A 57,671-nucleotide genomic window follows, 5' to 3' on the forward strand; every position below is an offset into this window, starting at 1 on the left:
CCAACTGAAATTGCTGAGTTCAACAAGGCTTACGGTGAATTCCGTGACAGAGATGCACGTTTGATCGGAGCTTCAACTGATTCTGAGTTTGTTCACGTAGCATGGAGAAACAATCACGATGATCTGCGCGATTTGAAATTCCCAATGCTTGCTGATACATCTAAGTCTCTTGCTGAAGATTTAGGTATCCTGGAGCCGACTGAGAAAGTTGCATACCGTGCTACCTTCATCATCGACCCACAAGGACTAGTTCGTTGGGTGTCTGTGAACGACTTGAACGTTGGTCGTAACGTAAAAGAAGTATTGCGTGTTCTTGATGGTCTTCAAACTGATGAGCTTTGTCCTTGTAACTGGGAAAAAGGTCAGGAAACTATCAGCGCATAGTTCCATCCCGATTAGTTAATAACGTATAGATCCCCGTTTTTACGGGGATTTTTTATAAAACATATTTTGTGTCATGAGTGAAACTACAGAAGTAATAAAAGAATTGTTAGAGAGTTTACAGTTAGATGGTGATTACCGCACTTCCAGTCTGGAATTACTTGAAAAAGGGGAGTCCCGTTACATCAGAGATCTGAAAGTCAATTTTGCGAGCACGCTCACATCTGAGCACTTATCTGCAAAGGAGATAGGCTTGATAGGTGTATCAATCGCCGTTAATGCTAATAACAAGCCTTTAACAGACTTTTATACGCGTTTTGCTGAGCAGAATGAGGCTACTGCCGCAGAAATTGCTGAAGCCGCTGCCTGTGCGTCTTTACTGGCGTCAAATAACGTTTTTTATCGTTTCAGGCATTTCACACAAAAAGAGAAGTACACTCAGATTCCTGCACGTATCAGAATGCAGATCATGATGAAACCTATCACAGGTAAAGAATTTTTCGAATTAATCAGTCTTGCTGTTTCTGCAGTAAACGGCTGTGAGATGTGTGTGAATTCTCATGAAGATTCCCTGATTAAACTGGGTGCTAAAGAAGAAAGAATTTTTGATGCGGTACGTATAGCTTCTCTGATAACAGCTACCAGTAAGGTGATTTATTAGTTTAGATTTCCATAAATTAATTACAAAAACATTTTCCATCGTGTTATTTGTAAAATAAAATCGTTAATTTAGCTACAAGGTTAACCACTTCGAATCATTAGATTTCCCTTATTAGATAGGCTGAAGGATGAATCACCCTATCTTAGATTTGAAGGAAAAGGTTTTTAATTGTAATTAGGGAAGGCCGTCGTATGATATACTCATACGACGGTTTATTTTTTTAGGGTGGTCTGTACAGGTAAACCTGTCCCTTAATTCGTTTGTTTTAAATAATTTACCTTATTCGGAAACTGATTTACCCTGTTCTGCACGGTTTTTGTTATCTATCTTAAAAAAGAGAGATATGCAACATAAGAATCAAGACAGCTCGACGGGTATATATTTTATACTGGCTATTATTTTTGGTGTGTTGACCGGATGGGTTTCTACGTCTTCAATTGTTTACGCACTGGTTGGAGCGATAGTGGGAATGCTGTTTGCCGGCCTTTTTGTTAACGTATTTGTTAAGGGAAAACATGACTAACGAAAGAAGCGTCAGGATTTTTACCCTGACGCTTCAACCTAAACCTTATCACAATTAAGCCAGTAAATGACTTGTTTATATAACGACTGGCATTGCCATTTGTTTTATGAGGATTTCTTCAATTCTATTTTTTTGTTGCTTTGATAGTGTTCGTTTACTTTTTGGTAAGCGTTTTCAACCGTATTGCTGATTATCGTAATTAATTCCCCGTCGCGTGGGTTGTCTATGATGAATTTCCAGACCTCCTCACTGTTTCGCAGAACGGTTACAGGCTTATCGGCATTCACCTCCCTTACTCCCTCTGTAAGTAGTTTGCTGATCTCCTCGCCAGTCCGCCCTCTGAGGTATCTCTCCTGACATATTACGATCTTGTCGAAAATTCCGGCGGCTATGCGACCCATTTTGCGTATATCATCATCGCGACGGTCACCCGTGCCGGATATGACACCCGTGCGAATAGAGGCCGGAGTGCTCAATATAAACGGTTTTATCCCCAGAAGGCCATCCGGGTTATGGGCGTAGTCAACCAGTATCTTATAGGTTTGGAAATCGAACAGGTTCATTCTGCCGGGAGTGTGCTCGACAGAGGGAAGGAAGTTCTCCATAGCGGACCGGATGTCCGACACCTTAAATCCCCAGGAGTACGCTGCCAGACCTGCGGCCAATGCGTTTTGCACCATGAAAGTTACTGTGCCTCCATAAGTGATCGGTATGTTATCGACGCGTACGAGCGGAATTTTCCAGCTTCCTTTTTTGATAGTGATAAAGCCCTTTTCTACAAAGGCAGCAGTTCCTCCTTTTCGACAATGGTCAGCAATCGCTTTGTTTTCTTCCGCGGTGCTGAAATAAGCCACATTGCAATGGTTCGTATTCTGACCAATCTTTAGACAGTGTTCGTCATCAGCATTTAAGATGGCCCAGCCGTCGGCCTTAACCGATTCGATCAATACGCTTTTTACACGCTGAAGGTCAGCCAGTGTATTGATGTCGGAAATGCCAAGATGATCTTCCTGTATATTGGTCAGAACAGCAATATCGCAATTGTCGAATCCGAGACCTGCACGCAGGATCCCTCCTCTGGCCGTTTCCAGAACGGCGAATTCGACTGTAGGGTCTTGCAATACAAAAGCGGCACTCGCCGGACCGGTAGTATCACCTTCCTTCAGAAGTGAGTCATGTATATAGATTCCGTCGGAAGTGGTGTAGCCAACGCGGTATCCGTTATTCCTGATGATATGCGAGATAAGCCGGGTAGTGGTTGTCTTGCCGTTTGTTCCGGTCACTGCGATAATGGGAATGCGCGAAGTTCTGCCTGCCGGGTAGAGCATATCCAGGACAGGTGCAGCTACGTTTCGGGGTGTTCCTTCTGAGGGGGAAAGGTGCATTCTGAAACCGGGAGCCGCATTTACTTCGAGAACTACCCCTCCCGTATCTTTTAACGGCTCGGAAAGGTTAGCGGCCATGATGTCGATGCCACAGATATCGAGGCCAATGACTTTAGCGATGCGTTCACAGACGAAGACATTGAGCGGGTGAACCAGATCTGTTACATCTACGGATGTCCCCCCGGTACTCAGATTTGCCGTTGATTTGAGGTAGACTACTTCGCCGTCATGGGGGATGGAGTCGAGTGTATAGCCTGTTTTTTGTAAAAGAGATTCGGTGTCGTGGTCGACAACGATTTCAGTCAGCACATTCTCGTGTCCATATCCTCTTCTGGGGTCGCTGTTTTCTTTATCAATCAAATGCCGGATATTGTTTATTCCGTCACCGATAACATGTGCGGGCTTTCTCATGGCGGCGGCGACCATTTTGTAGTCGATGACCAGGACCCTGAAGTCATGACCCTGAATGAAGCGTTCGGCAATAACTTTGGGAGAGATTTTCCGGGCATGTTCGAAGGCAGCTTCTGCGTCCGTCATGTTTTTCACGTTGATGGTAGCCCCACGGCCGTGGTTCCCGTTGAGAGGTTTAAAAACCAGGGGGAACCCAAGCTCGGAGACTGCTCTTTCAAGTCCTTCTTTAGAACTTACGGTCATTCCCTGTGCTACGGGGATGGCCTGCTCGTTTAATATTCGTTTGGTCTCTTCCTTGTTGCACGCGATATCAACCGCGATATTGCTGGTGCGGTCGGTAATCGTTGCACGTAATCGTATCTGGTTTCGGCCATGCCCAAGCTGTATCAGGGAGCCGGAATTCAAGCGGATGTAGGGGATATTGCGGGCGGTAGCTTCGTCAATGATAGAGCCTGTACTGGGTCCGAACCGGACATCGTCGCGCAGTTTGCGCATTTCCATAATGTCTTTTTCGAGATCGTAAGCTGTTCCTGCTATCAACGCTTCGGCAATCCTGACAGCCGCCTTAGCCGCGTATACACCTACCTGTTCTTCCACATAAGAAAACACGACGTTATATACTCCGGGCGTATTGGTGCTTCTGGTGCGCCCAAATCCGGAAAACATGCCTGCCAGCGTTTGGATTTCGAGGGCGATATGTTCGATGATATGGCCCATCCACGTGCCATCTTTGACTCTTTCAAAGAAACCGCCTTTATGACCTTCGGAACAACGATGTTCATACAAACTGGGTATCATCTGTTCGATCCGCTCTCTGAAACCAGGGATGGTATTGCTTGGCCTTTGTTCAAGGTCCTGCAGATCCAGGCGCATCTGAATGAGCTTCTTTCTTTTGATTGACCATATATTCGGTCCTTTGAGCACCTGAATACGCTGTATTTCCATCGTTAAGACAATTAAAATTTGTCATGTAACTCTTAAATGAACCTAAAGGTTTTTGACCGTTTAAAAAACTAAAAGCCTTAATATTTGATATATTAAATAATGTGCACTAAAACAATCAAGTATGGTCCCGAAAGGTAAGTTAGTTATCATCGGTGGTGCAGTGGATCTGGGGACTTCACTGAGCTACAATGAAGACATCAATCATCCTCATTACATCAAGTTTTTCGAGCGCGGAATTTTGAAAAGGATGATAACCGAGTCGACCAGAGGCGAAGATTCTATAGTCGAGGTCATCACGACCGCCTCGAAGATTCCGGAAATTGTTGGGAATGAATATATCAAGTCGTTTAAGCAGTTGCAGGTAGAGAACGTTAACGTGATGAATATCAAGACACGCGAGGAAGCCAAGTCTTCCGAAGTGATTGAACGAATGAAGCGTGCGGATATCGTGATGTTGTCGGGCGGTGATCAGCTGCGGCTAAGCGCCATCCTGGGAGGCACGGAGTTGCATCGCATATTAAAGAAGAGATATCAGGAGGAAGACTTTGTCGTGGCAGGTACGTCGGCAGGTGCCGCTGCGGCCTCTACCAATATGATTTACAGGGGGAGTAGTTCTGAAGCGTTGTTGAAGGGGGAGGTTCAGATCACCGGAGGGCTTGGTTTATTGAATAATGTTATCATCGATACGCATTTCGTTCAACGTGGCCGGATCGGGCGTTTGTTTTACGCTGTTGCCAGTAATCCGGGGATGCTGGGCATAGGTTTGGGAGAGGATGCGGGCTTGCTGATCACCGGGGGAACTTCTATGGAAGCGATCGGATCAGGGTTGACTATATTGGTTGACGGCCGGTACATTAACGAGACGAGTATATATGATGTGGAAATAGGCTCACCGGTTTCGATAGACAATCTGAAGGTGCACGTGATGTCTATTTACGACAGATATGATCTTCAAAAACATACCCTTGCGATAAACAAAGCGATCAAGATAGAGGATGATACATTCTTAAAAGCTAAAGATTACGATTAATGGAACCAATGGTTATTATACATGGCGGGTTTTTCAGCGAATCGGGTACAAACGATGATGTGAAAAGGGCCAAACAAAATGCCTTAAGGGAAATTGCTGAAGAGGCTTATGCTCACCTGAAGAACCATAGCGCTGTGGAGACGGTAGCTTATGCCGTTTCTTTGCTGGAAGACTCTGATTTGTTTAATGCAGGTACCGGCTCGCAGATCCAGAGCGACGGCAAGATTCGCATGAGTGCGGCGATCATGGATGGTACGACGAGTAAGTTTGCCGGCGTGATTAATGTGGAGGATGTGCGTAATCCTGTATATGTAGCGGAGCGTTTGCTTCAATATGAGGACAGTGTCCTGGGAGGACCGGAGGCGCTGAGGTTTGCAAGAGATATCGGAATTGAATACTATAATCCCGAGACGCTTCAGCGCCGACAAGAATTTGAAGAAAAAAGTGCGGCAGCGGCCAGGACCGGAACGGTAGGTTGTGTTGCGCTTGACGCGATGGGGCGTCTGGCGGCAGCTACATCAACAGGAGGCAAGGGCTTCGAGATGCCGGGGCGTATCAGCGACTCGGCGACGGTGGCCGGGAATTATGCGAACGCATTTGCTGCAGTTTCATGTACAGGGGTAGGGGAAGACATTGTCAGCGGTGCGGTTGCTGCAAAGATCGTCACCCGTGTAACCGACGGCCTCTCTCTTCGCGAAGCAGTCGAGAGAACACTTGCAGAGCTTAAGCCATTTGACGGGTTCGCCGGAGTGATCGCGCTGTCTGGCAAGGGTGAAATATTCCATATGGATTCGCACCCTTATATGGTTTGGGCATCCTTTTCTTCAGGTGTTGAAACTTTCTGATCTGTACAAGGTTTATAGGGACAGATTATATTCTTTCATGAAAATTCTGTGTCTGGCGATCGCCCTGTTTTTTTTTCTTCCCTCCTTGTCATCCGGTCAGGTCGTTACAGACTCGGTTGAATTGATTGTGCCCGATGTTGCATCGCCTGACGATCCGCAGGCGAAGATCAAGGCTATCCGGGCAACAATAGCCAGCCTGAACCATGATACCCAACTGGTGGAGGAAGGAGATCTGCGGATTGCGCTGAGTGAGATCATGTTCAAGGAAGGCTGGAGTAAAAAGGCTTTTTCGGAGCTTATGACAGCAGAGATGCTTTTCCATAAGGCCGGGGATAGTGAGAAGCGTGAGGCTGCGATCTCCAGGATGGCTGCGTTCTATAAAGCGAACAATGCTTTGGCAGAGGCCGAAAAGTACTATACATTGCTCCTTCAGGTGCAGGAGACTCAGCAGAAGTTTGCTGAAGCGGCGAAAACGGCGAGCGTCCTTGCCGGGGTGCTGATGAAGAGAGAAGACGTTAAGAAGGCTTCAGGCTATCTCCATACGATTATCGATAACAAATACGATGTACCTAACGACAAGAGTACGCTGGCAGACGCCTATGTGAAACTGGCCGAAATCCGAAGGGTTCAAAAGAAATACAAACAGGCCGAGAGCCTGATCCTGAAAAAGGCCCTGGGCCTATACAGGTCGGCCGATAACCAGGTTGGGAGGGTAAATTGTTTCGACGTGCTGGGTCATATTTACCTGGAGCAGAAGCGGCACTCGGAAGCCAAGTGGTTCTTTATTCAGGCAAATACCCTGGCGCGTAATTTGAACGATGAAAAGGGGGTTGTGGCGTCGCTGGTGAACCTCTCCCGGGTGAAGGTGGCGATAAAAGATTATTCGCTGGCTGCCAGAGATCTGAAAGAGGCGGGGGCCATTGCAGCCAGGCTCAATAACCTGAGCCTGCTGGCTGAAGTGAAGGAAGGATACGCAAATTATTATTCACGTACCGGCAATAAAACTGCGGCGCGAAGTTCCGAACGAAGCTCTGCGAAGCTGACAGATTCTGTTAGCCGCATGATGACCTCTCAGGCTGAATCAGCACATACGGCTCAGGTCGTGGCCAATGAACCCGTAGCCCCGATATTGGTATCCAGAGAGGAGCCGCAAATTCAAAAAAACTATACCCTGGAGATCGCTGCCGCGATCTTTTCCATCCTGTTACTCTGCGCATTTCTTTTGAAAAGAAAAAAAGAAAAAGGCAATAACTTGTAATCTAATTAGTTATATCTCTATCTTTGCAACGAGTTCATAAAGATATATGGGGAAAAAACTAATAATGGGCGCAATGGCAGTGATGCTGATTGCAAATGGTGTAGTGCGGGCGACAGAGAAAGATTCCTTAATTAATAAACATGCGAAGCTGGTTGGACCGGTGTATTTCGATGCATCGCCTCCTGTGGATTCTGCACTTTTGTATAAACAGGTTATCGGTAAGCGGCTGCTTAAAAAGAATAAGGAAGCTGCGGATCTGGTTAAGTATAACAATGTGCTGATGCTGCATTCGCTGCTAAATCAGACGGAGATATCGCAGGAGCCGAATGAGACTCTGCTGCCTACGTTGAAGATTTTGCTCGAAGATTATAAACAGTTGAATGACCAGCGGAGTCAGGCCTTAATACTGAATACTTACGGTGTCCATTATGGCAAGAAAGGTAATATTCCTCAGGCAATCTACTATTTTAACGAGGCCTATAGATTAAAAGAAAATCTGAATGACAAGCCGGGCATGGTTGCTATTGCATCCAATCTGGCGGCACTTTACCGGTTGTCAGGAGATTTTCAGAAAGCGATCATCCAGAATGAAACGGTGATTCAGCTATACAGGTCGATGAATAAAAACCATGCGGTGGCAGAGACTTATCTTCAGTTGGCTGAAAATAAGGTGTCGATGAATAAGCATGACGATGCGGAATACTATATCATTAAAAAGGCGTTGCCTCTCTTTACCCGCATGGGAAATAAAGCGGGCCGCATGAAATGCTTTCAGGGCTTAACGGGTCTGTACTACGGTCAGAAACGCTATTCGGAAGCGAAATGGTTCTGTATTCAAACCACTAATTTAGCCGAGAAGTTGAATGATAAGCAAGCTTTAATAGGCAGTCTGATACATATCGCAGAAGTTAAAAATGCACTGGAGGATCATGAAGATGCGCTGGTTGACTATAAGAAAGCGGAATCTTTGGCTATTCAGAACCAGTATATGGTTAAGCTGGTAGAGATTAAGGGCGATATGGGCGAAACCTACAATCTGATGGGAAACTATTCGGCTGCCGGCTCGGCGCTGGATGAGTATTCCAGGCTTCATGAGAAGCTCGTAAAGGGTATGGTGTTGTAGGTAATGACTTCGGTTTGTAATATTATTATATTCTGAGAAACAAATAATACTATTTTTGATATTGTAATGTTAAAGAGGCGGTAGATACTGCCTCTTTTTTGTTTATACTCGTAAACTGGTATAGAATTAGCTGATAGGTTATAAGAAATGGATTTTAAATCTCTTAAAGAAATGCTTAAAAAAATATTCATGGCTTTGTTCATCCTCGCTTTTATAGCATGTGCGGCCGAGCCTCGTGTGGTGACGGATGTGGAAGGCTCTGCTAATCTGAAGCCTGATCCTTCTCAGAGCCTGGTGTCCAGGGAACTGGTTAAAATCATTGAGGGGGCACACTATAAAAAGGTGAAAGTGGACGATTCGTTGTCTTCTAAGATTCTCGATAAATATATCAATCAGCTGGATCAGGGCAGGAGTTACCTGCTTGCATCTGACATTAAGTCGTTTGAAAAATATCGTCTGACGTTTGATGATGATCTTCGCGCCGGGGATCTTACTGCTTTCTTCCATATTTTCAATGTGTTTCAGGCGAGATATGCCGATAGACTGAAGTATTCTGCTACGCAGGTAGATAAGCCTTTTGATTTTACGAAAAATGAGACCTTTACTTACAACCGGGAGAAATTGCCCTGGCTGGAGTCTATTGAAGCTTCGAATACGTTGTGGAAAAAAAGAGTGAAGTCGGATCTGCTGAACCTGAAATTATCGGGCGGAGATGCGGCAAAGAATAAGGAAACATTAAAGACCAGGTATAAAAACCTGTTGTCGCAGACTCAGAAGCTTAATAACGAGGATGCTTTCCAGGTGATCATGAACTCGTTTACTGAGACCATTGACCCGCATACGAATTATTTTATTCCGCAGCGCGCACAGGCATTCAATGAAGAGATGTCGAGGACCTTTGAAGGTATAGGAGCTAGTTTACAGCTGGAAAATGAGGTTATCAAGATCGCAGCGATCGTGCCGGGCGGACCCGCTTTTAAGGCTAAGACACTGCAGGTAAACGATAAGATCATTGGCGTTGCACAGGGCAAGGATGGGGAATTTGAAGATGTTCGCGGCTGGAGACTTGATAATTCGGTATCGAAAATTAAAGGCCCCAGGGGAACTGTTGTGCGCCTGAAAATCATTCCTGCCGGTCAGGAGATCTCTTCGCAGCCTAAAATTGTGACCTTGGTTCGCGATAAGGTGGTTATGGAAGATCAGTCGGCTAAAAAGACGATTAAGACCATCACGGAAGGCGGAAAGTCTTACCGAATAGGTGTTATTGAGGTGCCGGCTTTTTACATGAATTTTAAAGATTACCAGGCTGGCGATCCGAATTATAAAAGTACGACGAGAGATGTAAGACGTATTTTGGATACGCTGAAGCGCGAAAAGGTTGACGGTATTGTGATTGACCTCAGAACAAATGGCGGCGGCTCTCTTATGGAGGCTATCGAATTAACAGGATTGTTCATTAAGAGGGGTCCCGTAGTTCAGGTGCGTAATCCGCGCAGCACGGAAGTTAGCGATGATGATGATCCTTCTATTTCGTGGACAGGCCCACTCGGTGTAATGGTGGACCGCTTCAGCGCATCAGCATCGGAGATTTTTGCTGCCGCTATTCAGGATTATAACCGGGGGATAGTGATGGGTACCCAGACCTATGGAAAGGGAACTGTGCAGTCTGCACTTGATCTGTCTCGTTATATCAGTACGGTAGATGAGTTTTTAAATAAAATTAAGACGACGGACAAGAGCGGTAAAGCGACTACGGCGACTCAGGGACCAAGATTCGGACAGATTAATCTTACTATAGCGAAGTTTTACCGGATTAACGGAAGCAGCACCCAGCATAAGGGAGTGATTCCGGATATTCAGTTTCCAATGATATTCTCTGCTGATAAGTATGGAGAAAGCTCAGAACCTTCGGCTTTACCGTTTGATTCGATTAGTCCGGCAACCTATACCCGCGTTGCGGATCTTAGTCCTATAAAGTCTCAACTCATCAAGCTTCATGAAAACAGGATGAAGGAGTCCGCAGAGTATAAGTACCTGTTGGAAGATATCGTGGAGTTCAGAAAAAGAGAGTCTGAAAATGAAGTCACGCTTAACGAGGCCAAACTCAAAAAGGAGCGCGAATTGCAGGAAGCGAGAAATCTGGCGAGAGACAATCAACGTCGTGCTCTTAAAGGACTTCCTCCACTTAAAAAAGGGGAGGTCAAGAAGGCAGACGACTATGATTTTATACAGGATGAAAGTTTAAAAACGATGGCTGACTTTATCCGCCTTAACCAGGCAGGTCAGTTTACCATGGTGTATTAGAATGACTTAGCATTTTTAAAAGAGGCCAGTTTCAGGAAGAAGCTGGCCTCTTTTGCGTTTAAAACTATCTGAGGCTACTGTTGGTTATTCATGCATGGCTCAAGCACTTCTCCAGTTCAATGATAAGGGTATATACTGCGCTGCAGGGGATTTTTATATAGATCCCTGGAAGCCGGTTGACCGGGCGGTAATTACGCACGCACATTCAGATCATGCTCGCTGGGGACATAAACATTATCTGGCACACCATTTATCCAGAGAGGTGATGTATTACCGGTTGGGAGACATATCTCTTGAGACGATGGAATATGGAGAGAGTACGACGATTAACGGCGTTCAGGTTAGCTTTTATCCTGCCGGTCATATCGTGGGTTCTGCACAGGTAAGGGTGGAATATAAGGGGGAGGTATGGGTTGCTTCAGGCGACTATAAGCTGGAGGATGATGGCTTATCGGCTCCCTTTGAGCCTGTGAAATGCCATACTTTTATTTCCGAGTGTACTTTTGGGATGCCGGTTTATAAATGGAGGCCTCAGGCTGAAATTTTCAGCGGTATTAACGATTGGTGGAGACTCAACGCTGAGGAGGGTCGAACAACGGTAATTGCCGGCTATTCGCTCGGAAAAGCACAAAGAATCATGCAGGGGCTGGATCTGTCGATCGGCAGCATCTATCTGCATGGTGTGATTGCAAATACGAATGAGGCCCTGGAACGCAATGGGATACGGTTGCCTCCAGCGGAACGTATAACAGCTGACTTCAAGAGGGAGCAGGCCAGGGGTGGGATAGTCATTTGTCCGCCGTCAGCGGTAGGGTCCCCCTGGATGCGGAAGTTTCCTTCCGTTTCGTTTGGTTATTGTTCGGGCTGGATGGCTATAAGGGGCGCGAAGCGGAGGAGAGCGGCCGACAGGGGCTTTGTGTTGTCTGATCATGCCGATTGGGACGGTTTGATAGAGGCTATTGGGGCGACGGAATGTGAGTCAGTCTGCCTGACCCACGGCTCAACGGCATCTTTCTCCAGATATCTGCGGGAGCTCGGATACGATGCGTTTGAAGCGGAAACACATTATGGTGTGGAAGATGATGAAGCAGGTGAAACCAAAGTGGAGGAAGCGGTATGAAGGATTTTGCAAAGCTATTTTCTGACCTGGATGAGACGAATAAAACTTCTGAGAAAGTCAGCATACTTAAAGATTATTTCATGTTTGTATCCGATGCTGACAAAATCAGCACTCTCGCTCTCTTTACGGGCAGGAAGCCCAAGCGGCAGATAAACTCTACACTCATTAAAACCTGGGCAATGGAGCTTGCTCATATTCCGGTGTGGCTTTTTGAAGAGTCGTACCAGGTTGTGGGTGATCTGGGCGAAACGATTGCCTTGCTCTTGCCTGAGCCTATGGGGTCTCAGAATAAATCGTTAACGGACTGGATAGCCGAGATTAACAGTCTCTCCACTCTTGGAGAAAGTGAGAAGAAGGCTTGGCTGCTGGATGCCTGGGATAGTATGGACCGGCAGGAACGCTTCGTTTTTAATAAGATCCTGACCGGTAGTTTTCGGGTAGGGGTATCACATAGTTTGATTGTAAAGGCATTGGCTGAGCTCTCGGGGCTGGAGGCCTCTGTGCTGACGCACCGGATCATGGGGAACTGGGATCCGGCGGTGTTCAGTTTCCACGATCTGATGCAGGAACAGGATGCTTCTGAGGATATTTCGAGGCCCTATCCTTTCTGTCTGGCTTACCCGGTTCAGGAGACCTCTGATCAGGTTAAGTCTGCTGAAGATATGGAAACTGCATTGGGGAGTCCGGATCAGTGGCAGGCAGAGTGGAAGTGGGACGGAATCAGGGCTCAGGTTATTTTCAGGGGCGGCGAGATCTTCATCTGGAGCAGAGGAGAAGATTTGGTGACGGATAAGTTTCCGGAGCTTCATCGTTTTATTTCGGAACTGCCGGATGGAACGGTGCTGGATGGAGAGGCAATCTGCTTCAGCGGCAATTGTCCTCTGCCTTTTAACGTGTTGCAGACCCGGATCGGGCGGAAAAACTTGACGAAAAAGATTATGGCAGACAGTCCGATGGCTTTTATCGCCTACGATTGTTTGGAGCTTGAGGGAGACGATATCCGGTCTATGCCTCTTCGGTACAGGCGCTCCATAGTAGAGCGGATCCATGCCGAGAATGCTCATCAGGATATCTTCAAGTTATCGGAGGTTGTTTCTTTTAATTCATGGCAGGAGCTTTATGATCTTCGCCTGAGGGCCCGGGAACACGTTGCTGAGGGGTTTATGCTGAAGAGGAGCGAATCGGTTTATCAAACCGGGAGGAAGCGCGGCGACTGGTGGAAATGGAAGGTTGACCCTTTAACGGTTGATGCAGTAATGGTTTATGCGCAGAAGGGACATGGCCGGCGGGCTGATTTGTACACGGATTATACGTTTGCCGTGTGGGACGGCGATAAACTGGTGCCTGTTGCCAAGGCATATTCGGGACTTACAGATAAGGAGATCAATCAGGTTGACCATTATGTAAAAAGAAATACGCTGGAGAAGTTCGGCCCGGTACGAACCGTTAAGCCCGGGCTTGTGTTCGAAATAGGCTTTGAGGGTATAAATGCTTCCTCAAGGCATAAGTCGGGCGTAGCACTCCGCTTTCCGCGCATATTGCGCTGGCGGCATGATAAGAAAATTGAAGAGGCTGACCATATCGAGGCGTTGAAAGCTATGCTCGCCTGAAATCGTTAATGATACTTATGAAAAGAATATGACAGCTGGTGAAAAGGCGATCTCTGCTTGGTTTAAATCTAAAAAGTGGAAGCAGTTTGCGTTTCAAAAGGAGATGCAGGCTGCCTACCTCTCTGGTTTTTCGGGTCTGTTGAATGCCCCTACAGGAAGCGGTAAAACCTTTGCTTTGTTTCTGCCTATCGTTGCCGATTATATCAATCGCTATCCCGCTACCTATAAAGAGAAGCGTAATAACGGGTTGATGATGCTTTGGATAACGCCGTTAAGGGCGCTGACCAATGACATACGTAAGGCCATGCAAACTGTGGTAGATGACCTGGAGATCCCCTGGTCGATAGGTAGCCGTACCGGAGATACCTCAGCTAAAGAAAAGCAGGCATTGAAACGCAGACAGCCGGAAGTATTGCTTACTACGCCAGAAAGCTTGCATTTGATGCTTTCGCAGAAGGATTATCCGAAGCTTTTCGAAAATTTACAGGCGGTGATAGCCGATGAGTGGCATGAGTTGCTGGGCACGAAGCGGGGGGTGCAGCTGGAGCTGGGATTGTCCCGGTTGAAGGGTATAAAAAAGGGCTCTGCGTCGAATTTGAGGATATGGGGGATCAGTGCGACAATAGGGAATCTGGAGCAGGGGGCTGATGTGCTTCTAGGGCATGTTGCTGACCGGTCTGCCATTCGTTTGGTACGGGCGGATCTGGATAAGAAAATTGAGATACAATCGATCATCCCTGATGATATCGAGCAATTCTCCTGGGCAGGTCACCTGGGAATTAAGCTTCTTCCGAAGGTGATGGACATCGTAGCAAAGAGTAAGACGACATTAATCTTTACTAATACGCGCTCGCAGTCTGAAATATGGTATCATGCCATTCTGGACCGATACCCTGAGTATGCGGGGATAATGGCTATGCATCATGGGTCTTTAGATAATGAACTTCGTTCCTGGGTGGAGGCTGCGCTGCACAATGAGATGCTTAAGCTTGTTGTTTGTACCTCCAGTCTGGATCTGGGCGTCGATTTCCGGCCGGTGGATTCGGTAGTGCAGATCGGTAGCCCGAAAGGAGTAGCGCGGTTTATGCAGCGTGCGGGAAGGAGCGGCCATCATCCGGGGGCGACATCAAAAGCTTGGTTTGTGCCTACACATTCTCTGGAGCTGCTGGAGGGTGCGGCCATAAAGGGAGCTATTGAACACCGGATCTTTGAGAGCAGGGATCCGATTGTTTTGGCAATGGATGTGCTGATGCAGTATCTGGTTACTTTAGCGGTTTCTGACGGGTTCAGGGCCGACCAGATCTTCCATGAGTTGAAAGATACTTACGCTTACGCCGAGCTGAGGGAATCTGAATATGCGCAAATCCTGAATTTTATTACTCTGGGTGGAAAGACTTTGTCGCAGTATGATGAGTACCTGAAAGTGGAGATAGAAGAAGGATTGTACAAGGTAAAGAGTAAGCGCGTTGCCATGCGCCACAGGCTCACGATGGGAACGATTGTAAGTGATGTCAGTATGCGCATTAAGTTTCTTTCGGGAGGATATCTGGGGTCTATTGAAGAGGATTTTGTTGCCAGAATGAAAGTGGGGGACAATTTCTGGTTTGCCGGGAGGAGTCTGGAGCTGGTGAAGATAAAAGATATGACGGCATTCGTGAAAAAGTCGCCGAAGAGCAATGGCAGAATTCCGAGCTGGATGGGAGGGCGGATACCTTTGTCCTCACAGCTCTCTGCGATGTTCAGGAGCAAGCTGGATGATGTAGCGCACCATATAGAGACTGATATTGAAATCAAGACGCTGAGGCCTTTATTTGACATGCAGGCGAAGCTGTCTCATTTGCCGACAAGTGGCGAGTTCCTGATTGAGGGGTTCAACTCTCATGATGGTTATCATCTGTTCTTTTATCCCTTTGAAGGCCGCCTGGTACATGAGGGTATGGCATCTTTGTTTGCCTATCGCATTGCGAAGGTACGAAAGGCCAGTTTTTCAATTGCTATGAACGACTATGGGTTTGAGTTGCTGTCGGCCGATCCGATACCTTTGGAGGAGGCCATCGCTGCAGATCTGTTTTCATCCGAAAATCTGCTCGACGACATACAGAATAGTTTGAACGCTAACGAGATGGCGCGAAGGCGTTTCAGGGATATCGCGCATATTGCGGGTTTGGTATTTACGGGTTTTCCTGGTAAGACAATGAAGAACAGGCATCTTCAGGCGTCGACATCGCTTCTTTTCGATGTTTTTAATGAATATGAGCCAGACAATGTTCTGGTGAGGCAGGCATATAATGAAGCGTTACAGTTCCAGCTGGAAGAGTTCAGGCTGAGGGAGGCGTTAAGCAGACTGCAGAAACTGAAGGTGATTATTACAGAGAGTAAAAAGCCCACTCCTTTTGCTTTCCCGATCATGGTAGATAGGTTAAGGGAAAAGCTAACTACTGAGACATTGGAGGAAAGAGTGGCTAAGATGAGTTTAAGATATTCGAAAGGTAAATAATGGCAGCGTATTTGCATAGTAGAAGGCAAACATATACACTATGAACTTAAAGAGAACTTTTGGTACTATATTGACGATACTAGGTATCGTAGGACTGATATATGCTGCTGTAGGTTTTGTTCAGCAGTCTGGCTCTCCAAGGGAGTTGATTGTTTACGGAATTCTTGGACTGATATTCTTTTTTACCGGCATCGGCCTGGTTAAGAATACACGGGACGTGGCTAAAATGTAAAAAGGGTTGATATGAATAGCCTTTGCTTTCATATCAACCCTCGCTTTTTAAACAATTTTTTACAACTGTTCTTTCAGAGACTCGATAAGTCTTCCTCCTTTGTAATAGTAACGTTTCCAGTAGGACTCGTTAAGATTACTGATCGTAACACCCCTGCTTGATGACGCATGAGCAAATTTGTCGTCTCCAAGATAAACGCCGACGTGTGATATAGCGCGACTTTTAATCTTAAAGAATACCAGATCACCTTCTTTCAGATCATCCTTGCTTACAGGATTGACCATGGTGAAGATATTTCTGGAATTGTTGCCAATAACTGTATTGAATACCTTGTCGTACAGTTGAAAAGCAAAACCTGAGCAGTCGATTCCTCTTTTGGTATCTCCACCTAAGCGGTAGGGAGTTCCAATCCAGTCATAAACAAATTGGTAAAGCTTAACGTTTGATGTAGCTGATACGGCAATTCCCATGATCTGAGAAAAGTAATCCTTGGCAAGATTGTCAGGATCCTCTACAGTTTTTTTAGTTTGCGCCTGGGTATTAGACACGTACATAATAGCGATTAACATCGCTATAATCATTTTTTTCCCCATTTAAACTTCGTTTAAAGTTAAACAACAGTACTTTTAAACGCCCTCTTGTGTCATAAGATCTGACACGAGCATTGCAAATCTAGTTAAATTATCGGAAGCGTCAAGTGAAAAGTGTCCTGTTTTTCCAAATTTAACATTTCAATTGTCCTGATTATGATACAATTGACCACAAAAAGTCACTTTTTTCCTTTGACGTACAGGGTGATCTGGCTGGTATGAGGAAGGCCCAGGGTGCTACCTGGAATGACCTTAAGGAAACGTTGAAGATAGACGTCGACTATTCCTTCCAGCACTTTACGACGGGAGGCAGTAAACTCGGCACTGGTCCAGAATGTGTCGACCTGCAGCTTTCCATGCTGGTCTACCAGGGCAGTGAAAGTATGGGAGAAGTCTTTATAGGCCTTATTGATGTTAATCGAATATTCGGGCTTCAGATAGGTGTCGGCAGAGCTTATACTCAATAGATTGTGAGGGTCATATTGCAGGCCCTCTTTCACAACTTCTATCTCCTTTATGGTACTTATCAGCTGGACGGGTTGACGGGCGGCAAAGGCGCTATCGGGATTTTTTGGGTTTCTATTGGCTCTGGAGACCAAAGATTTAATGAAAAGGGTGTCGTTTCGATTTGGTCTCCTAAGCAGCACGGGATCCTTTTTTAGCACGTCACTAAGATACCGGTGGGAGTAGAATTTCATCGTGACGTTGGATCTCTCTCTAGAGACTTCTTTTCTATCTACAGAGAGGAGCTGGAAAGTCAGGCTGTCTTTTGTCAGTTTCTTCAGGCGAAGCCATTCTCTTGCGATATTAAATACAGAGTCATGATCATGATAGATGGGATAGTGGTAGTACTTCTTTTCAAAGGGACTATAGATCATCACGGAGTCTTCTGACAAGAAATACAGCTTCCAGGCGGGTTCTTGCTGAAAGCCATATTCATTGAAAGCGAGGCCATTGTCAAATGCCCTGCGGACTTCGATAAACTGCATGCCCAGTACGGGTTGGAAAGAAGGCCGCTCTATTTTCTTATCCTTACTATCACAGGATGTGAGAATAAATGCCGTAAAGAACATGAACAGGGTGGCAGCAAGTTTAATATTTTTTGTAAAGCCGTGTTGAAGCATCATGCAGCTAAATATACATGAAGTTTACTGTTAGAGAAATCAGTCAGTTGATTTCTGGGGCGTGATCCGTAGTCTTGAAACGTCAAATCCTTTGCGGTCTGCAGACATCAGCAGTTTCTTGTAGACATCCATTTCCATCCAGGGCTTGCGGCTTAATATCCAGAGGTAATTGCGGTTAGGATGTCCGACCATGGCATAACTATAATCGGGTGCAAGCTCAAGAATCCAATATTTTCCTTTAAACGGCCATTGGAACTGGACATTTAGTTTGGCATTCGTTTTTTTGTCGGTGACTTTTGCGATGCCCATAGCAATTCTTTCCTCGCCGTTTGCTATGCAGGAATTCTTAACTGATATTGTATTATCTGAATTGAGCGAGTAATGCGCAGACGTATAGGTGCAGCCCTTTTGAAACTTTTGCGGGAAAGAAGCGATTTCATACCACTTACCCAGGTATTTTTCAAGTTCAACATGAGGGACTGTATCGAGGGGTTTTTTTATCAGTTTACGAAGGACAAGGGCAGCCGAAGCGAAAAGAATGGCTGCAATGGCTATTTCAGGTGTTGTTTTTTTCATGTTAATTTAACAAAGAACCTTCAGGAAGGTTTAGTTGCTAAACTATCATAAATCCATGCGCGTTTTTTTTGGCAGACTACCGACTACCAGATCGTAGGAATCACGAATCCATTGCCTGAGCAGCTCATCCGGTACGGCACCACTTATCTGTATTGTATTCCAGTGTCTTTTATTCATATGGTATCCCGGAAGGACGTCCGGATATAATTCTCTAAGCTCGATAGCTTTTTCAGGATCACATTTTACATTAAAAGAGAAGGGCTCCAGAGAGGCTAACGAAAACACTTTGTCTTTTACTTTTACCACGAGGGTATCGTCTCCAAAGGGAAAGCCTTCGGTAGTACCCTTAAGGCTCAGGCAAAATTCGCGGTAATCTTCAATATTCATGTTAATTATTTAATCTTCTGAGAGACTTGCAGTGAAGCCATGAACGGGCTTCCCAATAGAGCTGAAGGTGCCGTTTCCCTTCAGAATGGAAGTTAACATATTTTTATTTAAAAGAACCTCTTTAGCAGACTGGATATCTTTATCGGAGCTGAAGCTGTTTTCGGTACGTCCGTTCTGAAAGTAGTATCGTGAGATTATTTCGTTCTGGAGCAGGAGTCTGATCTCCGGCTTGAATTGCAGCAGATCATTTTTCTTGCTGACAGATACCTTTGTTTTCAAGGCGTTGTATTCATTTTGTATTTCCGACAGCTTCTTTTCTCTATCAGCTTCTGTTTTTAAGTCATCCAATAGTTTCTCAGTTTTAGTAAGATAATTATAATCCTTATCGGACATATAATTGACGAAATTGCTGTACTCCTCATCGCTCAGCGTGAAGATACCTGGTTTGGGTATTTCGTCATGGTTATTACGGAAAAGTGTCGCATAGTCGAAGATGAAACGCTTTGTAAGCAGCGTTAACGCTATGGGGCTGTATTTTGCAGGCGTAATGAACTTGTCCGGATAAACCCCGCTGCCATCGTAAACAGTACGGCCGCCCTTGGTCTGATAAGCAGTTATCAGGGAATCGGCTATTTTTACGACCTGTCCGTTTTCCTTTTTGTGCGTATAGTCGAGTGACTGTATGCATCTACCGGAAGGTGTATAGTATTTGGCTACAGTTACTTTCACGAGGCTGTTGTAAGGCAGATTAAAGCTTTGTTGAACGAGGCCCTTTCCATAGCTTCGCTGACCAATGACCACCGCGCGATCGAGATCTTGAAGGGCTCCTGCGACAATCTCAGAAGCTGAAGCAGAGCGTCCGTTTATGAGAATAACAAGGGGTAATTTTGGGGCAAGTGGCTTGTTGTAGGTTTTGTAAGTGAAGGACTTTTCCTTCGTTTTTCCTTTTTGGGTGACGACAATGGTATTCGGATCAACAAAAAGATTGACGATTTTTACGGCTTCCTGCAGGATGCCACCTCCATTGGAGCGGAGGTCCAGGATAAGCCCTTCAGGTTTTTGTTTTAATATAGATAATAGAGAGGTTTCGACTTCGGAAGCGGACTTCTCAAGGAACTTGTCTAATTTAATATACCCTATGTTGTTATTGATCAGCCCGGAATAGCTAACATTAGGCTGGGTTATTTCGTCTCTGACCAGATTCTTTTGTAATGGTTCTTTAATCCCAGGCCTGATGACGGTAAGTTTTAAGCTGGTGCCTCTAGGTCCCTTCAGCATAGAGCTTACTGATTCATAGGGTTTCCCTTTTAGTTGAATGTCGTTTATCGCTGTGATTTCATCTCCTGCGCGCAGGTCGCTTTTTTGCGCCGGAAAGCCCTCGAATGCTTCTGCAACCAGGAACTTACCATCCCGCTGATGGATGCTGGTTCCTATGCCGCCATACTGGGTACTGACATACCTCATGCGGTAGTCTTCCATGTTTGATTCGGGGACATACTCCGTGTAAGGATCCATGCTCTGAAGCATGGCTTCAATACCCGTCTCCATCATTTCGGAAGGATTAATATCGTCTACGTAGTTGATATTGATCTCCTTGTATAACGAGTTAAATATCTCCAGACTCTTGGATGCCTCGAAATAGGCATCGCTGAAGGCAAGAGAGAGTAATGCGATCCCCGAAAAAGCGGAGATTCTAAGTGTCTTTGAATGTTTCTTCAGGCTCAACATAATCCATTCTTATTGCACGTTACAGGTAGACGAAGGTGCAGGATTATAAATATACCATTTGAAGACGAGATTTACCTTTTTATTGGAATTTTGCCGCGCAAGTGTTACAGGCGGTTATTGTCGATGTTTACAAGACCTTTTTTTAAAGTGAAGACGACGTATTCGCGGTTCCTTTTTAGTCTTGTCATTAGCCTTTGAATAAGCTGTTCTTCTTCGCCGGCCTGATAGGCTAGATCTTCTTCAGATAGTTCTCTGTATTTTCTTTCGACCTTTAATTTAAGTCTTTCCCAGTCTGCTGTACTAATAGTGATTTCCGCCATGATTTTCTTTGCCGTAAAATTAGGAAATAATACGTGTTTAAAAAAAAGTGAATGACTCGTACATTTGGCAACTATATACGATGCTGATTGTTATTAAGCATTAAACACTAAGAATACGAATATGAGAAAGATTTTATTGTTAGGAATGGTTATGTTGGGACTTGGTAAGGCCGCTTCTGCGCAGCTACCGTCTTTTAACCTGGGACTGAAGGCAGGGTTGAACTTTGCGAAACTGGAATCGGATTTTGCCAGCGATGAAAACCGCCTTGGTTATCAGGCCGGTTTATGGGCACGTGTAGGTGGGGGCGGTTTTTATGTACAGCCCGAAGCTTACCTTGCTGGCAAGGGGGGCGAATTCAAGTCGGAGAACACTGAAGGCGCGATAAATGCTGAAGGCAAAGTGAGGTTTACCACCCTCGATGTGCCGGTATTGCTGGGTACAAAGGTGGGAGTAGGCCCCGTGAATGTACGCTTTATGGCGGGACCTGTTGTTTCTTTTGTACTGGACAAGGATCTGTCGGGTAACGACGTTCTTGATGCTTACCGGAAGGACAGCTACAAGGATCAGAACTGGGGAGCACAGTTTGGAGCAGGAGTGGACATTTCGAAAATCACACTCGATCTAAGATATGAAGCAGGACTGACCGATGTGAGTGACAGTGATGTGCTTAAAAAGCAAAATCTGTGGCAGTTGAGTCTTGGATTCAAAATACTTTAAGACAATTTTTTCATCAGACCTGTCTGCTTAAGGGCGGGTCTGATGAGCTATCCGTTTAGCAAACTTCAATTAGGAAGCGAGATCTTGCCCATCATTATCCGGGGGGCCCCTTCAATATTAATTGCCGATCCGCAGATCGTTTCGTTCGCCAGCAGGGCAAACAAGACAGATTCCTTGGCATCTGCGTTAACTCCCAGGTCTTCTATATTTCCAATTGTATTGGGATGGAGGCTTCTCTTCAGGCTTTCCATCAGATATTTGTTATGATTACCCCCGCCGCTTACATAGCATCTAAAGGGCTTTCCTTCCGTTGCTGTTTTGATACACGTCGCTATTGATGAGGCGGTCAGCTCAGCAACTGTCGCTATCAGGTCATTCGGCTCTATATCTTCTGCGTTTGCTTTATCAAGTGCTGTGTCAATAAACATCTTGTTGAAGAGCTCCTGACCGGTTGTCTTAGGAAGCGCTTGTCCAAAGAAGGGTTGTTCCAGCATAGTATTCAAAAGACTGTGGTTGACTTTCCCGCTAAGGGCTATTTCGCCGCCCCTGTCAAATGGCTGCGAGTAATGCACTCTGACCAAAAGATCGGAAAGGGTGTTTCCGGGACCACAATCAGTGCATACTACGGATTGTGAGGTTTCACCTGCTGGTAGATACGTAAAGTTGGAAATTCCTCCGATATTCAGCAAAACGCGGTTTTCGTTTCTGGACGAGAATAAGATTTTATCACCATACAAGGCGAGAGGAGCGCCTTCTCCCCCGGCGGCAACATGCTTCTGTCGGAAGTCGCTTATGGTGGTTATTCCTGTAGTGACCGCCAGATGATCACCGTCACCTATCTGCAACGTAGCGTTTGGATAATCAGTCAGCCCGTGGAGGCGTTGAGGAGCATGGTAGATGGTTTGACCATGACTCGCGATACAATCTATTTCTTCAATAGAGATATTCCACTTCCTCAGGCAATCGAGAACTATCTTAGCGTGAACTTTCGCTGTGATCGCGTTGAGAAGAGTAAGATGCTGAAGGTTGACGGTTTCTTTACAAAATATAGCCTGAAGTTCTGCTTTGTATTCAGGCTGGAATGGTACCGTTTCAAAATAAAGAACCTCGACTGAAGTGTCCAGACCATTGCCTTTTATCTTCGTCACGGCGACGTCGAGGCCATCCATAGAGGTACCGGACATTAAGCCGATAATGGTTCGTGACGGTTTATTTGCAGCGTCAACAAGCTTTTGAATAACCGGATTCATGATTTACTAATTAGCTCCACCGATGGACACTATTGCATTATTGGAGGGCTGACTCTCATTTTTTAACCTGTCAAGAGCAGTGACGACGTATAGATAGGTTCCCGGTACGTTGTGTGAATCTACAAACGTGGTTTTGTTTTGATAACTAATGCCGACGATCTTTTCGGGGTTTTGGATATCTATGGTTTCGGTATTGCTGAAACGGTAAACTACGTAGCCATATGCTTTTTCTCCGTCCCTGGACATCAGGGGTTCGTTCCAGTTCAGCAGAATCTTGTCATTGGTAGAAGCCATTGCGTTTAAATTAACCGGTGCCTGTGGAGGAGTATCGTCACGCCATAGCATTTGAGGCGGAAGAGCAGGGTGGCGATAGAAGTTCTGTCTTAATGAATCCTGGAGTCCGGCATAGTTTCCGGTGAGGGATTTGGAACTGAAGTAGACACTGCCCTGAACCCTGTTGTTATTGCGCAGATAGCGGATTTGATCAGGTATTTGAGACCAGTTCATCCATCCAGCCCTTCTTTCCGTGGCTCTGTAGGCAGCTTGCCCGATGTAGACATGTTTTCCGAAGGCATTGTCGCTCCACCAATCGGTGAGCTTTTCGAATGCAGCCGCACGGTTGTAAAAAGGGAAGTAGATTTGCGGATTAATATAATCTATCCAGCCGCTTTGTACCCACTTTCTGGCGTCAGCATACAATGTGCCATAGCCGTCTAAGCCATTGCTTTCGGAACCTGTAGGATCTTGTGACTTATTTCTCCAGATCCCGAAGGGACTAATTCCGAACTTGACAAAGTTCTTTTCTTTATGAATGCTTTCTGATAAAACCTTGATTAAGGTGTCGACATTATGACGTCTCCAATCACCAATATTTTTAAAGTTTTGTCCGTATAAGGCGAACTCTTTCGCATCTCTGATGACCTGACCTTTCTCCGGGTATGGGTAAAAATAGTCGTCGAAGTGCACCCCATCGATATCGTAATTTCTCACAACATTCATAATTGTTTGAACGATGTAATCGCGGACTTCAGGCAACCCGGGATTGAAGAGTTTTTTTCCGCCATAGCTGAAGAACCAATGGGGCTTTTCTTTCGCAATGTGGTCTTCGCTTAATTCGGTTGGAGATAGTGTCGTCGAGGCTCTATATGGATTAAACCATGCATGGAGCTCCATGCCCCGTTTATGAGCCTCGTCAATAGCGAATGCAAGCGGATCATACAGGGGGGCAGGGGCGCGACCTTGTTTGCCTGTAAGGAATCGGCTCCAGGGTTCTGTACCTTGGCTGTAAAAAGCGTCTGCAGCCGGCCTAACCTGCAGGATGATAGCGTTTATGCCACTCTTTTGGTGTTCATCGAATATGCGCAATAGTTCTTTTTTCTGAAGATCAGTCGAGAGTCCCGGCTTTGAGGGCCAGTCGATATTCGCTACGGTTGCTATCCAGACGCCCCGAAACTCTCGTTTTGGAGCGGAAAGCGAGTGGTAGGTGTTCTGCGAAAAAGTGTGATTTAGGGAACAAAGAAATATTATTGGGAATAGAATTGACTTCAAAACGCTCATTATTGCTAATTTTATATTGTAGGAGTAACCGATTTGAGGAACTCACAAAAAAACAAAGATAGTTCCTTTAAATTTAATCGTTAAACGTTTTGTGAAGTCGTAAAGGAGCACTTCTTGATATTTAATATCTTTTTTGTTGAACGTATTGAAAGATGTTATTAGTTTCGTCTTTGTTACTTTAAGTTTTTTCCTTTCCAGTATGGGATTAATTATATCATTATGAAAAACGATGCCCCTGAACAGGCCCCATCTCCATCAAAAGATTCGAACAAGGTTTACTTTCTTATCCTGGTAATAGTTGCTCTTTTAGGCACCAATGCCTATGTGTTTTTGAAAGACAAAAAGTCGGAAGATAAAGTCGTTACCCTGACTGATGAAAAATCCCGGATGGAGATTGAAATCGACAGGATAGAAGCGGAACTTGACCGGTCCAAGACATCAAATGTTAATCTTTCGGCAGAGCTTAAGGAGGGTCAGGAGCTCGCGAGGGTGAAAATTAACGAGTTAAGAGATCAATTAAGACGGGGACAGCTAACCGAAGGAGAATTAGCAAGAGCTCAGAAGGAAATTAAGGACCTTCGCACATTTGTATCGAAGTACACAGCTGATATCGTTGTTTTAGAGAAGAAAAACGTGAAGCTTACTGAACAGAGGGATAGTTTGCAAACGACGGTTGCTAATATCAATGAAAGGGCTTCGATGCTTGAGAAGGTGAATACCGATTTGAGTAATAAGGTAAAGGTCGCTGCTGCTATCAAAGTAGCGAATATTGCCGTATCTGCGGTAAGAATCAGAAATAATGGTAAAGAATCGGAGGTTACCCGGGCTAGCACAGCCAAGCGTTTGAAGATTAGATTCACCGTGGCAGACAACTCGCTTGCTCAGCACGGAGAACACGAGATATTTATTCGGGTGATTGACCCTGACGGAAACTTAATCACGACTAATGGGAGTGACCTGTTTGACGCAGACGGTGATCAGTTACAGTTCACATATAAAACAAATATCGAATTTGATAACTCGTTTGGGAAGCTCTACAGCATCGATTGGGACCCTATCCAACCTTTAAAAAAAGGCGAGTATACCATGGTTTTATACGCCGACGGCTATACGATGGGTAAGACTGTATTCGGCTTGAGATAGTCTTATACAGAAGCCAGAGGCACGCGGATAAAGAATGTGGTCCCTGTCTCCAGTCCTGTCTCAAAGGTTATTGTACCCAGCATATTTTCTACCGCTTGTTTAACGAATGCAAGACCAAGACCTGTGCCCGAGCTTTTGGTGGTAAAGTTAGGGTTGAAGATTTTATCTCGTAGGTCTTCAGGTATTCCTTTTCCGTTATCCGAAAGCGAAATAAGGGCATTTTGGCCTTGCACTTCAAGCATTACTTCGATTCTTCCTGTTACAGAAGCTGGAATAGCCTCAAGTGCGTTCTTTAATAGATTGTTGAAAATCCTCAGCAGATGATCTCTGCTTCCATTCACGATCGCTTCCGGGTTGCTGTAGTTAAAAGTGATGCTGAGGTCTTCTGAACTGTCGTAAATTTCTATTGATCGCCTGATGACCTCGACAAGGTTAATTTGAGAAAAGGGCGTATCGGGAAGCTTTGCAAAGTTGGAGAATTCGGAAGCAATAAGAGCGAGACTTTCGATTTGTTCAATGAAGGATTTGCTGAAGCGTTCGAACTTTTTGCTGAAGTTAGGATCTTGTTCACGCCAGGACTTTTCCAGGAGCTGCACACCCAATTTTAAAGGTGTTAACGGATTTTTAATTTCATGAGCTACCTGTTTCGCCATCTCTCTCCAGGCAGACTCTCTCTCGGACCTCGCCAGCTTCTGAGCACTTTCTTCAAGTGCCCGTATCATGTTGTTGTATTCTTTTATGAGGCTGCCAATTTCGTCGTTGCTTTTCCATTTGATAGGTTCGTTTTTACCGTCTATGCTGATCTCGCTGAGACTTTTACTTACCAGGGTAAGCGGAAATGTTATCTGGTTTGCAAGGAATATCGCGAATAGTGCTATAACAATCAGTACCAATGCGTAGACGTTGATGAGCGTGTTGAGATATTGTCCAATCCGCATATCGTAATCGTGTTCAAAAGAGAACTTAGGGATGCCCAGATAGGCTATTGTTTCGTTTCTTGCATTGCGTAGTGGGCGGTAGGCGGTTATATAATTTAGGTGCCCTATCTTTTCGCTATTAAGAAGTTCTGATCTTTGAAGCCCCTTCAAATATAAAAAGGCTACCGCGTTCATTCGAGGTTCTATAAGCCCGTTATCGTAAATTTTGTACTGCGTCGTGAAAAGCAGTTTGCCGTTTACATCAAACAGGATGAGGTCAGTCGCATTAACTTCAGAGAACGTTCGAAGGATATCTTCATTTTCAAGCAATTTTCCGTTTTTGAAGATCTTGTTTTTTTCCAGACCGAGGTTCACCTGATTAGCCTGATGGATGACGTCAGATTCGAGTTCTTTTTTAAATTGGCTGCTGATGCTGAAGTAGGTTATAATACTTACAATCAGCAAGGTGAAGACAATTGCTGCTACCAACGATGCCTGTATTCTGGTTTTATAAAGGATTTTATGTCTGGAGAGGAGGGCAGACCATCCGTTTTGTTCAATTATGAAGCGTTCGTCGTGAAAGGTCACCCATAGCCGATAAATAACCGTTATAAAAAGCGTGAGAATAATCATCACCAAAAACATGAAAGATACTGAGGCCAGCTTCATGATTAAGGTGGTAACAGGGCGACTTACAACTATTAGTTTTTTGCTGTTCGATTGATAGATGACATGGCTGTAACCGTTCTTTTCGACAAAAATAAATTGGTTGATTTTACCCGGAAAGTCGTCATTTACTAAATTGTACGTATAACTTCCATTTTGATTCAGCAAATGTCCGTCAAGGTAAAAGGCAAAAGAATAGTTGTTGAGCTCCTTGTCAGTATTCATTTTGCTGTCTACCAAAACCTCGGGTAACGTACCCGGGTTCTTAAAAGTCTTGGAAGTAAGCGTAAGAATAATTGTACCGACATGATCGCCGTTATCTGTCACCGGAAGGATGGCGAAGTAGTTTTGAAATCCAAAAGTGTTATTTACCCGATAGAAGTTCTCAGAAACCTTAATAGAGCCGGCCATCACCAGGTCTTTGTATCCGCGTATTTGGCTGCTATCGGCAGAATTGTATTCCTCTCCGGGGTGGAAGGTATACGTTTCGAATTCATACCTGGATAGATATCCGTCAAAATAAAGCTTTTTAAGATTGTCATCCAGCTGACCCTTCGAGGCATTCTGAGTCTGGAAGTATTCCTTTATCATCTCGTCATTACTTATCTCTTGCTCAAGAGACATGAATAGCAGGACGGCATTTGGATCATCGGCTGACTCCAGCTTATAAGCTACAACTTTCCGTTGCTCCCGTTCTTTTTCAAACTGAAATGAAGAGAGCTTTATCGAAGCGATGATTGAAAAAAGAAGTACGCAGAAAAGAAATATAACCAGCCGATAGCTTGATTTCTGTGTATAGAATGAATAGCCCCGGATAAATAGTATCGTACAGAATAAGGGTATATAGGCATTCGCTTCTCCGACGAGGAGGTGGATCAGCACAAGAACCACTACTCCGTTGATAAAGATTTTTAGACGGAGCTTATTTGAGATCGGCAGCTTTCGCCCCAGTGAAAGGATTATTTCTAAAAGCAAGTATAAATTGAATGCGGATATGTAGAGTATTAGTATCGATATCCAGCTGTGAGCCGTGAGATTCAGAATATTTGTCAGATCAAAATTGATGCTTGATTTGATAATCAGCGCATAGAATAAGTCGCTAAGCTGACTGGCTACAAAGTAGATTATAAGTCCGAGTAATGAGAATATAATACCTCCTGCTGATTTACTTATGGGTTGTTCGGTAATCTCAAGCTCCTTTCGATAGCTGTAAACAAATGCGAGGAACCAGCTTACCACAATGGAATTTATAAGGAAATCACCGAGGGAGGGAAGAAAAAACCCATCATTGAAATGCCTTGCCGAAAACAGACTCAGGTTGAATTCTGTGTCGAGATAAGGGAAAGATAATGTTAAAAGCCTAAGTGCAAGAAAGTAGATAAAGAAGACGCTGATAGCGGTTTTGATGTGTCCTTTTTTCGCAATAGATATGCAAAGAAAGTTGATTAATAGCGTAGCGAATAGAGCTGTTAACAGCCACATACACAGCTCTAAAGTCGAGTAGAAGGTGTTTGTTATCGATGATTTAAGCTTAACGGAGATGATGAATTCGCCATTGATGTTTTTGACATTATATGTTTTTTTGTCGTCAAGTCCGGCAATTTCGAGATTGTTGTCGCTAATCAGATCCTCATCAAAAACGTTCTTTAAATAAGTGTTTTGAAACTTGAATTCAGCCTTGATCGGAATCGCCATAACCACCGAAAAAGATCCAGACTGATATTTTATGGCTTCGTACCAGCCGTTTTGCGTCTTTATTCTGTTACTCCCTACTTTTAATCCTGCATCTGAATTGGGGCAAATCCGGTTTCCACCCCAAAAGGTAAGCTCATTGTTATGGTAAGTAAAGACGAAAATTCGTTTGTCATCACGGAAGTGTTTTATGATGTCCAGAGCTACCGGTGAACTGGTATGGGCAAGCTTAAGTAGGTTTATATTTGAGGTATCGCTCAGATAGTCATGTACGAACTTTTCTTTTTCATGCAACCGCTTTTCAAGAGTACTGGCCTCAAACTCTAATAATTCGTGTTTATTGAACGTCAGATTTATTGTCAATGCCGTGACAGCGCAGCTGAGAGTTAATAGTAGTAAAAGAAGCCGAATTTTTAAGGTTGCACTCACGATACGTATTTAAAACATAAAGCCATATAATGTTTTGATTAAAACAAGATACGGCTTTATGAGTCTCTGATTAAGGGGAAATAACGGGCTGCATGAAATGCTAAAGCGAGGCGCTGGATGTAGGTATAGTGCGATTAACTTTTTTGACAAGGCCCTGAAGGACATTGCCGGGACCAACTTCCGTGAACGATGTTGCGCCATCCTCCAGCATGCGTTGTACGGTTTGCGTCCAACGTACTGGTCCGGTTAACTGCGCGATCAGGTTATGTTTAATGTCTTTCGGATCTGTATATGGCTTAGCGTCGATGTTCTGGTATACGGGGCATGCGGGGGAAACAATAGTTGTGGCCTCTATAGCACTCGCCAGTTCGGCGCGTGCAGCTTCCATTAACGGAGAATGGAAGGCTCCGCTTACGTTTAGCTTCAACGCCCTTTTTGCTCCCTTTTCCAATAAGAATGCACAAGCTTTATCGACTCCTTCTATACTTCCGGAAATAACAAGCTGCCCCGGGCAGTTGTAATTTGCAGGAACGACAATTTCACTAACCATTTCACAGACCTCCTCAACGGTATAGTCGTCTAGTCCGAGGATAGCTGCCATGGTTGAAGGCTGAATTTCACAAGCTTTTTGCATTGCATTAGCTCTGGCGGCCACCAGCCTAAGCCCGTCTTCAAACTGCATCGCTCCAGCAGCGACAAGAGCGGAGAATTCTCCTAAGGAGTGTCCTGCGACCATGTTGGGAGCGAAAGACGACTGCAGGGACTTCGCCAGAATAACAGAATGGAGGAATATTGCGGGTTGTGTAACGTTGGTTTTCTTTAGTTCTTCCTCCGTTCCTTCAAACATGATATCGGTGATGCGAAACCCTAGGATGTTATTCGCTTGTTCAAAAAGCTGTTGCGCTGACTCTTGCTCGTATAGGTCTTTGCCCATTCCAGTGAATTGAGCGCCCTGTCCTGGAAAAATATATGCTTTCATTTGTTAAGTGTTCTTAGCCTGTCTAGTCGAGGCTTGCTGTTATCAAAGTTAAAAATTCTGATCGTGTTCTTTCGTTGGCGAAGGCGCCGGTGAAGGCAGATGTTGTGGTGACGGAGTTTTGCTTTTGAATGCCCCTCATCGACATGCAGAGATGTTTGCATTCGATCACTACGGCCACTCCAAGAGGAGCAAGGGTGCTTTGAATACAATCCCTGATTTCGTTTGTTAAGCGTTCTTGAACCTGAAGCCTTCTCGCAAAAGCATCAACAACTCTTGGGATCTTACTTAATCCGACTATATGTCCGTTTGGAATGTAGGCAATATGAGCTTTGCCAAAAAAAGGAAGAAGGTGATGTTCGCACATCGAATAAACTTCTATGTCCTTTACGACTACCATCTGGCTATATTCCTCTTTAAACATCGCACTTTTTAGTATTTCTTCCGGTTTAAGATCATAGCCATGTGTCAGGAACTGCAATGCTTTGGCTACGCGCTCGGGTGTTTTGAGCAGACCTTCGCGTTGTGGATCTTCACCCAAGTCAGACAATATATCTGAATAGTGTGAGGCAATGCGCTCAATTTTCAAAGGGTCGTACCGATCAACCTTTACATACCCTATTTCGTTCTCTTCTCCTGAATGATCTAAATCGTGTTCTTTCATCTTTATAATAGCCCTATCGGCCGTAATATTCTACGTAATTGTTTTCTGTTTCCACAAGTTTAACCCTGTGAAGTACTACTCCCGCATCTTTGATATGGGGATCAAGCTGATTGAAAATTTCTATACAAAGGACTTCGGTGGATGCCATCTTGCCCGACATAAAATCTACATCTAGGTTGACGTTTTTGTGGTCAAGCTTGTCGACAACGTATTTCTGTACGATATGCTTAAGGATTTTTAAGTCAAGTACATATCCGGTTTCAGGATTTACATCGCCCTTCACCGTCACAAAAAGCTCGTAATTGTGTCCGTGCCAGTTGGGGTTAGCACATTTACCGAAAATTTCCAGATTTTTCTCTGCACTCCATTCCTCCCGGAAAAGTTTATGAGCAGCATTGAACCGTTCTCGTCGGGTGATGTATATCATTTATAAATCTTAAGTTGCGAATATAGGCAAAACTGATGTCTATATGATTTGTCGGGATGATGCTTTCTGTATATTCGTGCAATGAAATCACTGATTGTGTCCGCTACAGAATCTGAGATAGCTCCTTTCCTTTCTCACTTCGGCTTCAAAAATGGGTCCAACTATTTAAATGGAAATCAGATTGTTGTTCTCCTTACCGGGGTTGGAATGGTTGCAACAGCATTTTCTATGGGGCGGATACTCGAGAAAGACTCGTTCGATTTTGCGCTTAATGTGGGAATAGCCGGTAGTTTCAATGAAGGGCTTAGTTTAGGAGATGTTGTGCATGTGACCGAAGACTGTTTTTCAGAACTCGGCGCGATGGATGGGGCATCGTTTCTTTCGATCGACCAATTGGGCTTTGGAAGCGCGGTGATGACCCCCTTTCCTAGTGAATCTTTAGATGTACTACTTTCATCTGAGAAGAGAATGAAGGGCATTACGGTTAATTGTGTCCATGGGAGTGATGAAGAGATTGTACTGGTAAAGGATAGGTTTCGTCCGGATATTGAAACAATGGAAGGTGCAGCATTTTTTTACGCCTGTAATCAAGTCGGGCTTCCTGCAGTTCAATTAAGATCTATATCTAACTACGTTGAAAAGCGCGACAAATCAAAATGGAATATTCCCCTCGCAATTGAAACAATTAATAAACGTTTAATAGAATTATATACCGCAATAAGATGAAACTTAAATTAGGCTTCTCACCATGTCCGAATGATACCTTCATTTTCGACGCTATGATCCATCATAAAATTGATACGGAAGGTCTCGAGTTTGAAGTGTTCTACGATGATGTAGAGACCTTGAACCAGAAATCTTTCAGTCAGGATCTTGATATCACGAAGCTGAGTTTCCATGCATATGCTTATTGTGTAAGTAACTATGTTCTCCTTGATTCTGGTAGCGCGCTAGGTTATGGAGTGGGGCCATTGGTGATTTCTAAGTTACCGTACGATGGTTCCGGCAATATTGGCAAAAATACAACGGTAGCCATTCCCGGTAAGTTCACGACGGCAAGTTTTCTCTTTGGACTTGCATTTCCGCAGGTAAAGAACAAGATAGAAATGGTGTTCTCAGCGATTGAAGACGCCGTCCTTAACGACGAAGTGGACCTCGGGCTCATTATCCATGAGAACAGGTTTACCTACCAGCAAAAGGGACTGCACAAAGTCATCGACCTGGGCGCATTTTGGGAAGAAAAAACCGGTTGCCCGATCCCGTTGGGTGGAATAGTGATCAAGAGAAGCCTGAACGCGGATATCAAGAACCGGGTGAACAGAGTAATCCGGAGAAGCGTAGAGTACGCCTTTGAAAACCCCCAGTCGGGTATCGATTTCATTCGCAGCCATGCTCAAGCGATGGACGATGAGGTTATGTATAAGCACATCGAGCTTTACGTCAACAAATATTCTGTAGATTTGGGGCAGGAAGGCCGGAATGCTATCGAATTGATGTTCGCTAAAGCTGTAGGTGCCGGCGTCATCCCCCATGTTAAAGAACACTTATTTCTTTCATAATTAAGCTTTCCTTATAATGATAGTAATCACAGGAGCAGCAGGCTTTATCAGTAGCTGCCTCATTCAGAAATTGAACAGTGAAGGTTTCTATGATCTTGTTTTAGTAGATGACTTCTCGCGACCTGAACAGAATAAAAACTTCCAGGGTAAACGGTATTCTCAGCTTGTAGAGCGGGATGTTTTTTTGGAATGGATCGTTCAAAACCATCTTCATATTCAATTTATATTTCATCTGGGTGCGAGAACGGATACCACCGAATTTAACCGCACATTACTTGATGAGCTTAATCTCGACTACTCTAAAAAGGTTTGGAATGCCTGCGTAGAGTTTGGTCTTCCACTGGTCTATGCATCGTCTGCAGCGACTTACGGGCTTGGTGAAAATGGATATGATGATGACGAGTCTGCGTTATCTCATCTTAAGCCGTTGAATCCGTATGGAGAGTCAAAGAATGATTTTGATATATGGGCACTTCAACAGGAACGAAGTCCTTATTTCTGGGCAGGTCTTAAGTTTTTCAACGTCTACGGTCCAAACGAGTACCATAAAAAAAGAATGGCCTCTGTCGTTTTTCATACGTTTAACCAAATAAAGGAAACTGGCGGAATGAAGTTGTTTCAATCCCATAATCCTAAATTTAAAGACGGAGAGCAAATGCGTGATTTTGTTTATGTGAAGGATGTGACAGAGGTTCTGTTTTTCTTCATGCTTCACAGGAAAAACTCAGGGATTTATAACCTGGGTTCGGGAGAGGCAAGAACATTCCTTGATCTGGCGAACAATACCTTCAGGGCGCTTGGAAAAGAACCACAAATTGCCTTTATCCCGACACCTGAAGACATTCGGGATAAATATCAATACTTTACAGAAGCCAACATGACCAAGCTTCGGTCCATAGGATACCACAAGCCCTTTCATACACTTGAGGAAGGCGTAAGTGATTACGTTACCAACTATCTCGTTTCAGGTAGCTACTTATAATTGTTCTTTCATCTGGCTAAGCGTTTTAACGCTTAGCCGAGATGAAATTCGTGAGGTAATTACAGAAATGACCGTGACGGTTAAGAAAACCAGGATAAAATCTGATACTTGAAGACCTATGGGATAGGCATCTGACTCGAAGCTGACATCAGCCATGGTAATGAATCCATACCGTTGCTGTGCCAGGCAAAAAGCAAGTCCGGCAGCCATTCCGGTTATACAGCCGATCAGCGAGATCATCATGCCTTCCATGAAGAAAATCTGTTGGATTAGTGAGTTGCTTGCCCCTATACTATTTAAGATTACGATATCTTTCTTTTTATCGATGACAAGCATAGTCAGCGACCCGACGATATTGAATACTGCAATAATCAAAACGAAGGTTAGAATAATAAATATCGCCCACTTTTCCGAGTTCAGAATTTTGTAGAGAAGCTCGTTTTGTTGAATTCTGTTTTTAACCACGTACCCATCGCCCAGTTTTTCTGAGATCTCCTCTTGAAACTTTTCAATCGATATACCCGGGTGCAGGTAGATCTCTACTGCCGAAACGTTCTGTTTCTCTTCCAGGAGCTGCCTCGCAAAGTCCATTGAAACAATAACTGTTTCGTCAAATTGGGGTTGAATCTGAAAGACTCCCGAAGGTTGAACTGACTTCAGCGTGATTTCATCTGCCGGGTTTATGGAGTTTCCTGCACCTTTACGTGGCGAATAAATGTTCAGCGGCTCAAAATCATTGTGAATATTCAGCGTAAGATAGAGTTGTACGAGAGAGCCCACTACAGCATAATTAGTTTCCCCTTCACGGAGAGTGAAGGAACCCTCCAGCAATGTGCTGTCCAATTGCTTACGTTTCAGAAAGTCGTCACTAACCCCTTTTACCATCGCAATATGCTGTCTTTCTCCGTATCTTAATAAAGCTTTCTCCTGAAGGACTTCCGTATAGTTTTCAATACGCTGATCTTTCTTTAAAGAAAGGAACGCTTGAGCGTTAGGATCGAAACTCTTGCCTTTTGAAGGCTCTACAATGATTTCGGATGTGAATGTGTTATACATGGAAAGAACAACATTCTCAAATCCATTAAAAACGGATAGGATGATGATCAGTGCAGCGCTCCCTACAAATACGCCCAGCATCGAAATCCCCGATATGAAGTTGATGGCATTGACCGACTTCTTCGAAAAAAGGTACCGCTTAGCGATAAAGTAGGGCGTATTCATTTTCTAGTTTAGAAAAGGATTAAACTGCTTTTCGAAGCCGATCGTAGTTTCTGGGCCATGTCCCGGATATACTTTACAAGAGTCAGGAAGTGCGAAGATATTTTCTCTTATGCTGCGTAAAAGCTGGTTGTGATTTCCGCCCGGGAGATCTGTGCGTCCGATACTCCTATAGAACAAAACGTCGCCACCAATCAGGATACTATCCTCTGCACTGTAGAAACATATATGGGCAGGGGAATGTCCGGGGGCGAAAATTATCTCCAAACTACTGTTGCCGAAACTAATGGTTCCTGTTTCGCCAAGAAAGCTAACAGGCAGGGGCGATACGTCATACTGTATGCCCATGCCAGCAGAATAGGCCGGTACTGATGTGATTACGGGTAATTCCCCTTCGTGAAACTGGGGTAGCAAACCATAACTATCGAAAACAAACTTATTTCCAAGCACATGATCAATATGGCAGTGAGTGTTAAGCAAAAGCGTGGGGCTGAGTTTGTTTTCTGATATGAATTGGGTAACTGTATTTTGCTCTGCACCAGTATACATTCCCGGATCGATAATAACGCACTGTCCGGTTTCATCATATAAAAGATAGGTGTTTTCCTGGAAAGGATTACAAACGAAGGATTTTACCTGTATCATAGTTTATGTTCTAAGGCGTTACTTCCAATGGAATGATTTAATTAATGTATCTAAGTCCTTCTTTATAAAGGCCAGGACCGGTTTTATGGAATCTGCTCGCGGCTCTTCATTAAAGTACAACGCAGCCCTGAGATAGTGTCGGGTGCTATCAGTTAAATAAAATTGTGCGAACGAAGCCGTATTCCCTTCTATGGTATAATATACACCAAATTTCCGTTTGTCTGGATCATATATTCTGGCCTCATCGATAGCAGTAGCTTTCGACGTATGCTTAAATGCAAAAGTTCGCGAGTCTTCGGTTAGCTCATTCAATGCTTCGCTTGAAGTTATCGGATGATAGCTAAGATGAATCGTGGCGTTAAATTGAGGGAGGGAGATGTTTTGCCAGCACCGCTGTCTGTTGGCAGAGCTATCGGGGCTAATCTCAGCATATAAAGGATATTCAAAAGAAAACGGGCAGGCACCATCGTACCGCTGATAGGATTTTTTTGGCAAATCAATCCGATAAAACCCTCTCGGCTTGGGCGAATACGTTTCACTGCAGGAGACACTCAGCAATATCGCCATAGCAAAACTAAGGTAAGTAATGGCCTCCAACTTCATATCAGCTATTCCATATCTCCCAGGATCTTTCAGCTTGCAAACGAAGCATTTCCTCTCCATTTTTAGTCATTGCTCCCTGTTCTTTTCCTTTTTTTAGAAATAGAGTCTCTGATGGGTTGTAAACCAAATCGTAAAGGAGATGCTTGTCTGTGAGGTGTTCGTAGGGAATGTCCGGAAACGACTCCACAGCAGGGGACATCCCTACGGGTGTTGCATTTATGATCACCGTATACTCAGCAAGCATTTCGGCGGAGATGTCAGAGTAGAGGATTTGCTTTCTCGATCTCTTTCTTGAAACAATCTTATAATCGATGCCCAGCTTTCCCAGAACGTAGGTTACAGCTCTTGATGAGCCTCCGCTGCCCAGAACCAGGGCCTTGGTATGATGTTTTCGTAAAAGCGGTTTCAGTGATAGTTCAAAACCGTAACAATCTGTATTGTATCCTTCTAAACGCATCTTCATTGAAGATACCTCGCCCGTAAAGAAAGATTCCAGTGGTCTGCTTTTGATTACTTTAATGCAGTTGACAGCATCGATAGCCTTGGCGTCAGCATCCACCTTATCCAGATAAAACATAATACCGATCTTATGGGGGATGGTTACGTTTAAACCGCAGAGATCTGGATTTGATTGAATAAGATCTTCGAAATCACTCAGTTGCTCAATCGGGTAAAGCTCGTATACATGATCTTGTAGCCCTTCTTGTTCAAATTTTTTCGTGAAGTAAAGCTTAGAAAAAGAATGCCCTAGCGGATACCCTATCAACCCAAATCTTTTCATGTGTATCCCTTATGTTATATAGAATTTAAAAAGTGATTGAAGGTATCACCTCTTAGTCCCAAACGGATAGTCTCCAATGGAATAACTTCAGCAGGTGCGATATTTCCCAAATTAACATTGGCGCCTATGAGTTTTATAAACCATACCTGCTGATCTTTTTGAGGAGCTTCCCAGATAATTTTATCTTTTGGTATTTCGGTAAGGATCTCGTCAATCAAGCCTTCTCTGACTTCTCCGGACTCTCTGTAGATACCCACATTTCCTCCTTCGCGCGATTCCGCTATGAGCTTCCATGAACCCGCTTCCAGCTCAGCCTTCATAAGCTTAATCCATTTGTATGGGGCAAATATTTTTTGGGCATCTTTCGATCCAACTTCAGAAATTACGGTTACTTGCTCACTTAGCTTGCGTATGTAATTGCATTTCTCATCATGTGGAATCTCAATGGAGCCGTCCGAAACCTCCGCATAATTCATTCCATACTTGTCCAGAACTCGTTGATAATCTTCAAACTGGTTCCTAATTACAAACGCTTCAAAGAGTGTCCCTCCGAAATAGACGGGAATGCCCGCATCCTGATAGACCTTTAGTTTTGTATCCAGATTAGGAGTGACATACGAAGTTGTCCATCCTAATTTGACGATATCTATATGTGGACCAGCGACTTCCAGTAAGTTTTCAATTTCCCTGATGCTTAAGCCCTTGTCCATAACCATAGTCAAACCGTGGTCGCGAGGCTTAAGAGTTCTAAGTGGAACGTTCTTTAAACTAAAATTTAACATACGGCTACAAATCTCAAAAAAAAATCCAATACTGAGGTTAAAGGTATTGGATTAATATAAAATTATGGTTAAACGACTAAATTAAGTATTTGTTAATTATTTCTATTATCACTTTATTGGACTGTAACTGAGGTAAGTACTCAAATAAAATCTCATGTTTAGTTGGGTCAATCTTAAGAGCTGTCTCGAGAGTTTCCAACGCCTCATTAAACTTACCCGTAGCTAATATGTAGGCTACCATTCTATAATACAGTTCGGCAGCATCGGGATTGTTCTTTATACCTTCCAGAATGGTTTCAGTAGCCCGTTCCAGTTCGTTCAATTCATACAAAACAGAGGAAAAGTCTAACCATGCGTCAGGATCAAGAGGGTCAAGTTCAACAACTTTTTGATAGGCCTGTTCTGATGCTTCCAGATTACCAAGCTTGTAATTAGCATCGGCTATGCCAAACCAATAGTCGGGGAACGACTCGTCAGAATCGCGCGCCTTTTTAAAATAATGAAGGGATTCAAAGATTCTCCCCTCTGCATCAAGAGTGACACCAATTCCATACCAGGCGTCTCCAAGATCCGGATTAATCTTTACCGCTTTTTTATAATAAGACCGGGCTTCCTCCATCTGTTCCAGCTTCTCATAACACTCGCCGAGTGAACACAACGTGTCTGCGTTAGGTTGTTCATAATTCAACGACTGCTTGAAAACTTCTATAGCCTCTTCGTGCTTTTCAAGATGGATCAGAGAATTCCCCTTATTATAGTAAGCTGAGGAGAAGTCTTCTTTAATCAAAATCGAATAATCATAAGCATCTACTGCTTTTTCATACAAACCAAGTTTATGATAAGCGTTGCCAAGATTGTACCAGGCAGGATAGGAGTAAGGGTCGTTATCAATATATTGCTTGTAGAAATCTATACATTCATCCTGCCGGTTGGTTACATCGTAACAGAATGCAAGTTCATAAAGTGCATCCTGATTTTCCATGTTTTGTTCAAGCGCGGCTTTGAGGTTGACTATCGCACTTTCATAATCGTTAAGGTTTTGGTAAACCAATGCAATCTGGAGTAATATCTCATCAGTATTTTCAGCCAAAGCACAGGCTTTCTGATAGTTATCGAGCGCCTCATGATGCCGATCCTGGGATTCATATATATTTCCTCTCAGGAGATATATGTCTGGATCTGATGGTTCAAGTATTTCCGCTTTCTCGAGTGCCCGAAACGCTTTGTCAGGCTCACTTGTAGCCATATAAAGCTGGCATTGCTTGAGTAAAAACACGGCCGCAAAAGGGTGCTGGTTTATCGCATATTCAACCACCTGTAAAGCCTTTATCGGATCATTGTGTGAAATATAATACTGGATGATACTTTCAAACGCCCTCGAGTCAAAAAAAAGCTGATCCTCATTCCTGATCATCTCTTCATAACGCTCCACTGAAAATTTAGGATCCTCAGAGAACTCAAATTCAAAATCTTCTTCCATAAATATCTATGCTTAAAGAACGTCTGCAATCAACTTAAAGTATAATTTCGATCCGCACTGCCTTCGTTACGCTTAAAATAACGAAACTAAAAGAAGAATCCAGGGGTAGACTTATCCACACCGCTCATTTAACTAAAATAAAACATTCAGAGACAAGTAAGTAAAGCATTCTCCTGTGGATAAAATATTCCCGGTAAGCGTGTATTCCCGGTTGCATTAATTTTAATATAATAATATTAGTGCAATTTTGTTTAATTAAGATGCCGTTTTATCGGTCACATAGGCGTTTGATGCCACCAACTTTATTATGTTTGCTTGATTATCTAAATTGAATAATTATCATGAAACCTGCTGAGATAAATAAGAAATGGGCAGACCTGCAGGAAAGAATCGCTTCCGATTTTGATACTGAGAAACCCGACATTAAGGTTATGCTTTTTCTGATCGGAGTGCAGGAGCTTGGCAAAGGCCCCAGGAAATTCTCAAAGCGACAGAAAGAGGAGCTAATGCATATAGCCAATTGCAGGCTCTTTAGCGAGCTCGGCTTCTATGAACTCGAGGGATTGGATCAGGATGGATGGCCACACTGGAAGTTAGTTAAAGAAATTCCTAGGTATACACTCATGGAGCAGGATATGCTGTTAAAATCACTTATCGTTAACTATTTCGAACAATAATGAAGCATTTTTTTTCCATAACTATCTTGATTACGATCCTTGGTTCTTCTTTGGTCCAGGGTAAAGATGTTAGTTCGAACGGTCACAATCTTCGAATCGACATATTCGAGAAGCTGTTCGGTGGAGCCTCAAAAATCAAATACGTAAGCATCAAAACAGAACAGGGAGAAGCGATTGTTAAGTTGTATAACGAAACGCCGTTACATCGCGATAACTTCCTCAAGCTAGCTAAAAAAGGCTATTTTAATGGCACGTTATTTCACCGTGTCATACCATCGTTTATGATCCAGGGCGGAGATCCTGATTCTCGAAACGCAGCGGCAGGCCGGATGCTGGGTGATGGCGGCCCTGAATATACCGTTCCTGCAGAATTTAACGATAGCCTTTTCCACAAGAAGGGTGCACTGGCTGCGGCAAGAGATGATAACCCGGCGAGAGCATCCAGTGGCTCCCAGTTTTATCTTGTCCAGGGTAAGACATATACGGATGAGGAACTTGATCGGGTAGAAAAAGTTCGTTTGAAAGGCAGGAAACTTCCTGAGAAACACAGGGCAATTTACAAAACACTAGGGGGCGCACCCTTCCTGGATCAAAGCTATACTGTTTTCGGAGAAGTTGTCAAAGGTTATGAGATGGTCGATGCCGTCGCGGGCGCTCCCAGAGATCAGAACGACAGGCCCCTCCTAAACATTGCTATGCAAGTTACGGTCCTGAAAAACAGGGATGTAAGAAGGCTGGAAAAACAACTTAAACAAGATGCCTTCCGGAATAAACTGATCATGAAGTAAAGAAAATGAAGCTTATTACATATAATGTTAACGGTATTCGTTCGGCCGTTAGCAAAAATTGGGTAGACTGGCTGCAAGCAGCCGATCCAGATATTGTCTGCCTGCAGGAAATTAAAGCCTCCCCAGATCAGCTATCCTCCATTCTTTCGGCAGTCGAGGCGTTAGGCTATGAGCATTATTGGTATCCCGCTCAGAAAAAGGGCTACAGTGGAACTGCCATTTTGACCAAGGTCAGTCCTAAACATGTCGAATACGGCTGCGGGGAATGCGATTACGACTTCGAAGGAAGGATACTTCGTGCAGACTTCGACGGCTTTTCCGTGATGAGTTCCTACTTTCCTTCCGGTTCCAGCGGTGACTTGAGACAAGCCTTCAAATACCGTTTCCTGGACGATTTCCAGGCTTATATAGACAAACTTAAGCAGGAGCATCCTAATCTGATCATATCGGGTGACTACAATATTTGCCACAAGCCAATAGATATCCATAACCCCAGGTCAAATGCTAAATCGTCCGGATTCCTGCCGGCGGAGAGAGAGTGGATGGAGAATTTCATAAACTCTGGGTTTATTGATTCGTTCAGGCATTTCAATGAGGACCCCCATCATTACACCTGGTGGAGTTTCAGAGCCGGTGCACGCGCTAAAAACCTTGGATGGCGTATTGACTACAATCTGGTTAGCGAAAGCCTTAGAGGGGCGCTTAAGCGTTCATCTATTCTCAACCTGGCTACTCATTCGGATCATTGTCCGGTTCTGGTTGAGCTGGACGTGTAAAATTCCATACTTTTTCCGGAGTTACGCATGCATCCAGGCGTACGTCATGGCTCTCATGGGGAATGATGGTGCTCAGGGGCTCGAAATAGGAGAGCCCCACTTTTAAGGCGTCCGGACGGCAGGTTGACAAGAACCGGTCGTAAAAACCCTTCCCATAACCCAGTCTATTACCGTCAACGTCGCATGCGAGTAGCGGAATAACGATAAGATCAATCTTGCCGACAGGAACTTCCTCCCCTGAAAGAGGCTCCGTTATACCCCAGGCATTCATGGACAAAGGTGTAGAATCGTCCCAGCGAATATGCTTTAAAGTGCAGGAAACCAGATCGCTTTTAGGCAAGATCAGCTGTATCTGCTTATAATGAAGTCTGATGCGCTCGCTGATAAAAAGGCTATCTATCTCATGCTTTCCGGGGATGGGATAGTAGATATGCAAATAACGAACGTTGCCCAGGTCAAGAGAAAAAAAATTAGATGCGATCTTCTCACTGAGGGCTTCAAGTTGCTCCGACTGAAGTTCCTTTCGCTTTTTCATACAGGCGCTTCTAAGCGCTCTTTTATCTTTCATACCTGTAAACGAAAAGAGCCTTACATCGTAAAGCTCTTATATATAAATGCGATTTCGTTATTTAACTCGTTCAATGTATTCTCCTGTTCGGGTATCAACCCTGACCTTCTCTCCCTGATTGATAAAAAGAGGAACCTTTATTTCGACACCCGTTTCTACAGTGGCGTATTTCAGTGCGTTGGTCGATGTGTCGCCTTTCACCGCAGGCTCTGTATATGTAATCTCCAGCTCTACGCTTGTTGGTGCTTGCCCCATAATCGGCTCATCACTTTCGAAGGCTATGATCACGTTCATACCCTCTTTCAGGAACTTCGCAGCATCACCAAATAGAATCTTGGGGATGTTATGTTGTTCGAAAGTATTATTATCCATTACAACGAAGAAGTCACCGTCAGAATAAAGATATTGATAGGTACTAGTTTCAACCCGGCATATTTCCACCTCTTCATCCGTGCGGAAGCGGTATTCAACTAACTTTCCGGTTTTAACATTCCTCATTCTGGCCTGGTAAAATGCCCTTAAGTTGCCGGGTGTTCGGTGAATTAATTCCTCTACTGCAATCAGTTCACCATTAAAGCGTAGAATATTGCCATTCTTGATATCAGAAGCCTTTGCCATAGTAGTCTTTCGTTAAGCGACAAAGATATAGATTTTCAGAAATACCAGACACTTGCAGTATCATTTGAAAGCAGGTCAGCTTACTGGGTTTTCTTATAGTCGGTTATCTTCAGTTGGTGATCACAGAAGTCATATTCAAAATCTTGGTTGGAGCATACGATCAGAGTTCGGCCTTTACCGAATTGGCCGACGATATCCTTGTACCATGCAGTTCCTGCCATATCCAGATTTGAGGCAGGTTCGTCAAGAAGGACCAGCGATGTATCAGAGCATAGGGCCAGAGCAAGCTTTGTGCGCTGCTTCATTCCCGATGAAAAATATTTCAGGGGCTTTGACGACGACCTTTCAAGACCAAGGAGGGAAATAATCTGTTTCGTCGTCAATTGATCGAGAGGACGCTTGAAACGAAAGTGGAAGTCGAGCAGCTCGGTCAGACTAAACTCTTCAATTAGCTCCAGATACGGAGCCGCAATGGAAACGTTTTGATAAACGCTTTCAATATCAACAGGCGTGTCACCCTGCATATATGCAATCGTTCCTGATGATGGCGTTAAGCTCCCGGCTATCACCTGTAAGAGGGTCGACTTCCCTGAGCCATTATGTCCAAGTATAGCGTAAGACTGACCACTCTCAAAGGTATGGTCGATCCCCTCAAAAATCCATTCACGGTTAAAACGCCGGCCAATATTACTCAGTATAACGTCCATTATAATAAGACCGGCTCTTTTATCATTACGCTCCCGTAAAACCTTTCATTATTCCGCGATTAGAATTCCGAATGAAATCCAATATCTCATCTCTTATCTCGGTGGGTTGATGCTCTGCCTCAATTATATCAAGCGCAGAGGCGATATTATACTTCTTTACGAAAAGTGTTCTGTAAATATCCTGAATCTCGTTTATCTGTTCAGAAGAATAGCCCCTTCTGCGCAGTCCAACAGAGTTGATACCTACATACGAAAGAGGCTCTCTGGCGGCCTTTACGTAGGGGGGGACGTCTTTTCTTACCAACGAGCCGCCCGTAATGAAGGCATGTGAACCAACCTTACAGAACTGGTGTATAGCAACCAGACCGGCGAGCACAACATGATCACCTATCGTAATGTGGCCGGCAAGTGTGGTACTGTTTGAAAAGATGCAGTTGTCGCCTACTACGCAATCATGCGCAATATGACAGTAAGCCTGAATGAGACAATTTTTTCCAATCACCGTCTTCCACTTGTCCTTTGTGCCCTTGTTAATCGTAACACATTCGCGGATGGTGGTATTATCCCCGATTTCAACGGTAGTATCTTCCCCGTTATATTTGAGATCCTGAGGAATCGCAGAAATGACTGCTCCGGGAAAGATGCGGCAGTTTTTGCCTATTCTTGCGCCATCCATAATGGTTACATTCGGACCTATCCAGGTACCTTCTCCAATGACCACATTCTTATGAATCGTGACAAATGGTTCTATAACAACATTATCTGCAATTATTGCTTGTGGATGTATATATGCTAACGGTTGAATCATTCTTCTTCGTTTTTAACTTTTACAATCTGTGCCATAAGTTCGGCCTCTACTACAACTTTCTCACCCACTAATCCCACACCTCTCATTTGCGCTATACCTCGTCTTATAGGACTCATCAGATCGCATCTGAAAACAATTACATCCCCCGGCGTAACCGGTGCTTTAAATCGGGCATTTTCTATTTTAAGGAACAGTGTCAGCCAGTTCTGAGGGTCCGGAACAGTGCTCAGAACAAGTATTCCTCCCGTCTGTGCCATTGCCTCAATTTGCAAGACGCCTGGGAACAAGGGACTTCCCGGGAAATGACCTCTGAAGATATCCTCGTTCATGGTCACGTTCTTCACCCCCACAACATACGTCTTAGTCAACTCCATGATCCTGTCAATCATCAGCATAGGCTGCCTGTGCGGCAGAATTTTCATAATCTCAACCGTATCATATAGCGGTGTTGCTCCCGGGTCGTATGGTTTGTATTGTGCTTTTTTACGCTCTTTCTTTATCTGCGCCTTAATTTTCTTTCCAAAAGCGATGTTAGCGGCGTGTCCCGGTCTCGCTGCCATAATATGACCTCTTAACGGAACACCAACCAGCGCAAGATCACCTATCATATCCAGAAGCTTGTGTCTCGCAGGTTCGTTTTGGTGTCTTAGCTCAATGTTATTCAAAATGCCTTCTCTGGCCACGTCGATATCTTCGCGGTTGAACAACTTCGCTAGATGCTTCAGTTCGTCTTTACTTACTTCCTTATCAACTACTACGATCGCATTGTTCAAATCGCCACCCTTGATGAGGTTATGATCAAGAAGAGCTTCCAGCTCGTGCAAGAAGCAGAAAGTCCTGCTGGAACTGATCTCCTTCTTAAATTCTGATATGCTGGTGATAGCTGCGTGCTGACTTCCAAGAATAGGGGAGTTGTAGTCGATCATACAGGTCAACCTGTAATCATCATCGACGGGCATCGCCACCATTTCAACCTTTCGGTCGGCTTCTGTATAATGTATGTTATAGGGTATATGGTAATATTCCCGCTCGGCACTCTGTTCAACAAATCCAGCCTCTTCGAGTGAATCGATGAAAAGGATAGAACTTCCATCCATGATCGGTGTCTCAGGTCCGTCCAGATCAATTAAGACATTATCCACTTCAAGGCCTACGAGTGCTGCCAGAACATGCTCTACAGTGCTTACGCTAGCTCCGTTCTGAGAAATCGTTGTTCCTCTGGAAGTATCAGTAACGTTATCTACATCGGCATCAATGATAGGTTTCCCCTCGATGTCAATCCTTCTGAATTTATAACCATGGTTTTCAGGCGCAGGATTAAAAGTCATATTTACCGGTTGTCCCGTATGCAATCCCGTTCCGGAAACAGTAACTGCGGTCTTAATTGTTCTTTGTTTAACGTTCATGGCCTGATGCATGTGTATCAGTGTTTATTTAGTAAATTCTTTAAGTTTTCTCTCCAACTCGTCGATTTTCCTCTGCATTTCCGGAAGGCGGTTAAATATCACCTGCGCTCGCATTTGGTCGTTAAACGAAGATGCCGGTGAGCCAGCCCACTTTTTGTCTTCTTCTACGATAGCCCGGTTTATTCCCGATTGAGCCTGGATCTGAGAGCCTTTGGCAATGTTAATATGTCCCACAATTCCGACTTGCCCACCTATGACCGACTGTGGTCCAATTTTTGTACTTCCCGAAACTCCTGCTTGTGACGCAATCACCGTGTTCGACCCTATTTCTACATTATGTGCAATCTGGATAAGGTTATCCAGCTTAACGCCTTTTTTGATGATGGTAGAACCCATTGTGGCCCTGTCTATAGAAGTATTCGATCCAATTTCCACATCATCTTCTATTATAACATTTCCTATCTGGCTGATTTTCCCGTAGCTCCCATCTTCAAGAGGGGCAAACCCGAAGCCATCACTTCCGATAACAGACCCCGCATGTATGATAACATTCGATCCTATCTGACAATCATGATAGATCTTAACTCCCGAAAATAGCGTGCATCCAGACCCGACAGATGAATTGTCGCCCAAATATACCTGAGGATATATCTTTGAATGATCACCCAGAACAACGTCTGCGCCGATATAAGCGAAAGCTCCTATATACACATCTTTTCCAATTTTGGCACTTGGATGGATATAGCATGGCTCCTCAATTCCTTTTTTGTTAAGCTTGATAGAATTATATTGCTGAAGTAATAACGAAAATGCAGTATACGCGTTCTCTACCCTGATCAGTGTAGGCTTTATCGGGCCGGAAGCGACAAAATCTTTATTGACGATGACAATTGATGCATTCGTCTGGTAAATGAAGTGTTCGTATTTCGGGTTTGCCAGAAAAGACAAGGACCCACTCTGAGCATCTTCTATCTTAGCGAGCTGATTTACTGTGTCTTCTGGATTTCCATCCACACTTCCATCAAGTAATATTCCAATCTGTTGGGCAGTAAATTGCATCGGGCAAAGTTATATCTTATTAATTTATGATCAAATTTGAAAATTATCCCATCAAAAAAGAATTATAGCACCTTATTTAAGATTATTTAACTCTTTTGTATAGCAGAGGATATGCTTTTTCACAGTCTTCGAAAGGCCCTCAAGTATGGCATTATCTGATGCCAGGGTTATATCCCGCGTTGTGCCATTCTTCATCAGAATATTGATGCTTTCGTCGTCTACCTTATAAGCATGGTTGGTAATGGTATCTGTGAACACGAAGTACCCAACGTCTTTACTTTCGATGTTCAGCACGTCGACAGCCCTTTCTCCGAGACTTTCAACCCGTTTCGGGTCGAAGGGCTCCGGACTTACTTCTATTTTATAAAGTGACCTCGTCAACAGGTACCTGCAAAGACGGGAAAGTATCTGATCATCTCCCGTGGCCCATACCTTTACTGATGTGAAAATGTCATGGTCATCCAGACAGGTGAAGTTGCGAATATGTATCGGGTCTGTGATAAACTCATCCTTGCTGATGGTGTTAACCAGAAAGTGGTTGAAGCTAGGAGTAGCAAATAAATGCACTCCCTTGTTCGAAAGTTCCTTTGCCCTTCTCAATATTTTAACAAGAAGATGTTCTGCAGCGACAGCGGTTTTGTGTAAATAGACCTGCCAGTACATAATTCGCCGTGCTACTAGAAATTTTTCGATGGAATAGATTCCTTTTTCTTCCACTACAAGGTGGCCGTTAAACACATTGAGCATTTTGATGATCCTGTCAAATCCTATAATTCCTTCAGATACACCCGTAAAAAAGCTATCCCTGTTCAAGTAATCCATCCGGTCAGTATCTAACTGTCCGGAAACAAGCTGATGAAGAAAGGGCTTATTATATGACCCTTTGAAAATTTGTATCGCCAGGTCCAACTTGTTCCCGAATTTCTCATTCAAGCTATTCATCAGTAAGATCGAAATATCTTCATGAGAGATACCGCTTACAATGGTGTTCTCTAATGCATGGGAGTATGGACCATGTCCTATATCATGTAGAAGTATGGCAATGACCACGGCCTCTTCTTCCTCCTCTGTAATTTCATGTCCCTTTCCCTTTAACGTTTCAATAGCCATGCTCATAAGGTGCATAGCCCCCAGCGCATGGTGGAAGCGCGTATGAACAGCACCAGGATAAACCAAATGGGTCATTCCAAGTTGCTTGATATTTCTCAGGCGCTGAAAATAGGGGTGATCAATCAGATCGTAGACTAACTCAGACGGGATCGTTATAAAACCGTATACCGGATCGTTTATTATTTTTTTCTTATTCAATATAAATGTTCCCTCTGCAAAAATTGTTAATTTTCCTGAATACAAAAAACCAGTTTTATTGTTATATTCTTTTTGAATAAATATAAAAAATACTTTACACAGATAATATGCAGGAAACCACGATACTATGGGCTGATGACGAGATTGATTTGTTAAAACCCCATATCATGTTCCTTAACGATAAAGGCTACACAGTTAAGACCGCTACCAACGGAAATGATGCCCTCGATGCTTTTAGAAATGGATATTTTGATATTGTTTTTTTAGATGAGAATATGCCCGGACTTACCGGTCTTGAAACCCTGGCAGAAATCAAAAACATCAATCCCGACGTTCCGGTAGTGCTGATTACGAAAAATGAAGAAGAGCATTTGATGGAAGATGCTATCGGTTCCAAGATCGACGATTATCTAATCAAACCTGTCAATCCGAAACAGATTCAGCTTACTATTAAGCGGCTTATTGACAATAAACGCCTCGTCAGTGAGAAGACTTCAATGGCTTATCAGCAGGATTTCAGAAACCTCGGTATGACATTGAACGATAACCTGAGTTACTCCGAATGGGCAGACGTATATAAGAAGCTGGTTTTTTGGGAGCTCTCACTGGAAAAGCTTGAGGATGCAGGTATGCATGAGATTCTCACCCTTCAAAAAGCTGAAGCAAACGCACAATTCTGCAAGTTCATAGAGAAAAATTACCTTGGCTGGCTGAAAGATCCGGATAATGGTCCGGTTACCTCCAGTCAGCTCCTTAAGAAAAAGCTTTTTCCCCAGCTGGATTCTACCAAGCCAACTTTCTTTATACTGATTGATAACCTGCGGTATGATCAATGGAAGATGATCAATTCAATTATCACGGAGCATTTCAGGCTGGATGAAGAAGAAACCTATTTCAGTATCCTTCCAACTGCCACCCAGTATGCCCGTAATGCAATCTTTTCCGGACTTATGCCCATTGAAATGGAAAAGCGTTTTCCATCCATGTGGCAGAATGATGAAGATGAGGGGGGAAAGAACCTCTTTGAAGACCAGTTCCTGAAAGACCAGCTGCAGCGGGTGCTGAGACGTGATGTTAAGCACTCCTATACCAAAGTGCTGACCTTCGAGCAAGGCAAAGACCTGGTAGAAAACTTCAATAATTTAATGGGTAATGAATTGAATGCTATTGTATTTAATTTCGTTGATATGCTATCTCATGCTCGTACCGATATGGCTATGATCAGGGAGCTTGCAAACGACGAAGCTGCCTACCGTTCGCTTACGCTCTCCTGGTTCGAACATTCACCGCTACTGGAGTTGTTAAAGAAGATTTCGCAGAAAAATGTGAAGCTGGTCATTACCACCGACCATGGTACCATCCGCGTGAAACACCCAAGCAAAGTAATTGGCGATCGGAATACCAACACCAATCTCCGGTACAAGCAGGGTAAAAACCTGAACTTCAATGCCAAAGAAGTGTTCCATATCAAGAACCCCCACGATGCCCAGCTACCAAAGCTTCATGTAAGTTCCAGTTTCATCTTTACCAAAGAAGACAGTTACTTTGTATATCCGAATAACTATAATCACTTTGTTAATTATTATAATGAGACGTTTCAGCATGGAGGTATATCTTTGGAGGAAATGATTGTTCCATATATTACTTACAGCCCTAAATAGGTTATGAAGCAGCTAATTTCTGCTATTGATGAGCTCCCCCGGGTAGCGGAGCAACTTCTTTCTTTCGCAAATGAAGAACGGGTATTTATATTCTATGGCGAGATGGGTGCAGGCAAAACCACTTTCATCAAGGCCTTATGTAAGCGTCTTGGCGTCACAGATACCGTTTCCAGCCCTACATTTTCTATTGTTAACGAATATGAATCACCTGCCGGTAGTATTTATCATTTTGACTTTTACCGGCTTAAGAATCAAAGCGAAGCGTTTGATCTCGGCTATGAAGATTATCTGTATTCCGGCCAGTATTGCCTGATCGAGTGGCCAGAAAAGATTCCCGATCTTATACCTCCCCGGGTTGTAAAAGTAGAGCTAGAGGTGACTGATGATGATAAAAGAACTTTGACTGCAGAAATAATTTAAGAACCATATGATGACTGAACTGTCTGACATTGCGAAGCAGGCTATGATGCAACCGCAGGAAGCAATGATGGAGACCAGGAGCCGGAAAAATTCCCTTTTTATCGGAATACCGAAAGAGTCTTCATTCCAGGAGAACCGGATCGCTCTTACGCCTCTTTCCGTGGCTGTCCTGGTAAATAACGGCCATAAAGTGGTGATTGAATCCGGAGCCGGAAAGGGCGCTAACTTTTCTGATAATGATTACAGCGAGCAGGGTGCTATCATAGAATACAATAAGAAGGATTTATTCAAAGCGGATATTATCATTAAAATCGGACCTCCTACCTCAGAAGAGATAGAAATGATGAAGCCTTGCCAGGTTCTTTTTTCTACCCTTCAAATGGCCTCGCTTAAAGCAGAAAGCCTGGAAGCGATGATGAAGAAAAAGATCACAGCGCTGTCTTATGAGTATCTGCGCGATGAGGGAGGCTCTCTCTCGGTCATCCGCTCTATGAGCGAAATTGTAGGCGCTACCTCGGTGCTGATCGCTGCAGAGTACCTTAGTAACGTGTTTGATGGGAAGGGTCTGATGCTTGGAGGTATCACCGGCGTACCGCCAACAGAGATGGTAATTCTGGGTGGAGGCTCCGTTGCCGAATACGCTGCACGTACTGCCATAGCCCTGGGTGCCGAAGTCAAAGTCTTCGATACGTCCATCTACCGCCTGCGCCGTCTTCAAAATAATATAGGAAACCGCGTTTTTACATCTGTCCTTCACCCTATAGTGCTGAACAAGGCCATTACTACCTGTGATGTGGTCATTGGAGCCATTCGTGCGAGTCACGGCAGAAGTCCCTGCATTGTTTCCGAAGAAACGGTAAGTAAAATGAAGCCCAATTCTGTGATCATCGACGTGAGCATTGATCAGGGGGGCTGCTTTGAGACATCGCGCATTACCAATCATACTCATCCTGTTTTCCGCAAGTATGATGTGATACATTATTGTGTTCCAAATATCGCCTCCCGGGTGGCACGTACGGCAACCTATGCGCTCACCAATATATTTACTCCTATTTTGGTTGATATTGGTGAAATGGGAGGAATTAAAAACGTCATTTGGGAGAAGCCGGGTATAAGAAACGCCATCTATCTATATCAGGGGCATCTTACTAATCAGGATCTGGCCAATCGGTTTAACATTCAGCCGAAAGATCTCGACCTGCTGATCATCTCCCACCGGTAGCCCGGTTGCCTCAAAACAATTCATTGCGTTTCACCTTTTAAATGGAAAGTAAGGATTATGCATTTGAATAAACAATATTTTAAGGATCTGTGGAAGGTGTTTTTGGGGTCTGCTAGTGCCTTTTCTCAAGATAAGGCAATGAAATACAGCGCCTCCCTCGCATATAGTACCATTTTTGCCCTATCTCCTCTCCTGGTTCTGATCATATCACTTGCCAGTATTTTTTACGGCAAGGACGCCATTCAGGGAAAGCTGTTTTCTGAGATAAATCAGCTTGTAGGTAGTGATGCCGCTAATCAGATTCAGATCCTGATTGAGAAAAGTGCTTTGTCAGGAGGGTCCACTCTTTCCCTGATCATCAGTATTATAGTCTTAATGGTGGGCGCAACTGCGATTTTTACAGAAATACAAGACACACTCAACATTATCTGGCGGGTCCGCCCTAAACCCAAGAAGGGCTTTCAAAAGCTCTTAATAAACCGTGTTCTATCGTTTTCGATGATAATAAGCCTAGGCTTTTTGCTAGTCGTCTCTTTGGTGGTTAATGGCATTGTGGCGGCATTGAGTCAACGGCTAAGTACTATTTTTCCGGAGATCACTGTTCTTCTGGTTCAGGCTTTCAATATTTTTCTTACTTTTTCTATCATCACAACCTTATTTGCTATAATCTTTAAATTTCTTCCCGATGTGAAGATCTCGTGGAAGGACGTTCGGGTCGGTGCCATAGCTACGGCCCTGCTGTTTATGCTCGGGAGGGTACTTATAGGGTTTTATCTTCAAATGGCTGGTACCGGCTCAACATTCGGGGCTGCCGGTTCTCTTGTGGTTATTCTGACGTGGGTCTATTATACGGCTGCCATTCTATATTTTGGCGCGGAATTTACGCAGGTTTATGCGGAGAAGTTTGGTGGCAGCATCCAGCCAGCCGAATATGCAGTGCATGTCATTCAAACGGAGGAGGAAGTGGCGGTCAAGGAACTGCCTAAGAAGAATATGTGCGAGGATGACTCCGAAATTCCAGATAAAAGTTCCTAAAGTATAATTACGGTTGAAAAAGGCGGATATAAATACGTATTATTATTTTTATGAAAACTAACTTTCTGGTCGTCGTACTGCTTACCATTCTTTGCTCCTCATGTGTAAACAAACCTGAAGGAACAGAATCGTCATCTCTCAATGACGCTTCCCGGTTGTTTGATAACTACTGGGAACAGCGGTCCAGATTCTTCCCTCTGGAAGCAATGCAGCAGGGTGATAACCGATTTAATAACCGGCTGCCAAATGACCAGACCGCCGCTTTCAGGGATTCGCTCAAGAGCTTTTATTCTTCAACCCTCGATTCTCTCAGTAAGTTCAATCGCGATTCCTTAAATGCAAATGATCGGTTAAGCTATGATGTTCTTGCCTATGAATTGCACACTCAGCTGGAAGGACTACAGCACAACATTTGGATGCTTCCATTCCAGCAATTTACGGGGATGCCTCTGACGATTGCTCAACTAGGCTCAGGAGATAGTTACCAGCCATTTAATACCGTCGAAGACTATCGGAACTGGTTGTCCAGAATCAAGGCATTTACTGTATGGACGGATTCGGCAATCGACAATTTCAGAGCAGGCATGAGTAAAGGAGTGGTGCTTCCGGCCAGTCTGGTTAAAAAAACAATCCCTCAATTGCAATCTATGCTGGTTGATGAGCCCTCCAGGAGCCTCTTTTACGGTCCGGTAACGAAGTTCCCTTCATCTTTTACCGACGAACAAAAGGCTGAACTTAAACAGCAATATATCGAGGCGATAAACAATGACATTATTCCCTCCTATAAGAAATTAGCGGTCTTTCTTGAAAAGGAATACTTGCCAAGGTCAAGAACAACATCTGGTATCTCCGCTCTGCCTGGAGGCAAGGAGATGTATAACTACCTCCTGAAGTATTACACCACTACCGAAATTACTCCTGAAGAGATCTACCAGACCGGATTGAAGGAGGTAGAACGTATACGTACAGAGATGGAGCGGGTGAAAGATGAAGTAGGCTTTAGCGGTGACCTGCCCGCTTTCTTCGAGTTTATGAAGACCTCTCCAAGATTCACCCCATTTAAATCAGGCAAAGACGTTATTAATGCCTTCCGCGGTATTTACGAGAAAGTTAAGCCAAATGTTAATCAATTGTTCGGCACCAAGCCTGCGGCACCATTTGAGATACGTCAGACTGAAGCATTCAGAGAAGCTTCGGCAAGTGCAGAGTATGTACCAGGCTCAGCAGATGGCAGTCGCGCAGGTGTTTTCTACGTGCCTGTTCCCGACCCGTCATCTTTCAATATTACTTCAGGGATGGAATCTTTATTCCTTCATGAAGCCATCCCGGGCCATCACTACCAGATATCTTTGCAGCAGGAAAATCTCAGTTTACCCGCCTTTCGCCGTTTTGCCTGGTATGGAGCGTTTGGCGAAGGCTGGGCTTTATATACAGAGTCTCTAGGCAAGGAACTGGGCCTGTATACCGATCCCTATCAACACATGGGAGCATTGGGCGATGAAATGCATCGTGCGATCCGCCTTGTGGTAGATGTTGGGATCCATCTCAAGGGGATGTCGAGGGAGGAGGCAATCTCGTACATGATGAAGAACGAGGCGATAGGAAAGGACGCGGCTACTGCCGAAATTGAAAGATATATGGCTATACCTGGTCAGGCAGTTTCATACAAGGTAGGGCAGATGAAGATTCGCGAGTTGCGCCAGATGTGTGAGCAGGAGCTAAAAGGGGATTTTAGAATATCTGAATTTCATGACGAGCTTCTCCGGGACGGAGTGCTCCCTCTTTCACTTCTGGAAAGCAAAATGAACAGATGGGTTGCCGGCTTTAATAAGTAGCAACCCATCTGTCCGGTTATCTTTGCCGATCAGCGTAACCGAATACTTTCTGCAGCAAAATGCTGTTTCTTGACGATACGTTCTGTCTGATCTTAAGTTCCTCTTTGGCTATTTCCATAAAGAGCCCCTCAATCGCCTTCTGCGTAACATAACTGCTGAGGTCGGGATTGATGTCTGTTACCAGTGGTATCTGATTATACCGTGAAACTACTTCAGTCCAATTCCGCGTAGCGCCTACCTTAGCCAGGCTGCTCTGAATTATCGGCCTAAACTTAGCACTCAACTGATCATTGGTAACTCGTTGAAAATACTGCGTAGCAGCATCGCTCTGCTTGCCCAGAAGAATAGAGCTCGCATCGCTGATGGTCATCTGTTTGATGGCTGAGATGAATATAGGCTTAGCTTCTATCACAGCGTCTTCCGCAGCCCGGTTTACGCTGGTAATTACATTGTCGCACAGCTGATTGAGGCCGAGAGACCGGAGTGCCTTCTCTGCCTTTTGTGCCTCTGGCGGAAACAACAGCTTAACAGCGGCGTTACCCAGAAAGCCATTTTCGGCATTCAGTCGCTCAGCACTCAGGTTGGTTCCTAGCTGAAGCGCTTCTTTCAGACCCGAAGCTATCTCTGCTGATGTGGGATTTCCTAAAGATTGACTCAGCACCTGAGCCGTCTGGTTCAACGTTTCACAGCTGCTCAATACGACAGCTGAACTTAAAAGGAGTACAAATAAGGGTCTTTTCATGGATCAATTTTTCGTTACTGTAAGCAAATCCTCTGCCAACAGAGAAGATGCCCGCACCAAACGTACGAATTCCGATTTGAAACCCTCCTCATCTTTGCTCATTGCCTGGCTCGCCAGTTCCGCTACCATAGCAAAAGTAAATCCCGGCACAAACTCCGATCTCTTAAGCAACATGCCATAACCCGCAACCGCCGCCGCGAACCTGAAATTATCACTGCTTGTACGAAGCGGTTGACTAGTATTAGCAACAGTTTTTTTAATCAGTCGGCTTACATCACTATTGGGCGCCTTATATCTTAAACTTATGCTTGCCAGTTCGTCAGCGAACGTTGATCCTGAAGGTTTGTCTGTCTGATATTTAAGTTCGTCAACTGATCCGATAAAGCGGCTCTTAACGCCATGTGGGATTATTTCATAAAGTGCAGTAACCGAGTGTCCCGACCCAAGATCTCCGGCGTCTTTTAGGTCATTATTGAAATCTTCAGCGTTCAGTGAACGGTTTTCATACCCGATTAGCCGGTAAGCCTGCACCTTGGACGGATTAAATTCCAGTTGTAACTTCACGTCTTTCGCCAGAGTGTACAGCGTTCCTCCGAATTCTGTTACAAGAACTTTTCTACCTTCGCTAATATTGTCAATATAAGCGTAGTTTCCATTGCCTTTATCGGCTAGAAGCTCCATTTTGCTATCCTTGTAATTGCCCATACCGAAACCCAATACGGATAAGAAGATGCCGCTTTTCCTCTTTTCCTCAATCAATTTTTGCATATCCATATCGCTGGATTGCCCTGTGTTAAAATCACCGTCTGTGGCCATAATCACTCTGTTATTCCCGTTTTTGATGAAGCGGGAAGCTGCAAGATCGTAGGCCAGCTTGATCCCTGCACCGCCAGCAGTTGATCCCCCGGCCTGTAATGCGTTGATCGCATCAAGGATCACCTGTTTGTTTTTTCCGGATGTCGGCTCGAGAGCTATGTTTGCCGCGCCTGCATAGCTAACGATTGCCACCCTATCTGATGGTCTAAGCTGATTAACCAGCATCTTCAGGGAGGACTTGACCAACGGAAGCTTGTTATATGCGTTCATGGACCCCGACACATCGATAAGCAGAACGAGGTTTGAGGACGGTATCTTAGCGGCCTCGATCTCTTTTGCCTGAAGTCCAATCCTTAACAACCGGTGTTCGGTATTCCAGGGTGCAATGCTCAACTCGGTATGGATAGAAAAAGGCTGACCGTTTGTAGGTGCCGGATAATCGTAGTCAAAGTAATTGATCATCTCCTCCACACGCACAGCGTCTGCAGGTGGCAATTGTCCCTGATTAATAAAGCGCCTCACATTACTGTAAGAGGCAGCGTCTACATCCATTCCGAAGGTAGAGAGGGGATTTAATTGCGGGCGAACAAACTTGTTCTCTGCAAAAGACGCGTATGATTCAGTTGGTGATGAAGGCTGTCTTATAATCATTGTCCTGTGAGGCTGAATCCTAGCAGCACTTTCAAGCAGATTGGCTACATTCTTAGTCTCAAGTCCTTTAAATCCCTGGTTAAGCTTTATATCCAATCGCTGCTGACCCTCGTACCGCACCCGCTGCGTCCGGTATCCGCCAAGTTTAAACTCAATCGTGGCTCCCGATGCTGGCCGGCGGATAGAAAAGTGCCCATTTTTGTTTGTCACGGCAAGCTGACTTTCACTCTTCACCGATATCATTACGCCCTCTATTGGTTTCAAATGACTTGCATTCACCACTGTTCCTTTGAGCATTTCAGGTTCCTTGCTGCCAGATCCTATAAGGCTTATCAAAACCAGGATAGGGATAAGGATGTTTATCTTTTTCATGCTAAATGTTTAAGTCAGGATGAAAAGCCTGGCCTCTTTCCATATATCGATAAAAAATTTTTATACTTGATTAAAGAATTTACGATTGAAGTTCATTAAAAATAAATCCGGTCATTTGAACGTTTCAGAGGCAGAACTGCTTCTCGAGTACAGGCGTACGGGTGACCTGGAGGTGCTGGGGAAACTTTACAGTGGGTACATGCCGCTTGTGTATGGCTTATGCCTCAAGTATTTCAAAGACGAAGAACTCAGTAAGGATGCAGTCATGCAGATCTTCGAACAGCTTATTCCTAAGCTCAGACAGCATGAGGTAAGCAATTTCAAAAGCTGGTTATATACACTCGCCCGTAATTACTGTCTCATGGCACTTAGAGCCAGCTCCAGGCATGTATTCGTATCATTGGAAAACGGAGATATGGAAAGACCTGAAGTTGTGCATCTTAATATAGACAGTACGAACGAAAGTCAGCTAAGCGCAATGGAAAAGTGTATGGAAACACTTCCCACTGAGCAGCGTCGGGCAATAGACCTGTTCTATCTTCAGCAGAAGTGCTATAAGGAAGTAGCGGATATAACGGGTTTTGACATGAACAAAGTCAAAAGTTATATTCAGAACGGCAAGCGGAACTTAAAAATTTGTATGGAGAGGAATGACAGAAGCGA

General features: G+C 44.2%; 55 protein-coding genes (3 of these 55 only partly in view). 27 read left to right on the forward strand and 28 right to left on the reverse strand.

The window, feature by feature from the left end:
• The 3 genes from B0I27_RS06720 to B0I27_RS06730 all read left to right on the forward strand — a co-directional run.
• On the forward strand, positions 1–384 hold the 3' portion of the coding sequence (locus B0I27_RS06720) for a peroxiredoxin (RefSeq protein ID WP_106292447.1). 162 nt of this gene lie to the left of the window's left edge; only the last 384 of its 546 coding nucleotides appear in the window; its start codon lies beyond the left edge, outside the window; it ends in the stop codon at positions 382–384.
• Positions 385–457: 73 nt separating this feature from the next.
• Entirely contained in the window at positions 458–1,042 is a 585-nt protein-coding gene (locus B0I27_RS06725; RefSeq protein WP_106292448.1) for a carboxymuconolactone decarboxylase family protein, read from the forward strand.
• Between the two features lie 343 nt (positions 1,043–1,385).
• Positions 1,386–1,565, forward strand: coding sequence for a hypothetical protein (locus tag B0I27_RS06730; protein ID WP_106292449.1), 180 nt, complete (start codon positions 1,386–1,388; stop codon positions 1,563–1,565).
• A gap of 104 nt (positions 1,566–1,669) precedes the next feature.
• On the opposite strand, the gene cphA is transcribed toward B0I27_RS06730, so the two are convergent.
• On the reverse strand, positions 1,670–4,306 hold the full coding sequence (cphA, locus tag B0I27_RS06735) for a cyanophycin synthetase (protein ID WP_106292450.1): 2,637 nt from the start codon (positions 4,304–4,306) through the stop codon (positions 1,670–1,672).
• 121 nt (positions 4,307–4,427) lie between these two features.
• Here cphA and B0I27_RS06740 point away from each other — a divergent pair, with 121 nt between their 5' ends.
• From B0I27_RS06740 to B0I27_RS06780, 9 genes are all read left to right on the forward strand, one after another.
• Entirely contained in the window at positions 4,428–5,336 is a 909-nt protein-coding gene (locus B0I27_RS06740) for a cyanophycinase (RefSeq protein WP_106292451.1), read from the forward strand.
• Positions 5,336–6,181 (forward strand): isoaspartyl peptidase/L-asparaginase, encoded by an 846-nt coding sequence (locus B0I27_RS06745; protein ID WP_106292452.1) that lies wholly within the window; start codon positions 5,336–5,338, stop codon positions 6,179–6,181. Before B0I27_RS06740 ends, B0I27_RS06745 begins: the two co-directional genes overlap by 1 nt.
• A 37-nt stretch (positions 6,182–6,218) precedes the next feature.
• A complete protein-coding gene (locus B0I27_RS06750; protein ID WP_146133098.1) occupies positions 6,219–7,439 on the forward strand; it encodes a tetratricopeptide repeat protein in 1,221 nt (406 codons plus the stop codon).
• Between the two features lie 46 nt (positions 7,440–7,485).
• Entirely contained in the window at positions 7,486–8,562 is a 1,077-nt protein-coding gene (locus B0I27_RS06755; RefSeq protein ID WP_106292454.1) for a tetratricopeptide repeat protein, read from the forward strand.
• A 171-nt stretch (positions 8,563–8,733) separates the two neighbouring features.
• Complete coding sequence (locus B0I27_RS06760; protein WP_245925448.1) at positions 8,734–10,866, forward strand: carboxy terminal-processing peptidase; 2,133 nt, start codon at positions 8,734–8,736, stop codon at positions 10,864–10,866.
• Between the two features lie 94 nt (positions 10,867–10,960).
• Positions 10,961–11,986, forward strand: a complete 1,026-nt coding sequence (locus B0I27_RS06765) for a ligase-associated DNA damage response exonuclease (RefSeq protein WP_106292456.1) — start codon at positions 10,961–10,963, stop codon at positions 11,984–11,986.
• Positions 11,983–13,596 carry an ATP-dependent DNA ligase gene (locus B0I27_RS06770; protein ID WP_106292457.1) on the forward strand — a complete coding sequence of 538 codons (1,614 nt, stop codon included), beginning with the start codon at positions 11,983–11,985 and terminating at the stop codon, positions 13,594–13,596. Before B0I27_RS06765 ends, B0I27_RS06770 begins: the two co-directional genes overlap by 4 nt.
• Before the next feature lie 28 nt (positions 13,597–13,624).
• Positions 13,625–16,093, forward strand: a complete 2,469-nt coding sequence (locus tag B0I27_RS06775) for a ligase-associated DNA damage response DEXH box helicase (protein ID WP_106292458.1) — start codon at positions 13,625–13,627, stop codon at positions 16,091–16,093.
• A gap of 40 nt (positions 16,094–16,133) precedes the next feature.
• Positions 16,134–16,325 (forward strand): hypothetical protein, encoded by a 192-nt coding sequence (locus B0I27_RS06780; RefSeq protein WP_106292459.1) that lies wholly within the window; start codon positions 16,134–16,136, stop codon positions 16,323–16,325.
• 59 nt (positions 16,326–16,384) lie between these two features.
• On the opposite strand, the gene B0I27_RS06785 is transcribed toward B0I27_RS06780, so the two are convergent.
• The 6 genes from B0I27_RS06785 to B0I27_RS06810 form a co-directional block, all read right to left on the reverse strand.
• Positions 16,385–16,918 carry a C40 family peptidase gene (locus tag B0I27_RS06785; RefSeq protein WP_106292460.1) on the reverse strand — a complete coding sequence of 178 codons (534 nt, stop codon included), beginning with the start codon at positions 16,916–16,918 and terminating at the stop codon, positions 16,385–16,387.
• A 176-nt stretch (positions 16,919–17,094) separates the two neighbouring features.
• On the reverse strand, positions 17,095–18,042 hold the full coding sequence (locus B0I27_RS06790) for a hypothetical protein (RefSeq protein ID WP_106292461.1): 948 nt from the start codon (positions 18,040–18,042) through the stop codon (positions 17,095–17,097).
• Positions 18,043–18,078: 36 nt separating this feature from the next.
• Positions 18,079–18,615: a lipocalin family protein gene (locus B0I27_RS06795; RefSeq protein ID WP_106292462.1), complete on the reverse strand. Its 537-nt coding sequence runs from the start codon at positions 18,613–18,615 to the stop codon at positions 18,079–18,081.
• 45 nt (positions 18,616–18,660) lie between these two features.
• Positions 18,661–19,002: an MmcQ/YjbR family DNA-binding protein gene (locus tag B0I27_RS06800; protein WP_106292463.1), complete on the reverse strand. Its 342-nt coding sequence runs from the start codon at positions 19,000–19,002 to the stop codon at positions 18,661–18,663.
• A gap of 9 nt (positions 19,003–19,011) precedes the next feature.
• Positions 19,012–20,730: a S41 family peptidase gene (locus B0I27_RS06805; protein ID WP_106292464.1), complete on the reverse strand. Its 1,719-nt coding sequence runs from the start codon at positions 20,728–20,730 to the stop codon at positions 19,012–19,014.
• A 104-nt stretch (positions 20,731–20,834) separates the two neighbouring features.
• Positions 20,835–21,050 carry a hypothetical protein gene (locus tag B0I27_RS06810; RefSeq protein WP_106292465.1) on the reverse strand — a complete coding sequence of 72 codons (216 nt, stop codon included), beginning with the start codon at positions 21,048–21,050 and terminating at the stop codon, positions 20,835–20,837.
• A gap of 121 nt (positions 21,051–21,171) precedes the next feature.
• Between B0I27_RS06810 and B0I27_RS06815 the strand changes: the two genes are divergently transcribed.
• On the forward strand, positions 21,172–21,768 hold the full coding sequence (locus tag B0I27_RS06815; protein WP_106292466.1) for a porin family protein: 597 nt from the start codon (positions 21,172–21,174) through the stop codon (positions 21,766–21,768).
• A 65-nt stretch (positions 21,769–21,833) separates the two neighbouring features.
• Here the strand turns inward: B0I27_RS06815 and B0I27_RS06820 are convergent, their stop codons facing one another.
• Both B0I27_RS06820 and B0I27_RS06825 read right to left on the reverse strand, forming a co-directional pair.
• Positions 21,834–23,018 (reverse strand): anhydro-N-acetylmuramic acid kinase, encoded by a 1,185-nt coding sequence (locus tag B0I27_RS06820; RefSeq protein WP_106292467.1) that lies wholly within the window; start codon positions 23,016–23,018, stop codon positions 21,834–21,836.
• A gap of 6 nt (positions 23,019–23,024) precedes the next feature.
• Positions 23,025–24,575 (reverse strand): glycoside hydrolase family 10-like protein, encoded by a 1,551-nt coding sequence (locus tag B0I27_RS06825; RefSeq protein ID WP_106292468.1) that lies wholly within the window; start codon positions 24,573–24,575, stop codon positions 23,025–23,027.
• A 219-nt stretch (positions 24,576–24,794) separates the two neighbouring features.
• Between B0I27_RS06825 and B0I27_RS06830 the strand changes: the two genes are divergently transcribed.
• The gene (locus B0I27_RS06830; protein ID WP_245925449.1) at positions 24,795–25,718 is read left to right on the forward strand and encodes a hypothetical protein; all 924 of its coding nucleotides are present in this window, start codon (positions 24,795–24,797) and stop codon (positions 25,716–25,718) included.
• A 2-nt stretch (positions 25,719–25,720) separates the two neighbouring features.
• Here the strand turns inward: B0I27_RS06830 and B0I27_RS06835 are convergent, their stop codons facing one another.
• From B0I27_RS06835 to B0I27_RS06850, 4 genes are all read right to left on the reverse strand, one after another.
• On the reverse strand, positions 25,721–29,422 hold the full coding sequence (locus B0I27_RS06835) for a sensor histidine kinase (RefSeq protein ID WP_146133099.1): 3,702 nt from the start codon (positions 29,420–29,422) through the stop codon (positions 25,721–25,723).
• Between the two features lie 100 nt (positions 29,423–29,522).
• A complete protein-coding gene (gene fabD, locus B0I27_RS06840) occupies positions 29,523–30,401 on the reverse strand; it encodes an ACP S-malonyltransferase (RefSeq protein ID WP_106292470.1) in 879 nt (292 codons plus the stop codon).
• Positions 30,402–30,423: 22 nt separating this feature from the next.
• Entirely contained in the window at positions 30,424–31,062 is a 639-nt protein-coding gene (gene folE, locus B0I27_RS06845) for a GTP cyclohydrolase I FolE (protein WP_106292471.1), read from the reverse strand.
• 13 nt (positions 31,063–31,075) lie between these two features.
• Positions 31,076–31,489: a 6-pyruvoyl trahydropterin synthase family protein gene (locus tag B0I27_RS06850; RefSeq protein WP_106292472.1), complete on the reverse strand. Its 414-nt coding sequence runs from the start codon at positions 31,487–31,489 to the stop codon at positions 31,076–31,078.
• A gap of 81 nt (positions 31,490–31,570) precedes the next feature.
• Between B0I27_RS06850 and mqnB the strand changes: the two genes are divergently transcribed.
• The 3 genes from mqnB to rfaD are packed head-to-tail and all read left to right on the forward strand — an operon-like array spanning position 31,571 to position 34,030.
• Positions 31,571–32,215 (forward strand): futalosine hydrolase, encoded by a 645-nt coding sequence (gene mqnB / locus B0I27_RS06855; RefSeq protein WP_106292473.1) that lies wholly within the window; start codon positions 31,571–31,573, stop codon positions 32,213–32,215.
• The gene (locus tag B0I27_RS06860; RefSeq protein ID WP_106292474.1) at positions 32,212–33,048 is read left to right on the forward strand and encodes a 1,4-dihydroxy-6-naphtoate synthase; all 837 of its coding nucleotides are present in this window, start codon (positions 32,212–32,214) and stop codon (positions 33,046–33,048) included. The genes mqnB and B0I27_RS06860 overlap by 4 nt, the downstream gene beginning before the upstream one ends.
• Positions 33,049–33,064: 16 nt before the next feature.
• Complete coding sequence (rfaD, locus tag B0I27_RS06865) at positions 33,065–34,030, forward strand: ADP-glyceromanno-heptose 6-epimerase (RefSeq protein WP_106292475.1); 966 nt, start codon at positions 33,065–33,067, stop codon at positions 34,028–34,030.
• On the opposite strand, the gene B0I27_RS06870 is transcribed toward rfaD, so the two are convergent.
• The 6 genes from B0I27_RS06870 to B0I27_RS06895 form a co-directional block, all read right to left on the reverse strand.
• The gene (locus tag B0I27_RS06870; RefSeq protein ID WP_106292476.1) at positions 34,025–35,251 is read right to left on the reverse strand and encodes an FtsX-like permease family protein; all 1,227 of its coding nucleotides are present in this window, start codon (positions 35,249–35,251) and stop codon (positions 34,025–34,027) included. The two genes, rfaD and B0I27_RS06870, sit on opposite strands and share 6 nt — an antisense overlap.
• 3 nt (positions 35,252–35,254) lie before the next feature.
• Entirely contained in the window at positions 35,255–35,893 is a 639-nt protein-coding gene (locus B0I27_RS06875) for an MBL fold metallo-hydrolase (RefSeq protein WP_106292477.1), read from the reverse strand.
• A gap of 18 nt (positions 35,894–35,911) precedes the next feature.
• Positions 35,912–36,496: a gliding motility lipoprotein GldD gene (gene gldD, locus B0I27_RS06880; RefSeq protein ID WP_106292478.1), complete on the reverse strand. Its 585-nt coding sequence runs from the start codon at positions 36,494–36,496 to the stop codon at positions 35,912–35,914.
• Position 36,497: 1 nt separating this feature from the next.
• On the reverse strand, positions 36,498–37,277 hold the full coding sequence (locus B0I27_RS06885) for a shikimate dehydrogenase family protein (RefSeq protein WP_106292479.1): 780 nt from the start codon (positions 37,275–37,277) through the stop codon (positions 36,498–36,500).
• A gap of 14 nt (positions 37,278–37,291) precedes the next feature.
• On the reverse strand, positions 37,292–38,059 hold the full coding sequence (locus B0I27_RS06890; protein ID WP_106292480.1) for a phosphosulfolactate synthase: 768 nt from the start codon (positions 38,057–38,059) through the stop codon (positions 37,292–37,294).
• A 76-nt stretch (positions 38,060–38,135) separates the two neighbouring features.
• On the reverse strand, positions 38,136–39,539 hold the full coding sequence (locus tag B0I27_RS06895; protein ID WP_106292481.1) for a tetratricopeptide repeat protein: 1,404 nt from the start codon (positions 39,537–39,539) through the stop codon (positions 38,136–38,138).
• A 341-nt stretch (positions 39,540–39,880) separates the two neighbouring features.
• On the opposite strand from B0I27_RS06895, the gene B0I27_RS06900 reads away from it, so the two are divergent.
• The 3 genes from B0I27_RS06900 to B0I27_RS06910 are packed head-to-tail and all read left to right on the forward strand — an operon-like array spanning position 39,881 to position 41,780.
• Positions 39,881–40,216: a hypothetical protein gene (locus B0I27_RS06900; protein WP_106292482.1), complete on the forward strand. Its 336-nt coding sequence runs from the start codon at positions 39,881–39,883 to the stop codon at positions 40,214–40,216.
• The gene (locus B0I27_RS06905) at positions 40,216–41,004 is read left to right on the forward strand and encodes a peptidylprolyl isomerase (RefSeq protein ID WP_106292483.1); all 789 of its coding nucleotides are present in this window, start codon (positions 40,216–40,218) and stop codon (positions 41,002–41,004) included. The genes B0I27_RS06900 and B0I27_RS06905 overlap by 1 nt, the downstream gene beginning before the upstream one ends.
• 5 nt (positions 41,005–41,009) lie before the next feature.
• A complete protein-coding gene (locus tag B0I27_RS06910; RefSeq protein WP_106292484.1) occupies positions 41,010–41,780 on the forward strand; it encodes an exodeoxyribonuclease III in 771 nt (256 codons plus the stop codon).
• Here the strand turns inward: B0I27_RS06910 and B0I27_RS06915 are convergent.
• The 7 genes from B0I27_RS06915 to B0I27_RS06945 all read right to left on the reverse strand — a co-directional run bounded on the left by B0I27_RS06915 (position 41,734) and on the right by B0I27_RS06945 (position 48,254).
• Positions 41,734–42,348: a 5-formyltetrahydrofolate cyclo-ligase gene (locus B0I27_RS06915; protein ID WP_106292485.1), complete on the reverse strand. Its 615-nt coding sequence runs from the start codon at positions 42,346–42,348 to the stop codon at positions 41,734–41,736. The two genes, B0I27_RS06910 and B0I27_RS06915, sit on opposite strands and share 47 nt — an antisense overlap.
• A gap of 57 nt (positions 42,349–42,405) precedes the next feature.
• Positions 42,406–42,966, reverse strand: a complete 561-nt coding sequence (efp, locus tag B0I27_RS06920; protein ID WP_106292486.1) for an elongation factor P — start codon at positions 42,964–42,966, stop codon at positions 42,406–42,408.
• 80 nt (positions 42,967–43,046) lie between these two features.
• Positions 43,047–43,673: an ABC transporter ATP-binding protein gene (locus tag B0I27_RS06925; protein ID WP_106292487.1), complete on the reverse strand. Its 627-nt coding sequence runs from the start codon at positions 43,671–43,673 to the stop codon at positions 43,047–43,049.
• Between the two features lie 25 nt (positions 43,674–43,698).
• A complete protein-coding gene (gene lpxA / locus B0I27_RS06930; RefSeq protein WP_106292488.1) occupies positions 43,699–44,481 on the reverse strand; it encodes an acyl-ACP--UDP-N-acetylglucosamine O-acyltransferase in 783 nt (260 codons plus the stop codon).
• Positions 44,478–45,887: a bifunctional UDP-3-O-[3-hydroxymyristoyl] N-acetylglucosamine deacetylase/3-hydroxyacyl-ACP dehydratase gene (locus B0I27_RS06935; RefSeq protein ID WP_106292587.1), complete on the reverse strand. Its 1,410-nt coding sequence runs from the start codon at positions 45,885–45,887 to the stop codon at positions 44,478–44,480. The genes lpxA and B0I27_RS06935 overlap by 4 nt, the downstream gene beginning before the upstream one ends.
• A 24-nt stretch (positions 45,888–45,911) precedes the next feature.
• Positions 45,912–46,946, reverse strand: coding sequence for a UDP-3-O-(3-hydroxymyristoyl)glucosamine N-acyltransferase (gene lpxD / locus B0I27_RS06940; protein ID WP_106292489.1), 1,035 nt, complete (start codon positions 46,944–46,946; stop codon positions 45,912–45,914).
• A 72-nt stretch (positions 46,947–47,018) separates the two neighbouring features.
• The gene (locus tag B0I27_RS06945) at positions 47,019–48,254 is read right to left on the reverse strand and encodes an HD domain-containing protein (protein ID WP_106292588.1); all 1,236 of its coding nucleotides are present in this window, start codon (positions 48,252–48,254) and stop codon (positions 47,019–47,021) included.
• A gap of 107 nt (positions 48,255–48,361) precedes the next feature.
• On the opposite strand from B0I27_RS06945, the gene porX reads away from it, so the two are divergent.
• From porX to B0I27_RS06970, 5 genes are read left to right on the forward strand one after another with little or no spacing between them, the layout of a single operon-like run.
• Positions 48,362–49,915, forward strand: a complete 1,554-nt coding sequence (porX, locus tag B0I27_RS06950) for a T9SS response regulator signal transducer PorX (protein ID WP_106292490.1) — start codon at positions 48,362–48,364, stop codon at positions 49,913–49,915.
• A 3-nt stretch (positions 49,916–49,918) separates the two neighbouring features.
• Complete coding sequence (gene tsaE / locus B0I27_RS06955) at positions 49,919–50,335, forward strand: tRNA (adenosine(37)-N6)-threonylcarbamoyltransferase complex ATPase subunit type 1 TsaE (RefSeq protein WP_106292491.1); 417 nt, start codon at positions 49,919–49,921, stop codon at positions 50,333–50,335.
• 10 nt (positions 50,336–50,345) lie between these two features.
• The gene (locus B0I27_RS06960) at positions 50,346–51,557 is read left to right on the forward strand and encodes an alanine dehydrogenase (protein WP_106292492.1); all 1,212 of its coding nucleotides are present in this window, start codon (positions 50,346–50,348) and stop codon (positions 51,555–51,557) included.
• A gap of 57 nt (positions 51,558–51,614) precedes the next feature.
• A complete protein-coding gene (locus B0I27_RS06965) occupies positions 51,615–52,592 on the forward strand; it encodes a YihY/virulence factor BrkB family protein (protein ID WP_106292493.1) in 978 nt (325 codons plus the stop codon).
• 50 nt (positions 52,593–52,642) lie between these two features.
• Positions 52,643–54,427 carry a DUF885 domain-containing protein gene (locus B0I27_RS06970; protein ID WP_106292494.1) on the forward strand — a complete coding sequence of 595 codons (1,785 nt, stop codon included), beginning with the start codon at positions 52,643–52,645 and terminating at the stop codon, positions 54,425–54,427.
• A gap of 16 nt (positions 54,428–54,443) precedes the next feature.
• Here B0I27_RS06970 and B0I27_RS06975 read toward each other — a convergent pair whose 3' ends face one another.
• The gene (locus B0I27_RS06975) at positions 54,444–55,169 is read right to left on the reverse strand and encodes a DUF4197 domain-containing protein (protein ID WP_106292495.1); all 726 of its coding nucleotides are present in this window, start codon (positions 55,167–55,169) and stop codon (positions 54,444–54,446) included.
• Positions 55,170–55,172: 3 nt separating this feature from the next.
• Positions 55,173–57,008: a YfbK domain-containing protein gene (locus B0I27_RS06980; protein WP_106292496.1), complete on the reverse strand. Its 1,836-nt coding sequence runs from the start codon at positions 57,006–57,008 to the stop codon at positions 55,173–55,175.
• Between the two features lie 85 nt (positions 57,009–57,093).
• On the opposite strand from B0I27_RS06980, the gene B0I27_RS06985 reads away from it, so the two are divergent.
• Positions 57,094–57,671: the 5' portion of an RNA polymerase sigma factor gene (locus tag B0I27_RS06985; RefSeq protein ID WP_106292497.1), read on the forward strand. 4 nt of this gene lie beyond the right edge of the window; 578 of the gene's 582 nt are visible here — the first part of the coding sequence; it begins with the start codon at positions 57,094–57,096; its stop codon lies beyond the right edge, outside the window.
• On the forward strand, positions 57,659–57,671 hold the beginning of the coding sequence (locus B0I27_RS06990; protein ID WP_106292498.1) for a hypothetical protein. The gene runs 1,088 nt beyond the window's last position; only the first 13 of its 1,101 coding nucleotides appear in the window; its start codon is at positions 57,659–57,661; its stop codon lies off the right edge, out of view. Before B0I27_RS06985 ends, B0I27_RS06990 begins: the two co-directional genes overlap by 17 nt.

Source organism: Arcticibacter pallidicorallinus (genome assembly GCF_003002875.1).
GTDB lineage: Bacteria > Bacteroidota > Bacteroidia > Sphingobacteriales > Sphingobacteriaceae > Arcticibacter > Arcticibacter pallidicorallinus.

Coding starts and splice junctions, on each gene's coding strand:
- B0I27_RS06745 (WP_106292452.1), top strand. CDS start 5,336: ATGGAACCAATGGTTATTATACATGGCGGGTTTTTCAGCGAATCGGGT.
- tsaE (WP_106292491.1), top strand. CDS start 49,919: ATGAAGCAGCTAATTTCTGCTATTGATGAGCTCCCCCGGGTAGCGGAG.
- B0I27_RS06915 (WP_106292485.1), bottom strand. CDS start 42,348: ATGAAAGATAAAAGAGCGCTTAGAAGCGCCTGTATGAAAAAGCGAAAG.
- lpxD (WP_106292489.1), bottom strand. CDS start 46,946: ATGCAATTTACTGCCCAACAGATTGGAATATTACTTGATGGAAGTGTG.
- B0I27_RS06850 (WP_106292472.1), bottom strand. CDS start 31,489: ATGATATACATCACCCGACGAGAACGGTTCAATGCTGCTCATAAACTT.
- B0I27_RS06925 (WP_106292487.1), bottom strand. CDS start 43,673: ATGGACGTTATACTGAGTAATATTGGCCGGCGTTTTAACCGTGAATGG.
- B0I27_RS06975 (WP_106292495.1), bottom strand. CDS start 55,169: ATGAAAAGACCCTTATTTGTACTCCTTTTAAGTTCAGCTGTCGTATTG.
- B0I27_RS06795 (WP_106292462.1), bottom strand. CDS start 18,615: ATGAAAAAAACAACACCTGAAATAGCCATTGCAGCCATTCTTTTCGCT.
- B0I27_RS06885 (WP_106292479.1), bottom strand. CDS start 37,277: ATGAAAAGATTTGGGTTGATAGGGTATCCGCTAGGGCATTCTTTTTCT.
- B0I27_RS06730 (WP_106292449.1), top strand. CDS start 1,386: ATGCAACATAAGAATCAAGACAGCTCGACGGGTATATATTTTATACTG.
- B0I27_RS06860 (WP_106292474.1), top strand. CDS start 32,212: ATGAAACTTAAATTAGGCTTCTCACCATGTCCGAATGATACCTTCATT.
- B0I27_RS06875 (WP_106292477.1), bottom strand. CDS start 35,893: ATGATACAGGTAAAATCCTTCGTTTGTAATCCTTTCCAGGAAAACACC.
- B0I27_RS06810 (WP_106292465.1), bottom strand. CDS start 21,050: ATGGCGGAAATCACTATTAGTACAGCAGACTGGGAAAGACTTAAATTA.
- B0I27_RS06830 (WP_245925449.1), top strand. CDS start 24,795: ATGAAAAACGATGCCCCTGAACAGGCCCCATCTCCATCAAAAGATTCG.
- B0I27_RS06760 (WP_245925448.1), top strand. CDS start 8,734: ATGCTTAAAAAAATATTCATGGCTTTGTTCATCCTCGCTTTTATAGCA.
- B0I27_RS06895 (WP_106292481.1), bottom strand. CDS start 39,539: ATGGAAGAAGATTTTGAATTTGAGTTCTCTGAGGATCCTAAATTTTCA.
- B0I27_RS06765 (WP_106292456.1), top strand. CDS start 10,961: ATGGCTCAAGCACTTCTCCAGTTCAATGATAAGGGTATATACTGCGCT.
- B0I27_RS06980 (WP_106292496.1), bottom strand. CDS start 57,008: ATGAAAAAGATAAACATCCTTATCCCTATCCTGGTTTTGATAAGCCTT.
- B0I27_RS06815 (WP_106292466.1), top strand. CDS start 21,172: ATGAGAAAGATTTTATTGTTAGGAATGGTTATGTTGGGACTTGGTAAG.
- B0I27_RS06900 (WP_106292482.1), top strand. CDS start 39,881: ATGAAACCTGCTGAGATAAATAAGAAATGGGCAGACCTGCAGGAAAGA.
- B0I27_RS06790 (WP_106292461.1), bottom strand. CDS start 18,042: ATGATGCTTCAACACGGCTTTACAAAAAATATTAAACTTGCTGCCACC.
- B0I27_RS06870 (WP_106292476.1), bottom strand. CDS start 35,251: ATGAATACGCCCTACTTTATCGCTAAGCGGTACCTTTTTTCGAAGAAG.
- efp (WP_106292486.1), bottom strand. CDS start 42,966: ATGGCAAAGGCTTCTGATATCAAGAATGGCAATATTCTACGCTTTAAT.
- B0I27_RS06770 (WP_106292457.1), top strand. CDS start 11,983: ATGAAGGATTTTGCAAAGCTATTTTCTGACCTGGATGAGACGAATAAA.
- B0I27_RS06780 (WP_106292459.1), top strand. CDS start 16,134: ATGAACTTAAAGAGAACTTTTGGTACTATATTGACGATACTAGGTATC.
- B0I27_RS06775 (WP_106292458.1), top strand. CDS start 13,625: ATGACAGCTGGTGAAAAGGCGATCTCTGCTTGGTTTAAATCTAAAAAG.
- B0I27_RS06820 (WP_106292467.1), bottom strand. CDS start 23,018: ATGAATCCGGTTATTCAAAAGCTTGTTGACGCTGCAAATAAACCGTCA.
- B0I27_RS06910 (WP_106292484.1), top strand. CDS start 41,010: ATGAAGCTTATTACATATAATGTTAACGGTATTCGTTCGGCCGTTAGC.
- rfaD (WP_106292475.1), top strand. CDS start 33,065: ATGATAGTAATCACAGGAGCAGCAGGCTTTATCAGTAGCTGCCTCATT.
- B0I27_RS06890 (WP_106292480.1), bottom strand. CDS start 38,059: ATGTTAAATTTTAGTTTAAAGAACGTTCCACTTAGAACTCTTAAGCCT.
- B0I27_RS06785 (WP_106292460.1), bottom strand. CDS start 16,918: ATGGGGAAAAAAATGATTATAGCGATGTTAATCGCTATTATGTACGTG.
- B0I27_RS06800 (WP_106292463.1), bottom strand. CDS start 19,002: ATGAATATTGAAGATTACCGCGAATTTTGCCTGAGCCTTAAGGGTACT.
- cphA (WP_106292450.1), bottom strand. CDS start 4,306: ATGGAAATACAGCGTATTCAGGTGCTCAAAGGACCGAATATATGGTCA.
- B0I27_RS06965 (WP_106292493.1), top strand. CDS start 51,615: ATGCATTTGAATAAACAATATTTTAAGGATCTGTGGAAGGTGTTTTTG.
- B0I27_RS06935 (WP_106292587.1), bottom strand. CDS start 45,887: ATGAACGTTAAACAAAGAACAATTAAGACCGCAGTTACTGTTTCCGGA.
- B0I27_RS06825 (WP_106292468.1), bottom strand. CDS start 24,575: ATGAGCGTTTTGAAGTCAATTCTATTCCCAATAATATTTCTTTGTTCC.
- B0I27_RS06725 (WP_106292448.1), top strand. CDS start 458: ATGAGTGAAACTACAGAAGTAATAAAAGAATTGTTAGAGAGTTTACAG.
- gldD (WP_106292478.1), bottom strand. CDS start 36,496: ATGAAGTTGGAGGCCATTACTTACCTTAGTTTTGCTATGGCGATATTG.
- B0I27_RS06960 (WP_106292492.1), top strand. CDS start 50,346: ATGACTGAACTGTCTGACATTGCGAAGCAGGCTATGATGCAACCGCAG.
- B0I27_RS06905 (WP_106292483.1), top strand. CDS start 40,216: ATGAAGCATTTTTTTTCCATAACTATCTTGATTACGATCCTTGGTTCT.
- mqnB (WP_106292473.1), top strand. CDS start 31,571: ATGAAATCACTGATTGTGTCCGCTACAGAATCTGAGATAGCTCCTTTC.
- fabD (WP_106292470.1), bottom strand. CDS start 30,401: ATGAAAGCATATATTTTTCCAGGACAGGGCGCTCAATTCACTGGAATG.
- B0I27_RS06750 (WP_146133098.1), top strand. CDS start 6,219: ATGAAAATTCTGTGTCTGGCGATCGCCCTGTTTTTTTTTCTTCCCTCC.
- folE (WP_106292471.1), bottom strand. CDS start 31,062: ATGAAAGAACACGATTTAGATCATTCAGGAGAAGAGAACGAAATAGGG.
- B0I27_RS06970 (WP_106292494.1), top strand. CDS start 52,643: ATGAAAACTAACTTTCTGGTCGTCGTACTGCTTACCATTCTTTGCTCC.
- B0I27_RS06755 (WP_106292454.1), top strand. CDS start 7,486: ATGGGGAAAAAACTAATAATGGGCGCAATGGCAGTGATGCTGATTGCA.
- lpxA (WP_106292488.1), bottom strand. CDS start 44,481: ATGATTCAACCGTTAGCATATATACATCCACAAGCAATAATTGCAGAT.
- porX (WP_106292490.1), top strand. CDS start 48,362: ATGCAGGAAACCACGATACTATGGGCTGATGACGAGATTGATTTGTTA.
- B0I27_RS06805 (WP_106292464.1), bottom strand. CDS start 20,730: ATGTTGAGCCTGAAGAAACATTCAAAGACACTTAGAATCTCCGCTTTT.
- B0I27_RS06740 (WP_106292451.1), top strand. CDS start 4,428: ATGGTCCCGAAAGGTAAGTTAGTTATCATCGGTGGTGCAGTGGATCTG.